This is a genomic window from Coriobacteriia bacterium, from assembly GCA_016649875.1.
GTDB lineage: Bacteria > Actinomycetota > Coriobacteriia > WRKU01 > JAENWW01 > JAENWW01.
Genome location: JAENWW010000002.1, coordinates 115,344 through 157,884, shown reverse-complemented (window position 1 = coordinate 157,884; position 42,541 = coordinate 115,344). Strand labels below are relative to the sequence as shown.

Here is a 42,541-nt window from a genome sequence, read left to right as displayed (position 1 = left end):
CATAGTTTGTATTATACTCTGTTCTATGAGGGATAACAACAAAGTATTGGTTGGTCTATGAGAAATAATACTGAAATTAGGCATGGTAGACACTGTGTTTTCAAGATGCATGTTCATTTGGTTTTTGTGACTAAATATCGAAAACATGTTTTTGACGATGATGCGATTGATCGGCTGCGAGTGATGTTTTCAAGCGTCTGTACTGACTTTGAGGCTACGCTTATTGAAATGAATGGAGAACATGACCACGTTCACCTTCTGATTGAGTACCCGCCCAAAATGACTGTTTCTAAGCTGGTGAATAGTCTGAAAGGTGTTTCAAGCCGCCTACTTCGCCAACAAAGGCCGGATATCGAAAAACGGTACTGGAAAAATACGCTATGGAGTTCATCGTATTTTGCTGCATCCTGCGGCGGTGCGCCGATCAGCATTATCAAGCAGTATGTGGAACAGCAGCGGACGCCAGATTAAGACCTTTGCTCTACATCCCCGCCCTGAACGACGGGGCCTTTCGCAAATTATCCGGTAACGTAAAAGATGCCCGCTTTCGCAGGCATCTTCATAAGTCAAGATTGCAAAACTCCCATGACGCCCTTAAGGCTTCACGATAACCGGCGTTCCTTTCGGTATCTTCGGGTAGAGTTTTACGATATTCGCATTGGCGACTCGAATGCACCCGTGGCTTGCGGCGGTTCCAATCTGCGCCTTATTCGAAGTACCGTGAATACGCAACCCTGTATCATGACCGTTTTGGTTGAGGTTCATGGCGCGGATACCGAGCGGGTTGTTCGGGCCGGCCGCAATTGTTTTGGGCATACCGGAGGCCCAAGCGCTACCCGGGTTACCCCATGTCGGGTGGAGACGTTTGGTGCCGATGGTATAGTATCCGGAGGGCGTTCTGTGCCCCGCTTTCCCGACTGTCACACGATAGGTCGTATTCGTTTTCACGCCGTGATCGTAGAGATAAAGGCGACATGCTGATTTGTCTACGACGATGCACTTTCCAAGTTGCACGCGTTTCGATAGACCGGCTTTTGTAATCCTTCGAGAAACCGTCGCCGCTACCGCTCCGGTATACTTCGCCTCACCGAAAGCGCCGAGCGCCGAATACATGGCGGTTTGCACGGTGCTCGAAGAAAGTGAGTACCCGGTGGAAGCGTTTATGATAACCATTTTCTTTTCTTTGGAAGAGTAAGCATACCGGATATTCTTCGCCTTCGACGTGCGGTCCTTTGCAATCGCATTCGCCTTCTTCACCAAAGCCGCCTTCTGAGAAGGAGTCATCGTCGATTTGGTGATGTCGGCTGGACTTTTCGACCCGACGATTGCGTTACGCTCAGAAGGCGAAAGTGTGAATTTCTTTCCGCCGACGGTCACCGTGAAAGAAGTGACACCGGCGGCGGCGCTTGCTTGAGCCGAACCGACGAAAGCGAACAACATCGCCGATGAAAGCATTAGGACGAGAGCGATATTTCTGTTTTTCGCACCCATATTACAACCTTTTCTTCTTGTGTCATCAACCGCATACGCATCGATTTTTCATACAGACTACGCTGCAAAATATCTGTGTATGATAATATCACCGACTCGGTAGCATTCCGAAGTATGATTGACGCTCAATAATATTTGCGGCTTCGGCCGTTCGCTGCACTTGACCGCGAACCTCTAAACCGATAACATACTTAAACGCGTGAAATTGGCCGGATAGCTCAGTTGGTAGAGCAGAGGACTGAAAATCCTCGTGTCGGCGGTTCAAGTCCGTCTCCGGCCACCATATCGCTTCATCAAGACTCCTCTCGGGGGTCTTTTTTGTTTGCTCGATGATCTTCGGCGATGGATATGCTCTACACCTTTACGGCGTGGGCTGCGTGTTCAAGCCCAAGGTGGCATCCGGACCGGTGGACACGATTACCGTAACCGCCGAGCCTTTCTTGACCATTATGCCGACATTGGGAGTTTGCGAGATGACGCTTCCTTTTGCAACCGTATCAGAGGAACTCGTCGATGAGCTCAACGTCAGCCCCGTAACCGTGACGAGTTTTTCTGCAGCTACATTCGTAAGTCCGACGACGTTGGGAACGCTGACCGTCGTCACAGGCTTGGGACCGGTGGACACTACGATGGTGACCTCGCCGGCAGTTGCAACGGAGGCACCGGCATTCGGTGTCTGCGAAATGACTCTGCCCTTCTCAACATCGCCATCGGGTTTCGCCGAGACGCTTACGCTGAACCCCTTGTTTTTCAAGGTACTGACCGCAGTATTCTCTCTTTGTCCGACGACATCGGGGACAATGACATTTTCCGTCGAAGGCGCAGTCGTCTCTACTTTCACCACTTCGAGATTGACCTTGGAGCCTTCGGCGACTTTCGTACCCGCAGTCGGATCGGAAGATGCGACATCACCGGTTTTATGAGCACCGCTCGTCGCATCGACTCTTGTGATCGTTCCGACGACGAGCTTTGCGACTTCGATTTTCTTCGTCGCTTCGTCAAGTTGCAGTCCGGTCACCGTCGGAACGGTAACCTGTATCGTAGCCGTGTTATTTTCAGTTTTTTTGATGTGGTTGAGGTACAGACCGCCGGCGATGAGCGCCAAGGCGAGAATTGCGACAATCACCCAAAAACCGACCTTTGACTTCGGCTCGGCACCACCGTTGCTTCGGGTATCGGGAAGTTGAGATGCGACCACGCCCGCCGGAACGGAAGTATTATACTCTCGCATGACTTGAGGAGACAGACCGGCCGCCTCGAGCACGCCGACGGCTTCGACTTCACTCATGCCGACGACATCGGGAAGCACCGTCGCCGGCCGCGGATTCCCGGCCTGTCCGCTTGACACGAGCACCGCCGTCTCCGAGCCCACGACGACATTTGCCTCGGCCGAAGGGAACTGTGCACTGACAGCGCCTTTACGGACGGTTTCATGGTAATCGTAAACGACTTTCGCCTGCAATTTCGCACGTGAGATGGCTTCGAGCGCCACTCCTTGCGATTTTCCCACGACATTGGGCATGGCGCTAAACGTCGTAGGCTGTATCAAAGCAGGGCCCTGTGACACGACGATGACCACACGCGACCCCTGAGGAATCGACCCTTTTTCGTACACGATCTTTGATTTTGCCATTACCTGTCCTTTTCTCAAATCCAACTTACCGAAAATGCCCCACCCGACCGGGACGATGTGTCGAGGCGCAATGCCTCGGCGCATCGCCGGTTCGATTACTCCGCTTTATACGTCGGTGCAGCTTCGACGGCTCCGGTTGCAAGCCATTCCGCAGCCATATCCCTCAACAAGAATTTCTGAATCTTACCACTCGCCGTCAACGGGAACTCGTCGACGAACCACACATACTTCGGCGCCTTATAGCGAGCCATTCGCTTCCAACAAAGCTCCTTGATGTCGGTGTCCGTTATCGTCGAACCGGCCTTTTTGATGACGAAGGCCGCCGGCAACTCACCATACTTCTCATCGGGAGCACCGACCACCTGAACGTCGGACACACCTTCCATGGTATAGAGAAACTCCTCGATTTCACGGGGATACACATTATCTCCGCCACGAATAATCATGTCTTTGATCCGCCCGGTGATGCGATAGTATCCCTGCTCATCGACCGTCCCCAAATCTCCGGAGTGCAGCCAACCGTCTTCGTCGATGGCTTGCGCGGTTGCTTCGGGCATACCATAGTAGCCCTTCATGATGTTGTAACCGCGACAGCAAAGTTCGCCGATTTCACCGACTGCACACTCCTCACCGGTTTCGGGATTCTTTATCGAAACCTCGACATGCGGCGTCATCTTACCGACAGTTTCGGCGCGAATCTCGGGAGGATCGTCGGTTGAAGTTTGGCAGAACACCGGACTTGTTTCGGTCAAACCGTAGGCGATGGTCATATCTCTGCAGTTCATCTTCTTCATGACATCATTCATCACATCGATCGGACACGGCGAGCCGGCCATGATTCCGGTACGCAATGTCGACATGTCGAACATGTCGAACATCGGATGATCGAGTTCGGCGATAAACATAGTCGGTACGCCGTAAACCGCCGTACATTTTTCTTTTTCGATTGCAGCGAGAACGAGCAACGGATCGAACGCCTCGATGAGCACGACGGTCATTCCATGCGTCAATACCGCCATCATACCGAGCACGCAACCGAAACAGTGGAACAACGGAGTCGGCAGACAGAGCCTGTCCACACCGGTGAACTTTTGACGCTCACCGATATAATATCCGTTATTGACGATGTTTCGAGACGACAACTGTACGCCTTTGGGAAAACCGGTCGTCCCCGAAGTGTACTGCATCATGACGACATCGTCGGGATCGCCGGAGTCTACCGCCTCGCGCAACTTCGCATCACCGGTGTGCTCTCCGAGAAGAAGCAACTCGGGCATCGAATAAAATCCCCTATGCTTTTCGGGGCCGAGATACATCAGCGAACGCAGCTTGGGAAACTCTTCACTTCTCAGATAGCCGCGTTCTTGCGTCATCATCTCAGGAACGAGTTCCCGCAGCACCGATACATAGTCGACATCGCGGTAGTTGTCCACGATTGCAAGTGCTTTCATATCGGACTGCTTCATGAGATACGCCAACTCATGCGATTTATAAACGGGGTTGACCGTGACCAAAACGGCTCCTATTTTTGCCGCGGCGAACATGAATGTCAACCAATCGGGCACGTTTCGCGCCCAAATGCCGATATGATCGCCGTGACCGATTCCTATCGCAATCAATGATTTCGCGAGTTGGTCCACTCGCTCGTCGAACTCCGTATAACTCCATCGCAACGCTCTATCGGGCATTACACAAAAATCACGCTCGGGGTGTTCCTTTACTTCCTTTTCAAAAAACTGACCCATTGTCAAATTGGTAAAAGGCCCGTCGTATTGTTTTGTCTCCACAATTAGGTCCTTTCCATCTCGAGAGGCAAATAGTATGTCTTACGCCGGGGTGTACACGACGGCCATGATGCGCGTCATGCCGTCGCCGTATCCACGCACCTGATGCGGAACGATGGAGTCATAATAAATCGAATCACCGGGCTTGAGTACATACGTGTCTTTTCCATACTCGATTTCGAGTTCTCCGTTCATGACGTAGATGAACTCTTCCCCTTCGTGCGTCGAAAGATCACGCTCGGTGTTCGGGGCGACATCGATCATGAAGGGATCCATGTGACGCGAAAGTTTTCCCTGCGCCAACGAGAAGAAGTCGAGCGGAGCGCTCTTCGTTCCCGTTTCGAGGCTCTTCATGCGAGAAGTCCGCTCGGCCTCTCCGGCCCGAGTCACACTCGGCCCTATTCCCTTGTCGTCATCGAGCAGGGTTCCGAGACGTACGCCCAGTGAACGAGTGATCTGAATAAGTGGCGAAAGCGAGGGTACGATTGCATTCGACTCGATTTCTTTGATTGTTTTCACACTGCACCCGCTGCGCTCGGCGAGTTCTTCCATCGACATCCGATGCGCGGTTCGCAGGGTGGTCAACTTCTGACCGATGTGATTCGTCGACATGATAAAACCTTCCTCTTCTTGTTTCTCTCTAAGTATAGCTTGCCCATTGGCAAGGCAACTTCACAAAATGAACTAACACAAGAAAAATCGGCAGCCAAACCGAGGTTTGCTGCCGATAAATAGTTAGGTAATACGTGTAAATAACTATTGCTCGATAGTACCTCGTCCCAAAGACAACTTGCCCTGTAGCTTGCGAGATAGTAGCGATAAAGTGAAGTTTATAACGAAGTAGATGAGGGCGATCAAAATATAGATGGTGATAACCTGCGTCGCTTTCCAATACTTGCCCGTGAGGATAACACCCTCATACATCAATTCGAACGCACCGATGGTCATGGCGAACGAAGAGTCTTTGATGACGGTGACGAATTGCGAAACGATCGGCGGTATCATCTTGACGACGGCCTGCGGCAAAACGATATAACGCAGAATTTGAACATAGTTAAAGCCCTGAGAATGCGCCGCTTCCCACTGCCCCGTACCGATGGAGTTCAAGCCGCCGCGAACCACTTCGGCAAGAAGCGACGAAGTGAATACGGTCAATCCAAATATTGCCGCATCTCTGGACTGCAGCCCCCCGACGAAATAACAAAAGAGCAATATGAGCAACAACGGAATGTTTCGAACGAACTCGATATAGACCGTTGCCGCCTGGCTCAAAACGGGAATCTTAGAAAAACGCGCGATACCGAGAAGCGTACCGAAAATAAAACTCAACACAATCGTGACCAGCGCGATAACGAGCGTCAGTTGCAGCCCTCGACCGAGCGCCGCATAGATGACCGGGTCTTTGAGCATGGAAACGACATCAGGACCCATCCAATTAAGCATTCCCATGCACCTCCGCTCTGTCTTCGAGCTTCTTGGTCAAAACCGCGAGAGGAAAGCAGAGGGCGAAGTACAACAAACCGACGACGATATAAGTCGGACCGTAGTTACCGGCGTTGCCGGCATATGAGTCTCCTCGATACATCAAGTCTCCACCTGCGATGACGGCCAATATCGAAGTATTCTTAATCAAAACAACCGCTTGATTCGTCAGCGGTGGCAATACGACACGGAGCGCCTGCGGAATGATGACATGCCGCATGGCTTGAATATAAGAAAATCCTTGTGACAAAGCCGCCTCGATTTGGCCGTGATGAATCGATTGGATTCCGGCGCGAACGACTTCGGCGATATAGGCGCCATGGTAAAAACCCACTCCCATGATTCCTATGACAGTCACCGGGATGACGGCCTTGGGCGCAATCAACGGCAACGCATTGTAGAGCAAGAACACCTGAATGAGCAAGGGAGTGTTCTGAAAAAACTCCACATATATGCGGGCAAAAAAGCGCGCGACTTTCCAATGAGAGCTTGAGAGGACGCCGAAAACAACGCCGATGATCATCGCAAGCGCGAGACCTGTAACGGACACTATCAACGTGACTCCCAAGCCCTCGATAAGCATGGGGACATTGGAAAGCGAGGCTTGCCATTTTTGGAGACTGAAAGGGCCCATCGTTAATTAAGATTCCACTTCTTCAAAAGAGTCGCCATTTCACCGTTCGCCGTCATTTCTTTCAGCATGGTGTTGCACTCTTCGGTGATTCCGTCGTTACCTTTTTTGGTGGCGATTCCGTACTCCTGCGGTGCAAACCCTTCTGCGAGGATAACCTTGTCGGAGCTCAGATAGCCGGTCAGGATCGACTTGTCGACTGAGAACGCATCGATTCGTCCCGACTCGAGAGCCGCATTGATTTCAGGGTAGCTCGCAAATTCAAGATAATTCGGCTTGATGGAAAGCTTCTGGGTCGCAATCTCGGCCTCGATGGCATCCTTTGTAGTCGCGCCTTGGGCCACGCCGACCTTCTTGCCGTTGAGATCCTTGAGCCCGGCGATCCCGGAGTTTTTCTTCACGAGAATTCCCACTTCATCGGTATAGTAACCATCCGAGAAGTTCCACTGCAGCAAGCGATCGGGCTTGATTGTGAAAGTCGCGATTACGACATCGAGTTGACCGTTGTCGAGAAGCGGCCCGCGCGTTTTCGCGGTAACGGGCTCAAGCTGAATTTTGCTCTCGTCACCGAGAATTCGTTTTGCGAGCTGACGCGCCAAATCGATTTCGAATCCGTCGATTTTATTGGTCTTGGGATCCTTGTAACCGAAGTTCGGCACATCGACCTTCACGCCGACTTTGAGCACACCGGCATCTTTGATCTTTTGGATGTCGGACGAGACCCCGGTGCTACCGGTGGTCGCCGCTTCCTCCGTGCCGCACCCTACCAGTGCAGTAACGCTCAAAACGAGCGCAAACGCGATAACCAGAACGAGCATTTTCTTCTTCATGATTCCTCCTTCTTATTTCAACCGTTTCGATCCCCCCGATATCGAACCGAGAGTTTCCCCTAATCGTACCGTGTATGCATCTCGCTTACACGCAACCCCTATTCACAGCGCGTGACTTTCATGCGCGGCATTACCTATCGAAGTATTTTGCTCAAGAATAATTTTGTGCGATCGTTTTGCGCATTTTCAAAGAAGTGCGCCGGAGTGCCGTCTTCGATAATTCGTCCCTCATCTACGAATACGACTCGATCGGCGGCCACTTTCGCAAACCCCATCTCATGCGTCACGACGACCATCGTTATGCCCTCTTCGGCCAGTCCGATGATAACGTCGAGGACCTCTTGGATCATCTCCGGATCGAGCGCCGAAGTCGGCTCATCGAACAACAAGACTTTCGGATGCATGTTGAGCGCGCGCGCGATGGCGACACGCTGCTGCTGCCCACCGGAAAGCTGATTGGGATACGCGTTGTACTTCTCGCGTAAGCCCACCCGGTCCAAGTAGGCCATTCCGGAATCCTCTGCTTCCTCTTTCGACACCCCTTGGACGACGACGGGGGCAAGCGTCAGATTCTCAAGCACCGTTTTGTGCGGGTACAGATTGAACTGTTGGAACACCATGGCGACCGACTGCCTGACCGCTGCGATAGGTACTTTGCGCGCGGTAAGCTCCACTCCGTCGACGAACACTTGTCCCGAAGTCGGCTTCTCGAGCATGTTCATGCAACGAATCATCGTGGATTTACCCGAGCCGGAAGGCCCTATGATGACAAGTTTTTGACCGGTTTTAACCTCGAGGTTTATATCCTTAAGAACGTGGTGGTCGCCAAACTTTTTATTGACGTTCTTGAGTTCTATCAACACATACCTCCGCTCTTGCGGTCTGATCTTTCGTATCGACTTTCACCGTTAAACGTAGAATCCAAACTGAATAAGATGCGCATGATTATGCCAGCATAAAATTTGACGAGGAAATGTTTTACAAAACGGTAAAACGAAACTTAATTCTAACCGTTTTACCTCGAAAATCAAAATGACCGGCTCTGAAGAGCCGGTCATAAGGCGAGTTATTTCCTTTGCGTCGATCAGCTTATCGGTGATGAAGCAAAGGAAGGTATACCTAATTTCGAATGAATTATTTAAGGCTGACGGCAGCACCTGCATCAGCGAGCTTACCCTTTGCCTCTTCTGCCTTATCCTTTGCAACGCCTTCGAGAATAGCCTTGGGAGCTGACTCGACGAGATCCTTGGCGTCTTTCAGACCGAGACCGGTTAGCTCACGAACGATCTTGATGACAGCGATTTTGTTGTCGCCGAAGCCTTCAAGGACTACATCGAAGTTGACCTGCTCTTCTTCAACCTCTGCGGCGCCTGCGCCGGCAGCTGCTCCTGCAGCCATCATAGGTGCAGCTGCAGATACTCCGAATACTTCTTCCAGTTCCTTAACGAGCTCTGAAAGCTCGAGTGCCGGCATCTCTTTGAGAGCCTCTACGATTTCTTCGCGGCTTACAGCCATAATCTTTCTCCTTTTCGTCGGTGACCGTATCATTCAGTCATCAATATCAATATTTTTGTAGCGATTGCACCTCTGTGAGGGATATCGCATTTTCATCAACCTGTGCTCACCACTACGCGGGTAGCGCACATTTCTCTGCAGCACAAAGCTGCAAAAACTCGATTACGCGGCTTTTTGATCCGCAACCGCCTTGAGAGCGGTGACGAGACCACGTGCCGGTCCGGCAGCAACGGTAACGAAACCGCGCATCGGATTTTGAAGCGTTCCAAGAAGTTTTGCAAGAAGCTCCTCGCGTGAAGGAAGCTTTGCAAGTGCCTCTACTCTCTCATTGCTGAGAACTGAATTTCCGACAAGCGCACCTTTGATTTCAAGCACCTTGTTTTTCTCAGCGAACGTCGAAAGGACTTTCGCGGGAGCAACCGGATCGCCTGAAATGAAGACGAAAGCCGTCGGACCCTCGAGATACTCGTCCAAAGAAGGAAGAGCCAACTCGCGAATCGCAAGCTCGGTCAACGAGTTCTTGTAGACGGTCATGGAAGCATCGGCGTCACGAAGATTCTTGCGAAGTTCGGACACGAGCTTGACCGTAAGTCCGCGATAATCGACGAGGATAACCGAGTCGGACTCGCTGAAGCGAGTCTTAATCTCCTCGAGCACGTCTTTCTTATTCTTAGTAGTCATAAAAGTAACCTCCTTTCTTTTACGCATGGTCAGCTGCCTGCAGTAGTTGCAGCGAGCCGCCCATCATAAAAGAAATGAAAACGACCCCCATGCCATGTGAGGCAAGAGGGTCGCTACAGTTCGAATTCGAAATGTGTTCGGTAATGAATTACCGGCGATTACCTCGGCAGGCCGAAACGTATTATCTCGTTTCGTTTAAGCTTTTTTTAAAAAGCACCGACTGTCTCTGGCAGCAAGCACACGTATTTATTTTTCAAGCAACGATTAGTATAGCCCATTTGCCCGTTGCCGACAAAGGCCGATAGAACTCGAGAAGAAATCTTCCTAGTCGAGGATACCGCGAACGATCGACGGATCCACGCGGACACCGGGTCCCATCGTCGAAGTCAAGGTAATCGACTTGACATATTTTCCTTTTGCGGAGGCCGGCTTGACGCGCAAAATCTCACTGAAGAGAGCTGAGTAGTTCGCAGCCAAATCCGCGGCACTAAACGATGCTTTGCCGACGATGATATGGCAAATGCCGAACTTATCGGCACGATATTCCACACGACCCGCTTTGAGTTCCCCGATGATTCGAGCGACATCGGGAGTCACGGTTCCGAGTTTCGGGTTCGGCATGAGATTACGAGGGCCGAGAAGCTTACCCAAGCGACCGACCTTCGCCATCATATCGGGAGTTGCGACAGCGGCGTCGAAGTCGAAAAAGCCGCCTTGAATCTTTGTGACGAGCTCATCGGAACCGACGAAGTCTGCGCCGGCAGCCTCAGCCTCACGTGCCTTGTCGCCTTCGGCGAAAACGGCGATACGAACCACTTTACCGCTACCGTTCGGCAACGAAATCGATCCACGAAGCTGCTGATCGGCTTGACGAGTGTCGATGGCCAGACGAAAGTGCACTTCGATGGTTTCATCGAATTTCGACGTGGCGTTCGATTTGACGATAGTTGCCGCCTCCAGTGGGGCGTACAGCTTGTCAGCCTCGATTTTCGCTGCACCCGCAGCGTATTTCTTACCTACTTTAGTCATAAAAACCTCCAAGTGGTTAGACGGGCTTTGAGTGGCCCTCCCACGTGTGATGCGAATTCATCACACTTATAAGTTAAACATCCGTTCATCACGAACTAACCCTCGATGAGAAAGCCAATCGAACGAGCGGTACCGGCGATGATGCTCATTGCTGCATCGATATCATGTGCGTTGAGGTCGGGCATCTTGGTCTCGGCGATTTCGCGAACCTGGGCAGAAGTCACGGTTGCAACTTTCGTCTTGTTCGGCTCTGCGGAACCTTTTTCAACACCTGCGGCGAGACGAAGAAGAACGGCCGCCGGAGGAGTCTTGATAATGAACGTATACGAGCGATCTTCATATACGGTGATTTCGACAGGGAGAATCATGCCGGGACGATCGGCGGTTTCTGCGTTGAATGCTTGGCAGAACTGCATGATGTTAACTTGCTGCGCACCGAGTGCAGGTCCGACCGGAGGTGCGGGGTTTGCTTGCGCTCCCGGTATTTGCAGCTTGACGAAACCAATTTGTTTCTTAGCCATTACTCTATCCTTACTACCAAAGGGCCGAAAGGCCGGTTACTTTTCTATACGTACAGCGCACAAGAGAAGCTCCGCATGACACGGCTTCTGCGCCGGCGTTACCAATTTAAGAATACACAAGCTCCACGTCGTTGAACTCGAACTCAACGGGAGTTTCACGGCCGAAGAGGGTGACCGTGCAACGCAAAGTGCCCTTTTCGACGTTGACCTCTTGGATACGCGCGTTGTAGTCGGCGAACGGGCCTTGTTTGATGCGGACCATTTCGCCTGATGCAAAACTTGTGACGGCGACAGGCTCGGTCTTCTTCGAGTGACCGACCATACGATAATATTCATCGCGGGTAAGCGGAGTCGGTTTATGACGCGAGCCGACGAATCCGGTCACTCCGTCCGTGTTGCGAACGACGTACCAAGAGCTCTCATCGAAATCCATCTGCACGAGGATGTAACCGGGATAAAGATTCTTCTCGACGAGCTTTCCGTCATCTTTGTTGACGACTTGCTCGGTCGGAATCTCGACTTTAAAAATCTTATCGGACATGCTGAGACTCTCGATGCGATGCTCGAGGCCTGCCTTCACTTTCTTTTCATACCCTGAATAAGTATGTACTACGTACCACTTTTTCATTTAAATTACCCTACTATACCGCGCAGACCCAAAATGGCCTTAGAGGCCACAAAGTCCACTAGGAATGCGAATGTCGCAAAAAATATCAAGGTAACCACTACAACGATGCTCGAGTTGACGACCTCTTCACGTGAAGGCCATATAACACGCTTGAGCTCCGTGCGTACACCTTTAAGGTAAGCGACGAAACGAGCACCGATACCCGGTTGAGGATTCTTGCCTGTGTTTTTCGCATTACCTTTTTTTGCAGGTGCGGTTGCAGCCGCTGCACTTTTTGCCATGATACTTCCGATCAAATAAAAACGCTTAGTACGGGTTAACCACTTCGAAGATTATACATCGAAAGGATGGCAGGCCAGGAGGGACTCGAACCCCCAGCATCCGGTTTTGGAGACCGGCGCTCTACCAATTGGAGCTACTGGCCTGTGACTCTTTTTCGAGTTAGCGGGTCTCTTTATGTACCGTATGACCCTGACACCACTTGCAGTACTTCTTGAACTCGATGCGCTCAGGATTGTTCTGCTTATTCTTCTTAGTGGTGTAATTTCTTCGCTTGCAATCCGCGCAAGCAAGTGTCACCAAAGTTCTCATTGGTCCTCCTAAAGGACCGCGTAAAATTCACCGTGTGCTCATTTTAACGCGGAAGGCTAGATTAGCCTTAAAGTCATGCACTGTCAAACTGCTCGAGAGGGGCAAAAGAGGGGTCCGGCCAAGATCGAAGTGACCGGACCCCGATAAATCAAGTGTACTTAGGTTGCTATTTGATGATCTTCGTCACTCGACCTGAACCGACGGTACGACCGCCTTCGCGAATAGCGAACTTGAGACCTTCCTCCATGGCGATGGGGTGAATGAGCTCGCCGCGAACGAGAACGTTGTCGCCGGGCATAACCATTTCGGTTCCCTCGGGAAGGTGGGCGATACCGGTGATGTCAGTCGTACGGAAGTAGAACTGAGGACGATATCCGTCGAAGAACGGAGTGTGACGTCCGCCTTCCTCCTTCGTCAATACGTAAACCTGGCCCTCGAACACGGTGTGAGGAGTAACTGAACCCGGCTTGCAAAGAATCTGCCCGCGCTCGATGTCCTCACGCTTGGTGCCGCGGAGAAGAACACCTACGTTGTCGCCGGCCTCTGCACGATCGAGGAGCTTGCGGAACATCTCGAGACCGGTGACGATGGTCTTTTGAGTGTCCATGATTCCGACGATTTCGACTTCCTCTCCGACTTTGACGATGCCGCGCTCGACACGACCGGTTGCAACGGTACCGCGTCCGGTGATGGTGAATACGTCTTCGATAGCCATCAAGAAAGGCTTCTCGATATCGCGCTCAGGTAGCGGAATGAAGGTATCGACTGCATCGAGGAGATCGTCGATCTTCTTCTCCCACTCGGGATCGCCTTCGAGTGCCTTGAGTGCGGAACCGCGGATGATCGGAGTGTCGTCACCGGGGAACCCATTGAGGTCGAGGAGCTCGCGAACTTCCATCTCGACGAGCTCGATGAGCTCTTCGTCGTCCACCATGTCGCACTTGTTCAAGAACACGACGATGTGAGGTACGCCGACTTGACGAGCAAGTAGGATATGCTCGCGAGTCTGGGCCATAGGACCGTCTGTCGCTGCGATTACGAGAATCGCGCCGTCCATCTGAGCAGCACCGGTAATCATGTTCTTTACATAGTCGGCGTGGCCCGGGCAGTCGACGTGCGCGTAGTGACGGGTCTCGGTCTCATACTCGACGTGAGCGATTGAGATGGTGATACCGCGCTCGCGCTCTTCAGGCGCCTTATCGATTTGATCGAAGGGGGTTGCCTCTGCTAATCCCTTTTCAGCCTGACGCTTGGTAATTGCTGCGGTAAGAGTGGTCTTACCGTGGTCAACGTGACCGATTGTACCGATGTTTACGTGCGGCTTAGTACGCTCGAACTTCTTTTTTGCCATTGTGTCTCCTCCTTTAAGGGACTTAGCGACTCAAGGCCGCCTCTCATAAAAATTACTCTTCAATATCTATTCAACGCCTGTTCGACGTTAACTTCTGGTAGCGGTGGCTGGGTTCGAACCAGCGACCTCACGGGTATGAACCGTGCGCTCTAAACCAGCTGAGCTACACCGCCAAGTGCAATCGCAGATACGCGAATACAGATCAATGGAGCCCACAACCGGATTTGAACCGGTGACCTCTTCCTTACCAAGGAAGTGCTCTACCGACTGAGCTATGTGGGCACATGGTGGGGGCGGATGGATTCGAACCATCGAAGACATAGTCAACGGGTTTACAGCCCGTCCCCTTTAGCCACTCGGGCACACCCCCATGTAGAGAACCTGATATGTGCACTTGTCAAGGTACGTCGCTTGTTTCATAGGAGTAAAAAACCACGCCATATGGCACAAGCAGGAACAAAGTTTACTGCACACATGTACGCATGTCAACACTTCACACGGTGCCGAGCGTATCTATATCACGGCGTGCTCGTGATCTTTCTTCCTTTACGATTACGCCGTGAAAATAGCTGTGAAGAATGCGCGAATTCGAAAATTAAAATAGACCCGTACCTCAGCGGTTCGGGTCTATCACTTCTTAAAATGGAGCCAACGAGGGGACTCGAACCCCTAACCTACTGATTACAAGTCAGTTGCGCTACCAATTGCGCCACGTTGGCTTTTTCAAAGCGAGTTAAAAGTATAGCGGAAAAGAGCACCGCGCGACAACCCCGCGAGCGGTTTTAAGCACATTACGATAAGATGGCACGCGCCTTTTTATTCGCGCGCGTCAATGCGTTGCCCACCGCGCGCACGTCGCACCCGAGCATCTCGGCGATTTCCTTATATGAATACCCTTCGGCGCGATAAAAAAGAGCGTCGTATTCCAGTTCGCTCAATCGTTGCGCCAAGACTTCGCGGATATCTTGAGCGACCGAAGTTGAAAACAGTGCATCCTCCCCACCCGGAATCGCCATCTCATCCATGTCGAGAACGTCTTTATCTTCATAGGATCGCTCTCGGAAATATTGTTTCTGTTTTCGAAGCGCAGACTTGAGAGCATTGTCGACACAGACGGTTGCGTAAGTGTTGAACTGCGTTCCTACCGTTGACGAGAACGTGTCGATTGCGCGCATGAACCCGAGAAGCGCTTCCTGGCACATGTCCTCGCGAAGAAAATCATCGTGCACATGACGTGAAACGAGCCAAAGAACTACCTTCTTGTACCGTGCGATGAGCAACTTTCGAAAGTTCTCATTTCCGCCTTGCGAACCGATCGCAAGTTCTTCATCGGTATACTTATACTTCGCCATCGCGAATTTTTCTCAATAGCTCGACGGCATCGGCACTGATCCTTTGGCCAAGCGTCACCTTAGAATACGGTGAGCTCTCCTTGTTCTCGGCAAACTCGGAATAACCCACCCCGAGCTCCTCGATGAATTCGCGTGAAGATCGTCTCACAATCCTCTCACCCATGACCGCTCGCTGGGTCTGCTCGTCGCTTGTGACGACTTCGACATCGTCGCCCCTGTCGCGATACTCGTGAGCAAGTCTCTCGATGACGGTATCGGCCGTTTGTCCGTAAGGTGAATAGATGACGGTTACCCCCCCGATTTTTTGAGGCTCACCGGTAGAGAACTTGTTATTCGTACCGTCATAAACGACCGTAACCCTGTACTGCGGACCGACGAATGAGGTCGCATCGGAAATCAGCGCCTCACATGCGAGTTCGAAATCGCCACGTTCGGCGAGTTTAGAATAAGGCGTGGCCTGCAAAATGACATTATATCCATCGATGATGAGTTGTCTCACGAAGCCACCTCTTTTCAAAAAATAAAAATCTGCCTGTTACCTACTCGCCGACATTTTGCCCGGCCTTCAGTTGAATACGCCTCAGCCACTCATAAGAAATCGCCGTCGTGGCCTGCGCGACATTGAGCGATCCGACATTTCCGACCTGCGGCAATTTCACGAGAAAATCGCACGTTTGCTGTGTGAGCCGAGCGAGGCCTTCACCTTCGGAGCCCATGACGAGAGCGATTTTGCCATTCAACGGAGCCCGCCATACATCCTGCGTTGCGTGCTCTGATGCGCCGGCCACCCAGAATCCTCCGTCTTTGAGTTTGATCAATGCCCGTGCGACATTCGTCTCTTGGGCGACGGCTACGTGGGCGAATGCCCCGGCGGAGGCTTTCCACGCAACCGGAGAAATCGCAGCCATGCGACGTTTCGGAATGACAACTCCCGCAGCACCGATCACTTCGGCCGATCGCACAATCGCTCCGAGATTTCCAGGGTCGGTGATGTGGTCGAGAACTATCACAAGTGAATCGGGGGCATCTTTCGTCCTCTTTATTATTTCTTCGATTGCGGTGAATCTGAACGGCGCGGCAAGCGCGATGACGCCTTGGTGCGCCCCGTGGTCACTCATTGCATCCAGTTCTTGCTTCCGAACTTCTTTCATTGAGATCTGAAGTTTGTTCGCACGCTTTTTGATGTCATCGAGCGTTTTGTCCGGCTTCGTCCCTTGCGCAATCAATATTTTTTCCATCGTCATATGCGCGCGAAGAGCCTCGTAGACGGCGTTACGTCCTTCAATGTTCACAAGTAGAATCCTTAATCTTGTACCTTACGGAAAGGGATGGGCTTGTTCGTCGAGACGAAACTTCTGCTCCGACGTCAGCCGTTGTATATGACGCGAGCGCCGGCCGCCGTATCTTCTATGGTGAACCCCAAAGCGCTCAACCCGTCTCGGACTCCATCGGCCACCGCCCAGTCTTTCTCACTTCGTGCCGTTGCGCGCGTAGCGAGCAAACTCTCGATTGCCTCTTCCGCATCGTCTCCGACATACCCACCGCTGTCTCGCGCAAGCGAGACGACCTCGAGGGGATACTCACTTTCGTTTGGGTGCGGAACTTCGATCTCGACACCGAGGACATCGAGCAAATCGACCGCCCGCGCTGCAGCATTTTCAATGAGCGACCGATCGCGGTTATCCATCCGCTGCTCATAATCGGCAATGTAGGTATTGCCCGCTTTCATAAGTTCGAAAATCGCACCGAGTGCACCCGCCGTGTTGAAATCATCATCCATTTCTGTTTCGAACTTAGCAACCGCATTCGCAATCTCTTTTTCAAATGTGGTCTTCTCATCTTGCGGAGCGCCACTTTCGACGGGCTCCTTTGCGGCCAGCCACTGCGCGTTGCGCACGAAAGTCTCAAGTCGCTCAAGTGCCGTTTTCGCCTCCTCGAGACGAGCATCGGAGAAATCGAGGGGACTTCTGTAGTGCGTCTGCAGCATGAAAAGACGAATAACCGGTGTGGGATAATCTTTCAGTACATCTTTGAGAAGAAAAAAGTTGTTGAGTGATTTGCTCATTTTTTCCGAATTGACTTGAAGCATGCCCCCGTGCATCCAGTAGGTGGAAAACCGTTTACCGGTGGCCGCTTCGGACTGCGCGATTTCATTTTCATGATGGGGAAAAACCAAATCGACACCGCCGCCGTGAATGTCGAGGGGCAAACCGAGTTCCGCCTCGCTCATTGTCGAACACTCGATATGCCAACCGGGACGGCCTTTTCCCCAGGGGCTTTCCCAACTCGGCTCCCCCGGCTTCGCGCTCTTCCACAACGCGAAATCCAGCGAATCCGCTTTACGTTCATCCACTTCTATGCGTGTACCGGTGCGCATGTCATTAACATCGCGTCCGCTGAGCTTGCCATACGCCGGAAAACTTCTGACTGAAAAGTAGACGTCGCCGTCGATTGTATAAGCGTGATCGGACTCGATGAGACGCTCGATCAAACCGATCATGGACGGAATCGTCTCGGTTGCTTTCGGACGACGCGTAGGAGGCAATACGTTGATCTCGTCCATAATGTCTACGAATGCTTGCGCATATTCGGAGGCGACCTCATCGAAAGAACGATGTTCTTCTTGCGACCGTTTGATTATTTTGTCATCGACATCGGTGATATTTTGGATGAATGTCACATCGTACCCCTTCCACAAAAGATACCGACGGATGGTATCAAACGAAAGGAAAGTACGCGCGTTGCCCAAATGTATGTGGTTATAGACCGTCGGACCGCATACATACATCGCGACCTTGCCGGTTTCACGCGGAATGAACTCTTCCTTTTTGCGGCTCAGCGTGTTGTAAAGTCTCATGGGTTTACGGCTGCTCCTCTTCATCGAAGGCATCTTTGCACGGCTCAATCGGTACAAACGGTTCCGGATCGAGCGCATCGACCTCAAGGCTGCGCATATGTGCGATATATTTTTCAAGATGTTCGATACGCTGACTCATGCAGCGCATCATCTCGACAACCGGGTCGGGCAGGGACTCATGACGTTTCGCCGCACCCTCGGCGACACGTTGCCCGTCGGAGACGATAATTCTTCCCGGTACACCGACGACGGTGCAATTCGGCGGCACATCATCGATGACGACCGCCCCACCGCCGACCTTGCTACTTTCCCCGATGGTTATCGCTCCGAGAACGGCCGCTCCGACTCCGACGATGACGTTGTCGCCGAGCGTGGGATGACGCTTCCCCGTTTCTTTTCCCGTTCCGCCCAGGGTCACCCCTTGGTAGAGAGTGACATCGTCCCCGATGATTGTGGTTTCTCCGATGACGACGCCCATACCGTGATCGATGAACAATCTCTTTCCGATGGTTGCACCCGGGTGGATTTCTATCCCGGTGAAAAACCGGACGCACTGCGAGCCGAAACGAGCAAGAGTATGCAAGCCGGCGGTGTGTATTGCATGATTGATGCGATGGGCCCATAAAGCATGGAGCCCCGGATAATTGAGAATAATTGAAAATGTGCTCGCATGCGCCGGGTCGCGTCGTTTTACCGCATCTATATCTTCGCGCAATGTCTTCAACATCATCCGAATAGCCGCTCTCTAGTCATTCTTATTCAACAAGACGACCGCTTGCGCAGCCATTCCTTCTTGCCGACCTTCAAAACCGAGTTTTTCAGTCGTTGTCGCCTTGACCCCCACCCTATCGACGCTTACACCTAAGGCGCAACTCAGCTTATCTCTCATCGCCTCTCGATAAGGTGCCAGTTTCGGCTCCTCCGCGACGACGACGCAATCGGCATCGACAAGCTCGAACCCCAGCTCGCGCATGAGGCCCCCGACACGGGCAAGTAACACCAAAGAATCCGCGTTTTCATACCGCGGGTCGGTATCGGGAAAAAGTTTACCGATGTCCCCTTGGCGCAGACCGCCGAGAATCGCATCAGCGAGCGCGTGGGCGAGCACATCCGCATCGGAGTGCCCGAGCAGACCACGTGTGTGCTCGATTTCCACGCCCCCGAGAATAAGCTTTCTCCCCTTTGCAAAGGCATGAACGTCATACCCAAGTCCAATGCGCAACATAAACTCCGCTTCCTATTCTCGTACGCGTAAAGCCAGTATACCTTGCGCGAAAGCTATGTCTTCTTCAAGCGTGATTTTGATATTATCACGCGGACCTTTGATCATGACCACTTTTTTACCGAATTGCTCCATGAGGCTTGCGTCGTCAGTTCCCTTTACACCGTGCGTTCGGGCATACTCATATGCGTCATAAAGTTCATCCGTCCAAAACACTTGGGGCGTTTGGGCATTCCATAATGTCGCCCTGTCCGGAGTGCTTGTTATGATGAGACTCTCGTCGACTGCTTTTATCGTATCAATCGTCGGGTACCCGACGACCACGCCCGATAGGGCGTCTGCTTTTCCCTCGCGCAAAGTTTCAATGGCTTCTTCAACGACTTCAGGTTCGATGAGCGGACGCGCACCATCGTGAATTATGACGATACTATGCGACTTAACCTCAAGCAGCGCGCTGTAAACCGACATCTGCCTTGTCAGCCCACCCGGTACGAAGCTTATTCTCTTTCGGGTCGATACCGACCGAGAAACAGCCGAGGCGTACTCGGCAACGCGCTTCGGATCGCATGCGATGATAACCTCATCGACTGACTCCGCCGCTGCAATCGCATCGACGGTCCATGAAAGCACGGGCTTACCGGCAACTTCGAGGAGTTGCTTGCCTCCGGACGCGTCCAGTCGGGTGCCATTGCCTCCGGCCGCTATAATCGCGACGGTATCACGTTTGTTATGTCGATTGTCTCCGCCCATGGTGCTCGATTCTACTTGAATAGCTTTGCGCAGTCTGAGACAGAATCAATTCGTTTGCTGGAATAGATTGTCGAAAATCCGATGCTCTGTGCTTCTTTTTCGCGCGAAGCGGCCAACGGGGCACGACGAATTTTACCTGTCAAAGATATTTCGCCGAAAGCGACGGCGTCTATCTCGAGCGCACTGTCTTTTTGCGCCGAAATAAGCGCCAGTGCCAAAGCGAGATCGACGGCGGGCTCAGAAATTCTCACTCCGCCGGCAATCGATACGATCACGTCCCTATTGGCAAAAGATACGCCCGATCGACGTTCGAGCACGGCTATCACCTGCAAAAGCCGACTGGTATCGATACCGTTTGCCAGCCTGCGCGGAACGGGAAGATAACTTTTCGTGACGAGCGCTTGCACCTCGACGATCAACGGTCGCGTTCCTTCGCAACTCGCAAAATACACCGAACCCGATATGGGCTCATCATGCCGTTCGATAAACGCTTGAGAGGGCGACTGCACGGGAAGAAGGCCTTCCCCCGTCATCTCGAAAATGCCGATTTCGCTGGTCGAGGCGAAACGATTCTTTCCGGCGCGGACTATACGATAGAGATTGTCTTTATCTCCCTCGAAGTTCAAAACGGTATCGACCATATGTTCGAGCACGCGCGGGCCGGCAATCGACCCGTCCTTCGTGACATGCCCGACGAGAATCGTCGTAATAGCATGTTCCTTGGCAAGACGCATCAACGCGGACGCGCAGGCCCGGACTTGTCCGACACTGCCGGGGGCTCCCGATAGCTCGGCGGTAAACGCCGTTTGAATCGAATCGACAATCAAGATATCGGGACGTTGTGAAAGCGCAGTTGCAATGATTGTGTCCACATCGACTTCGGCGAGAAGCCCTATGGGCTCATCTTTGAGGCCGAGCCTGTGCGCCCGCAACCCCACTTGCTCGACGGATTCTTCGCCGCACGCATATAAGACATTCTTTCCGGCTTGAGCGATTTTACCGGCCATCTGCAAAAGAAGAGTCGATTTCCCGACACCGGGATACCCGCTCAACAACGTCAGAGAACCTTTTACAAGTCCGCCGCCCAACACACGGTCGAACTCATTGATGCCGGTCTGCATACGCTGAGAATTCTTGCTCGTTGCATCCGTAAGCGCAACAACCCGTCCGCCTTTATGGGCGGACTTTTTCTGCTCACCGGAAACTTCTTCGGCTTCTTCGACTATGGTGCCGAACTCGCCGCACTCAGAGCACCGACCGACCCAACGCGGAGACATGGCACCGCAGTTCTGGCAACGCCATATGCTCCGCGTCTTATGCGCCATCTATGCTCCGGCTTCACTCGGTGACGGACCCACGTTGGATGCGGCGAGAACCGGTGCCAAAGATACGGGAGCATCGTGATCGTCATTGAGCTGAGGCTCGATTCCCTGAGCGCCCTTCACTTTATTGAACTTGAGCTTTTCGCCTTTGACACTCGCGCGAATCACATCGCCGGTCACCCATTTGCCTTCGAGTATCTCTTCCGACAGTGTATCTTCGACCTGCCGTTGTATGGCGCGCCGAAGCGGACGTGCACCGGAAGCAGGATTGTAGCCATCTTTTGCCAAAAACTCCCGTGCGCTCTTGCTCATTTCGAGTAAGAGCCCGTGCGTGGCGAGTTGTTTGCGAGTCGCCGCCAGCATGATATCAACGATTTCGACGATTTCTTTTTGTGAAAGAGAATCGAACACCACGATTTCATCGAGACGATTGAGGAACTCCGGCCTGAACAGTTCCTTGAGTTCACCGGAAATTTTTCCTTTGAGCGCATTGTTATCGAACTCGTTCTTGTTCATCGAGAAACCGAGCGAAGTACCTTTCGTGATGCTGCGAGCTCCGATATTACTCGTCATGATGATAATGGTGTTCTTGAAATCGACTTTACGTCCTTGAGAGTCGGTCAGGCGACCTTCTTCGAATATCTGCAAGAGAATGTTGAACACATCGGGATGCGCTTTCTCGATTTCATCGAGCAAAATAACGCTGTAGGGACGACGCCGAACACGTTCGGTCAACTGTCCGCCCTCTTCGAAACCGATATACCCGGGAGGAGCACCGACCATGCGAGATACGGTGTGCTTTTCCATGTACTCGCTCATATCAAGCGATATCAGTGCATCTTCGGAACCGAAAACCACCTCGGCGACCGCTTTTGCCAATTCTGTTTTGCCGACGCCCGAGGGTCCGAGGAACAAAAACGAACCGGAAGGACGGCGCGGATCTTTCAGGCCGGCACGAGCACGCCGTATGGCGCGTGAAACCTTCTTAACCGCATCATCTTGCCCGACGACACGCTTATGTATCTCAGACTCCATATTGAGCAGACGCGTGATCTCCTCTTCGGAGAGTTCCGTCACCGGAATACCCGTCCACACGCTCAACACCTGCGCGATTTCTTTGGGTGTGATGGTCGCTGGGTTGGCCGCTTCCGACTTTTTCCAATTCTCGAAAAGCATGCGACGATTCATGCTGACTTTACGCTCTTCATCACGGATCTTTGCTGCCCGCTCATACTTTTGGCCGTTGATGGCTTCTTCCTTTTTGCCCTGAAGCTCTTTTATTTTTTCATCCAGTTCACGAATGTCGTCGGGCATCGTCGAATGCTCGATACGCATTTTCGCTCCTGCTTCATCGATTAAATCAATCGCCTTATCGGGCATGTAGCGATCTTGAATGTAGCGATCGGCGAGCTGAATTGCAGATTTCAATGCTTCGTCGGAATAGCGAACCATATGAAAAGCTTCATACCGCGGTCGAAGTCCTTTCAATATTTCAAACGATTCGGCCGTGGACGGCTCAAGCACTTGAATCGGCTGGAATCTGCGCTCGAGTGCCGCGTCTTTTTCAAAATATTTTCTGTACTCGTCAAGCGTCGTTGCACCGATGGTCTGAAGATCCCCGCGCGTCAAAGCAGGCTTGAGGATATTCGCTCCGTCGATTGAGCCTTCAGCCGAACCCGCACCGACCAGGGTATGGATTTCATCGATGAAGATGATGACATCTCCGCGCGCTTTGATCTCTTCGATGACGTGGCGCATCCGCTCTTCGAATTCACCGCGATATTTCGATCCGGCGACCATACCGGTCAAATCGAGCGTATAGAGCTGTTTACCCTGCAGTGTTTCCGGAACCAAATCAGCCGCGATAAGCTGAGCGATGCCCTCGACTATCGCCGTTTTGCCGACACCGGGATCCCCGATGAGTATAGGGTTGTTCTTAGTTCGACGCGATAAAATTTGAACGACGCGATCGATTTCTCGAACACGGCCGATGACGGGGTCGAGCTCACCGTCGACCGCCTGACGCGTGAGATTCTGACCGTACTCGTCGAGCATACTCATGCGTCTCGCACCGTTGCTCGCGCGATTGCGAAAACCTCCGCCGGGGCGTGTCATCGACGTGATCTCCACGACGTTTTCCCGCAAAGCTATCAGATCGACTCCGAAATCCTGCAAAACGTGTGCCGCCACACCCTCACCTTCGCGTAAGAGCGCCAGCAAAATATGCTCGGGACCGATGTAGGAGTGCCCGAACTGAAGCGCCTCCTCGAAAGAAAGTTCGAGAACCTCTTTCGCCCGTGGCGTGAAGGGAATTTCATCGGTCGGCAAATCCGACTCGGTCGGAACGAGATCGTAAATGGCATCCCGCACGTCATTTGCGGAAACATTGGCGTCGGAGAGCAATTCGACCACAATGCCGTCGCTGTCGTTGAGCAATCCGAGCAAGAGATGCTCTGTGCCGACATAGTATTGCTTGAGATTCTGTGCGGCGTCCTTCGACTGAACGATTGCTCTCCGCGCCTCTTTTGTAAACCTTTCGAACATGGGCTCACCTACTTTTATTCAGAGCGTATCCCCGCGCCCGCCGAAAGCTTGCGACAAGGTACGCCGACGTTAAAACGATTGGTAGAAATAAGTATACCCTTACCGGAGGACACTTGAAGTCCGCCCATGGTAAGGTCACACATCGTGAAATGCCACCGTATGGATAAAGCGTTATGCTTCCGGTCGCATGTGAGGAAAGAGTAAAACATCGCGAATGGAGGGAGAGTCCGTCAACAACATGACGAGGCGGTCGATACCGATGCCCATTCCTCCGGCGGGAGGCATGCCGTACTCTTGCGCGCGCAGATAATCTTCATCCACCCACATGGCCTCTTCATCGCCGGCATCTTTGGCGGCGGCTTGGGCTTCGAAACGCTCGCGCTGATCGATGGGATCGTTGAGCTCGGAGAATGCGTTGGCGAATTCACGACCGGTTATAAAGAGTTCGAATCGATCGACCACATCGGGATCCGCGTCGTTGCGACGGGAAAGCGGAGACACTTCGGCGGGATACTCGTAGACGAACGTCGGTTCGATAATCGTCGCCTCGACGAGCTTTTCGAAAAGTTCGAGAAGAAGCTTGCCGGCTCCGTATGAGTCCTCGAAGAAGACATCGAACTTCTCGCAGAGCGCCACCAACTCCTCGCGAGGCGTATGCACATCGATGGCGTGACCGACCTTTTCACTCACCAAATCGGCCAGCTTCGCGCGACGCCAAGGCCCGCTGAGTGACACGTGCATTCCTTGGTACTCGACTTCGGTGATCCCGAGTACCGTTTGCGCCGCATGAACGATGAGAGACTCGACGAGCTCCATCATGGATTCCATATTGCCGAACGCCTGGTATGCCTCGATCATGGTGAATTCCGGATTGTGGCGTACAGACATTCCTTCATTTCTAAATGATCGGTTGATTTCGTAAACCTTCTCGAAACCGCCGACGAGAAGGCGCTTGAGATAGAGCTCAGGTGCGATACGCAAATACAAGGGCATATTGAGCGCATTGTGATGGGTTACGAAAGGACGGGCGGTCGCTCCGCCGGGAATCGGCTGCAGCATAGGTGTCTCGACCTCGAGATAGCCTCTCGCATTCATGAATTCTCTGATTGCCGAAATGATTCTGAAGCGCGTGACGAAAGTGGTGTGGACTTCGGGATTTGCGATCAAATCGATATAGCGTTGACGATAGCGGGTTTCCCTATCGGTAAGACCGTGGAATTTCTCGGGGAGCGGTCGCAAGGACTTCGACAGCAAAACGATTTCCGTCGGCTGAATCGAAAGCTCACCGCGGCGGCTGCGAACGACGTTGCCGCGCGCAAAAATCCAATCACCGAGATCGAGATTCTTGGCCTCTTCGTATTCTTCATCACCGAGAATGTTCTTCCGAACGAACAGTTGCAAATCACCTTGCGCGTCACGGATGACATAGAAGCCCATTTTACCTTGGTTCCTTTTTGCCACAAGACGTCCCGCGACGGTGACGATATCGGGAGTTTCGACATCGTTTTCCAAATCGACGTATTTCTCATTGAGATCGCCAGAGCGCGAATCGGGGATGTATCCGCTCGCATAAGGTTGGATTCCTGCTTCTCGCAACTCTCCGACTTTATTCTTACGAACCGTCATAGGGTCCTCGCAATCGGGTGCCTGTCGCGAATCAACTCTATCTTCTGGCATTATGTGTCACTACCTCTTGATTGCTTTAATGGATACTACCTTATAGCTCTTATGGCCCGCAGGGGTGTCGACCTCCGCGATTTCGTCCTTTTTCAAGCCGATGAGTGCCGAGCCTATGGGAGATTCGTTGCTGATTTCCATATCCGCCGGATTGCACTCGGCGGTTCCGACTATTTTGACGGTGATGGTGGCTTTACCGTCCACATCTTCGATAACCGCTTCGGTGCCCACAGACACGCGTGTGATACGCTTCGGCACTTCGACGATCGAAGCGTTTTCAAGAATCTGGGTAATCTCTTGTATGCGACCTTCGCTCATCCCCTGGGCTTTTTTCGCCTCGTCATATTCTGAATTTTCGGAAAGATCCCCGAAACTTTTGGCCTCTTTGATGCGCTCGATTACTTCACCGCGCACGACATTCACAAGATTCGAAAGCTCATCTTCGAGCTTTTTCTTTCCTTCAGCAGTAAGTATGAAATCTTGAGTCATATTCTTTTACACCCCTATACGCAAAGCTTGATGCGCCGCATCGGCAAAGTTCCTCATTGTGCAACTGTGCGGGCCGCCCTGTATGGACAGCCCGCTTTTCATTCATAAAGTTCCACTCATTATAGCAACTCATCAATAAAAGTGCCGAATAGTTTATAAAATCACTTGACCTCGTGCGAAATCATGCATAATGCCGTTTCCACGCGAAAATCAGCTACTTGGCTTCCTTGGAAGAATCCGAAGTATCGGCTTCCTTCGCCGCGGCGGGCGTATCTTCGACCTCAGCGGTTTCTTCGGTCTTCATTTCATCGTTAAAAGAATCCATTCCCTTACGAGCCTCTTTCACAGTTTTTCCAAACATCTTACCGAGCTTAGGAAGCTGTTTCGGCCCGAAGAGAACCAGGACGACCACTAGAATGATAATAAGTTCAGGTGCGCCTATTCCACCAGTAAATGGCATATGAATACCTCCATCAAAACGAAACGAATACTTGCACAACTTTGTACGACTACGAAGAATACCTTAAAAACCGTCCGAACACCACCCGACGAGTCGGTTTTCCCTCTTAAGCGGTAATTCAAAACCTACATCTCGGCGAACTCGAGCGCCGTCGAACAAATGCAAGTGCGCTCGACGGGAATCTCGGGAATCATCGCATCAAGCAAGTTCTTGAGTTTATCGAGGTTATCCGCGAATACACGAGCGACATCGGAGTTGACCACTGCGTCGGCGCTGTCGACACCCGCGTCGTAGTCGGTTATCAACGCAATGTTGACATAACAAATCTCAAGCTCTCGGGCAAGATAACCCTCGGGATACTGAGTCATGTTGATCACTTCCCACCCCTGATTTGCAAACCATTTCGACTCGGCGCGTGTCGAAAAACGCGGACCGTTGACGACGACGACCGTTCCGGTTTCATGCACGGGAATGTCGAGCTTTTTACAATTGTCGATTGCGATTCGCCTGAGTTCGGGGCAGTACGGATCAGCCGAGGACACATGCGTCACCCGTTGAGACTCATAAAACGTATCTGCGCGGCAACACGTGCGATCGACGAATTGGTCGACGATGACAAAATCGCCCGGCTTGACATGGGCCTGCAGCGAACCGCTGGCACTCGGTCCGAGAACGCGTTTCGCCCCCATGAGATGCATGGCATACATATTCGCTCTGTAGTTGATCAAGTGCGGAGGAATGCCGTGCTCCTTGTTGTGGCGAGGGATGAACCCGACTTTTTTCCCACCGATTTCACCGACCATGACCGTCGAAGAAGGGGCGCCATAGGGGGTATGGACTTTATACTCTTGTGCAGAATCCAACAAATCGTAAAAACCACTGCCGCCGAAAACTCCGATATCAATCTGCGGTACATCGTTGAACATGAGATTCCTTTCAACCTGCGTGTCGACGCAACATATCTTTTACGTCCCATTATAGTACACGTCTTTATACACGTCTTTATAAATTGAGGCATGCCTACACCGACGAATAACCGATCATTCTATGAATTTCGGTTTGCAGTTGCCATGTTCCGAATAAAATCGCGACACCGAGAATCAACGCGATGGCGCACGGCAGAAGGGCCGTGCGCACGTTTGAAACCGTGCGATAATACGGGGGCAATGTCGCAACGACCGCCAGCGCCGTCAACGTAAAGAGCGAGAGTACGCTCAGTGCCACCAGGAAATACAAAACAAAGACCGAAATATCCCCGACGACATGTACACCCATGACCGTCAAGGGAACGGCACACAAATAAAGTACTCTGCCCGAAACATCCCCGAGTACCTCGGTCTCCTCGCCTCTCGCCATGAGCGCATCCGCGATGAGGGCATAGATGATCGGAGCCAGTGCCGCTCCGAACGCGGCGCCCGTGACGAGTCGAAGTCCGTTGGTCGTCGAACGAAAGCCCAGGTAAGAAGAAAACCCGTCATAAATCATGGGAAGAATCAACACCACGCCGACCGGATAATAGAACCAGGATAAGCCTCCGCGCCGATTCGCGGAACGGTACGCAAATGCCAAAATGAGGAATGCTACGATGAAGCCGACATAGATCCCTGTGCAACGTGCGCAAAGCGGCAGCTGCACGCCATTGAAAAATAACGAGCGCGCAGGTATTTGGTGGCATAATCCCGAACCGACCAAAAAGATATAATTGAGAAATGCATGCATGAAATTTCCGATTCCTCCTGTTTTTATCTCTTTAAGACTACAGTGAATCTTACCACCGCACTCAATAACAAGGAGCGATTATGGATAATCGAAAAACCGCACTCATCACCGGCGCAAGCGGAGGATTCGGCCATGAATTCGCACGCCTTTTTGCGGCGGACGGATACGACCTCGTACTCGTTGCACAGAACAGAGAGAAGCTCGAATCTGTGGCTGCCGAGTTCGCCGACGTGAAAACCACGGTGATTGTCAAAGACCTCTCAAGACCGGACGCAGCAGAAGAGATTTATAACGAGCTGGCCGCTACGCACACCACCGTTGATTTTCTCGTCAACAACGCCGGATACGGACTCGAGGGAGAATTTCTCGAACTCCGTCTCGAAGATCAGCTCAACATGATTTCACTCAATATCACAACACTCACCTCATTGACATACTTATTCGCCCGAGATATGGCAGTCCGCAGGTACGGACGCATAGCCAACGTCAGCTCGATTGCCGGATTTCTCCCCACACCCTACCTCGGTGTTTATTCGGCAACGAAAGCATTCGTACTCTCTTTCACCGAAACGCTCAACATCGAGATTGCACATAAGGGGGATCTCAGCGCGACGGCCATCTGCCCGGGACCGGCGAAAACCGGATTTGCCAAGCGAGCGCATACCGTGCGCACCACCGATGCATTTGAAAAATACGGATACAACCCCGGACAAGTCGCGCGCGAAGGATACCAGGCACTGATGAACAAGAAACCCGTCATCATCCCCGGCACACAGTTCGCCTTGCTCGTCGGCATAGCGACACGTATACCGGGAAGTTGGAGGCGCGCGATCTTATCCGCGTTTGCAAAATGATTTCGATATAAAAAGAGAGCCCGGCCACAGCCGGACTCCGAATATAACGTTCCCTGCAAAAAAGATGGTCGGGATGACGGGATTTGAACCCACGACCTCTCGGTCCCGAACCGAGCGCTCTACCAAGCTGAGCCACATCCCGACGCTATTTTTCTCGCTTTTCTAGAATAACACTCAAATCTCGAATCCAACAAAAAAAGAGTCCCGAAAAATCGGGGCTCTTTCATCAAGACCGTTCTTTCTCGCTATCAATCCTTGCGGTGGCAAGAATCGCAACTCTTCCGAGTGAAGAATCTACTTGCCGTGACACTTGTCGCAGAACGTCGCCTTATCGTGACAGCTATAACAGCGATCAATCGTCCCGACGGGAGCAAGCGTCGCGTCATCCTTGGAAGACTTATCATTCTTTTGAGCAGCCAGTTTTTCGACTGAAGCAAATTTTTCATCCGCGGTCGGCGAGGGGACTCCCGTTTCCTTGGTCGCTTCGGCGACCTTCTCGACTTCAGCCTTGGCGAGTTTACCGTGGTTTTTCATGAAGTCTGCGGTCGCGTGATCACTCGGCTTGAAATTGAAAGTCTTTGGATGGCATGTCAAACATGTTCCGGGCGCAGGCGAACCTTTTTCGAGACCGTGGCAACGATAGCACGCCGTCATCGTCAAGAAGTCGGCATGCTTTGCGCTCGGCTCTTTAGTTTTCGGGTTGACGCCGGTCGGAGACCAATCGCCGGATTCGTTGTGCGCTACGCGGTTGTGGCACATCGTACAACGAACGCCTTCATCGGCATGCGCCGTGTGATCGATGATGATTCCGCTACTTGGCGTGACTTCACGAGTGCTCAAATCATGGCACTGGGTACACTGCGTGTCGGGGAACAGCTTTTTGCTCATCGAGACTTCACTCTCGGCGTTGAGCGGAAGAGTGTAGTTGCCGAATATGGCCATCGGCAATTCGGGGAGAGCCTCCACCTTGTGGATTGCGTAAACGAGCGGATTCGCATTAGCGGGAAGGTGACATGCGATACAAGACACATTGCTGTGCGCGGACCGCTGGTAGGAACCGATAGTGTCATCTTGTACGCTGTGACAAATGCCGGCGCAGAACCAATACGATGTGGTCGCTGCAAACATGACGAACACGAGCATGCACAACGATGCAAGAATCGTTCCCGTCCAAATGATTGCGCGCGGCCGAGTCACTGGGTTTTTAAACGCAGCTATTGGGTGACAAGCCATACGTATCTTCTCCTTCTCAAACCACAAATGAAGAGTATTCGAAAACGCATCTCCTCATAAATTCCATATAGTATAAACTTTATATGAAGTCACAGCTAAACACAATAATACGGAGCTGTTTTTTCGAACTGAAAAATGAGGAATATCCCTATTTTCCCAAAGCCCTTTCATTTCGTTCGTAAATGTTTTATATTGAAAAATCTAAATACTTTTAATGAGAAAGTTGAGCCCATGTCGATTCCCAATGTAAAAACCATCCATATCAGAGTGTACGACCGTCCCGAAGAAGCGAACTGCTTTTCAGGCGGTTGAGGCCCTTCATGGTCTCAGTCTGAGATCACCGCAATGGTCGGCGATGAAGTCGAACGCCGATACCCCGATGTCGACGTCGAGTATGTCGATGTCAATGAAAACCCGTCTCTTCTCAGTGAAAAACTCATCCATGAAATACAGGAGCGCAGTTTGTTTTGGCCGATTTCCACGGTCAACGAAACAATTTTTTACGATGGTTTGATTACTCTGCCGAAAGTCATAAGTGCAATCGAGGAGGAGCAAAGCCGCCTCGCCCGCCTCGCCGATGCGCCCGAAAGTAACTGGTCTTAAGCTCCGCACGTCTTTCAGGGCTCAGCCACCACATCGACCCCTTGCCCGCCTGTCACCGTTTGCTGGTGCGCAGACATAAGGCAACCTTGAAGGGGACGGATTTCGATGGCGCTTTGCATGTATCGGGCCCACATCTGCGCAGGGAAACTTCCACCCGTGACCGCTTTTCCCCTGACATGAGTCATTTCCACTTGGGCTTCGGGATGCCCCATCCACACGGCGGTCGAAACACCGTGCGCCCAACCGACGAACCATGCATCGCGATACGATTGCGTCGTACCGGTTTTACCGGCGGAACTTTCAGAAATACGTGAGGCCTGCCCCGTACCGTCTGCCACCACCTCGTGCAGAACGGATGCGACTTGCACTCCCGTCTTTTCAGAATATATGCGCGTCTTTTTCAAGGATGGCTTATAGAGCGTTTTTCCGTCACGGTCGACGACGGAAACGATTCCCGTCGTCGGTGTCCGTTGCCCATTATCGGCGATTGTCGCATATGCCGATGCCATCTCAAGAGGAGATACCCCGTATTTCAAGCCACCGAGCGCAATTGCCGGGTCGGGATTGATCTCGCTTGAAAACCCCATCTTTTTCGCCGTAGCGGCGACCTTTTTCGCCCCCACCTGCATTATCAATCGCGCATATACGGTGTTGACCGACCACACGGTTGCCTGACGAAGTGTCATCGAACTCGAAGTCATGCTCTCTGAGAAGTTCGAAACCTTCCACACCCCATCTTTGACAGGAGTCGAATAGGACGCCGTGGAATACGTTTTGCTGAGTGACACTCCGTTTTCGAGTGCCGTGATAAGCGTAAACGGCTTGAATGCAGATCCCGGCTGCCTTCTGCCCTGTGTGGCCAAGTTATATTGGTTCTGTCCCCAATCGCGTCCCCCGACCATCGCCAATACCGCTCCGTCGGATTGTCGGACGGTGACGATGGAAACTTCAGGGTCGGTATTTTTGTTGAATTTCTTCGCTGTCGCTTCCGCCGCATTTTGAAGAGCGGGATCGAACGTCGTACGCACCGCGAGTCCACCGTGATTGACAGCCTCCTCACCGAGCTTACTTATGAGGTCGCGCCGAACGTAATCAACGAAGAAAGGATATTTCACTTGTTGCGAGACTGAGTTGGGAGGCACAAGACCGAGCGGAGAATTTTTCGCAAGCTCATACTGTGCCGCCGTGATCATCCCCTGCTCGTTCATCGCCCTGAGCACTAAATCTCGTCGTTTCTTGACGGGCCCCGGATTTTTGAAAGCATTATAGGCACTCGGCGACCGCACGAGGCCGGCGAGCATGGCGGCTTCTTGAATATTGAGTCTCTGCACATCCTTGCTGAAATATTTGGTTGCCGCACTTTGGATTCCGTACGCACCTTGCCCGTAATAAGCCATGTTGAGATAGCCCTCCAAAACACGATCTTTGTCATAGACCATCTCGACACGCGTCGCCATGATGGCTTCTCGGAGTTTGCGTGAAAGCGTACGTTTATCTCCGGTATAGAGCATCTTAATCAGCTGCTGGGTGATGGTACTTCCCCCTTGTTTGATGACCCCGGCTTCGGTGTTTCTCTTCAACGCCCTGGCGATTGAGATTACGTCGACCCCTCCATGCTCGTAAAATCGTTTGTCTTCAATGGCGACCGTCGAATTTTTCACGCATTGGGGTATCGCTGCATACGCAACGATAGCCCGATCTTCATCGCCCTTCCACGTAGCGAGCACGCTACCGTCGGCGCCGTAGACGATGGAATCTTGAGAAGACCGCTCCGAAATGTTGTGCGAAGAAATGTCGGGGGCGGGTTGATTGAGCAGCCACACAACACCGGATATCACAATGACTTGAATGAGTATGAGGACGGCGATGACACTTAAAACTGCAATGAAGATTTTTTTGCCACGCCTTTCCCCCTTCGACAAAGGCGGTTTTTCAGGCTGTTGATTTTGTTGGATTTCATCGGTCGTCAACGGAACGGTCGGTGGCGGTTCAGCCGTTTTACCGACTATGGAGCTTGCGGCGATACCTCCGACGATCAGCAGCACACCTAAAAGCTGAACGGACCCGAGCACTTGTCCGAGTGCAAGCCATGCGAACAGTACGGTGAACAAAGGCTCGAGCGTCGATACGATAGCCGCCTCGGAAGCACCGAGTTGTCTGACGCCGCGCAAGTACAGCAAAATCGCTACCACCGTGGGGAAAATGATGATGAGTATCATGAGTACCCACGCCCGAGTCGACCAACCGATGGCACTGAAGAGCAGTGCCGGCCCACCGCTGATCAATGACAGTATCACGAAAAGTACGGCGGAAAATCCGAACGTGAACGACATCATCGTCATCGACGACCGTCCGGGAAGCCACCTTTGCGACATGAGATTGAACGCGGCATAGCAAAATGCCGCCATGAGAGCAAGAATGATGCCGAGCGGCTCGGCGGATGCTTTCCCTCCGAAAAGACCGACGACAAGTGAGCATCCCACGGCGACCGCGATAATGGCGATTATTTTGTTGCGATTCAACTTCTCTTTGAAGAAAACCACAGCGGCAAGCGCCACGATAGCGGGATAAGCATACAGAAGAGCCGATACCACCGCGGAACCGGCGTGCTTAAGCGCAATGAAAAAAGCGAGCGAGGAAGCTCCGTACCCAAATAGCGAAAGAGCGAAATAGCGTGCCAAATCGCGCTTGGGCACTTTGAACGCATGCTTATTGCGCCGGTAGGCCAAAAATCCGATGACAAGCGCGGCGATGAAAAAACGCCACGCGAGTAGAGGCAAAGGCTCCACATGCGCGGCGTACGCCATCGGCGTCAACACGGCCAGAGTTCCGAAACATAGCGCGCTCAACGCAACAGAAACCAACGCTTTCGTGCGCTTCACGTTCTCCCTTTCCGCGGCTTAACCCCTACAGCTAGTTCAACAATTATGGACGACAGGCTCCGACGTAACCACGACCGCTTATCGATGCGATTCTCACACGGGCACCGTGATGCGGTGCTTCAATCATGCGTCCCCCACCGATGTAAATTCCCACATGGCTGATCGGGCTGTGGAAGAACACGAGGTCACCCGGTGCAAGATCGGCACGGCTCACTCGCTGAGTGCCACGTGCGTTGATTTGCGCACGTGAGCTATGCGGCAACGACACTCCCACTTGACGATACACGAAACTCGTCAATCCTGAGCAATCGAATGAATTCGAACCGTCCTCCCCCCATTTATAAGGAGCTCCCAGGTAGCGTTTTGCGATGGCGACGACTTGGCTTCTCGGTGCTCTCGTGGGAGACGGGAACGTTCTGCCCCCACCCGAAGAACCGCCGCCGGAACTTTCTGAGGCCGCAGCAGCGCTTAGCGCCGCCGCCGCTTCAGCTTGATCCAGCGCGTCGACCTCGGCTTGGACACCTTTGAGCATCGACGTACGCTCAGCGAGTTGTGCCTCGATGCTGTCTTTATTATTTTTCATGGTCGCCTGAGCGGCCGCAGCAGTTTTTTCCTCCGCCTTGAGCTGATCGGTCAAAGAGACCATTTCCGCTTTGAGTTGCTTGAGCTCCTGTGCCGACTTGGCGTCATCCTCGTTCATGTTGTTCAAGATACCCCAAACGGAAGCGAAATCATCGAAACTCTCGGCACCGAACAGCACCTCGACAAATCCCGCCGATCCTTGGCGGTACATGGATTTTGCCCGGTCGTCGAGATGGACTTGGACGACATCGAGACGTTTTTTGGTTTTGGTGAGCTTGGCCTGGGCCGTTACACGCTTCGCGACGGCTTTATTGTAATTAACCGATGCTGCGTTATAATTTTCGGAAGCAATTTCAACCCTCGTATCAAGCGCATCCACTTGTGCCTTGATGACTTTGACCTCTTGGAGTTTGGTGGCCGGAATCGCCCCGGAAAGACTCGTTCCCATGGCACCGAACGCCAGGACACCGATGGCACACGCTCCGATAAATGATATGACCTTTTTCATATTCAGAATAAGCTCCTGACATAGGTTAATTTCCACCGTAGCCCCAAGAACCGAGCCGGCTTTTACATTGTATCAAATTGCACGGTCAATATCACCGTACGCGCCACACACCGCGTCCAGTATCAAGACGGCGATATTTTGAAAGCCCTGCTTAGAGCCATGACCGAGTGTATTCGCAGGAATTTTAATCACAAAACTTCCACATGGGTCTTTTTCAACTAGAGGGGTAATCGATGCCATAAGGGCATCTTCTCGCTCCCCGAGTTCCACCAGTTGCAAATCGAGTTTGACCGAAGAACCGGTCTGTACAACCGAAGAAATGGCCGTCGTCGGCTGCGATGAGTCCTCTTCATATAAGGTGAAAGCGACGTGGTTTTCGTACGTCTCTTTCGCAGGTCCGATTGAGGATACCGACTCTCCCCATATCGTCGTGACACTCGCATCCTCATAGGACGCTTGCGCGAGGTTTTTAATCCGTCGAGCGACTTGATACGACATCGGGTCCTGTGCCGTGATGACGAGCGCCAGATGCGCTAAAACTTTATTTCGATGAGTCGATGTCGCCTGCGCCGATGAATGGGATACGACCTTCTTGCCTTCCCACATATGCTTAAGGCTGTTGAGCGTGGAAAATGTCTCACGCCCCACGACGCCGTCGGCGGGAAGGCCCATGTTGGATTGCAACTCTATGACCGCCCGTTCGGTATAGGTTCCGAATATGCCGTCGACATCTCCGCACGTAAAGCCGAGACTGTTAAGCGCGACTTGAAGAATTTCGACATCCCGTCCGTGAAACAAAGGATAGCGCAGATACAACATGCGATCCCCGAATGCAAATGTCGAATCGACGAGCATCGACCATGTGCACGAATCGACTTCGCCCGTCGCTTCGAGACCCATTGCAAGCTGAAATTTCATGAGCGTCTTCTCGGTGTCATTTAAGAAAACACCGTCGACGCCTGTTGTATCGAGCGAATATCCCACGTATATCAGCCTACGTTGTATGTCTTCAACCGCCGACCCGCGTGAGCCGTGTTTAATTACATTCATACACAAAATCTCCTTTTGCAGGCGTCAGTGTATCATGCTCGAGTCTCAAGTTGGATCATATGATGAAAACGTTATAACTTTGTCGCCAAAAAGTCTACGAACGCGCTTGCCGCACGGGCGAGTGTTCTCTTCGGCGTCACTAAATAAAAGGGTCGCGGCAAAGGGAGCTCCTCGCACTCGATCTCGACGATCGTTCGCAATGCAAGTGCGTTTGCGGCTACATAACGGCTGACGATGGCAATCCCGAGTCCACCTTCGACAGCATTGACGACCGCCTCGCCCGTTCCGAGTTCGACGAGGAAATGCAATGCTCCGTAGTCGATTGATTTTTTGACGAACAGAGCTTTCACCACTTGCTGGGTCCCCGAATCGGCACTTCGAGCGACCCAGGGGTATGAAGACAACTCTTTGAGACCCACTTCGCCGTCCTGCTTTGCCAACGGCGTATCCGGACCGGTGATGAGAATCAACTCGTCCGATCCCATCTGTTTGAATTTCACCGAGCTGCTTTTCGACAGTGCTCCGACCATGCCGATATCGGCATCTCTATCCTCGATGTGCTCGACCACTTCATTGGTATTCGTCACCGTCAGCCGTACGGTGACATCGGGATACTCACGCAAAAACTCGCCGAGGAGGTTCGGAATTATATAATCACCGGGCGTTGTGCTCAAAGCGATGTGCAGAGGGCCCGAAACCTCACCGGAAAGCGCATTGATCTCTGCACGCGCAGCTTGCGATTCCGACAACATTTCCCGTGCGTAAGGAACGAGGACTCTCCCGGCTTCCGTCAACTCGATTCGTCGATAACGTCTGTCGAGAAGTGACTGGTTGATATCCGATTCGAGATTTTGCACTTGCATCGTCACCGCCGGTTGGGAAACACCGAGCACGCGGGCGGCCGCGGAAAACGATCCCGCATCGACGACGGTTATGAATGTTTTAAGCTGTTGTATATTCATAAGAAAAACTTTCAGTGAGAAAACCGACGATAAGTTATTTCAATAGTATTCAATAGTATAAGTGTAATCTAATGATCGTGTTTGGCCTTGTTATACTTACAGAGGTTCGAAACTATCGGATTGTTACGCGAAAGCTTTATACTGAACTATATTCTCGGTACCTATCTTCGCTACGGAGCATGAATGTCACACATACATTTGCCGGACGGCATACTGCCGGTTTGGGTCTGGGTAACGGGATGGATTATCGCGCTCGCGTGGATTTTCATCGCGAACAGAATCGCATCATCGAAACCGGACATATTGAGAAAACTTCCGCTGCTCGCCGTGGTATCGGCGTTCATGCTCGTCGCCATGAGCTTGGAAATCGTCCCACTGGCCTATCATGTCAACTTAAGCGTATTGGCGGGCACACTCATCGGCCCGCTCCTGTCTCCGATTGCCGCTCTCATCATCGAAATCGTGTTGGCTTTCGTGGGGCATGGAGGCATAACCGTCGCCGGCATCAATCTCGTGCTCGGCGCACTGGAAATGACCATCGGTTCGCTTCTTTTTCGTGCATTCGTCAAACTGTTCGGCACGAAACACATCGGGCTCATCGGCGGAATCGTCACCGTGATCACCCTCGCAATTTCAACCACTCTGATGCTCGGCGTCGTTTCGACGATATCCGGGAGTATCCCGAGTCATGCGGGCGGAGTGGTCTCGTTGAAAGTATTTGCCAGAACAGTTTACGTGCTCGGTCCGATAGGCTGGCTCATCGAGGCGACATTGACCGGATTCATTCTGCGCTATATCGCGTCCGTCCGACCCAACTTGCTCACCGGAATCATGACCAAAGAGGGAGGCCGACATGAAAATCACAACGATTGATTACTGGGCGACCTCAAAAGACAGCTTTTTGCATAGACTTGCCCCGCCGCTGAAAGCGCTAGGACTCGTCTGTGTGATCACGGCGGTTGTACTGTTATGGAACCCCGTGGCTTTGGGCTGCATATTTCTCGCTCTCATACTCATCGCCGTGACGGCAAAACTCCCTCTCAAGCTCGTATTGACACTTTCCGCCTACCCGCTCATCTTCACAGTTTTGCTCGCACTGACCACAGAGCTCGGATCTTCTGCTTCGATTTCAATCATGCTCAAAGGCACGACCGCGGCATGTGCTTGCATTCTGCTCACCCTGACCACACCCTATCCGGTCATCTTCTCGATGACGCGACACATTCTTCCCCGTTTGGCGAACGATGCATTGCTGTTGACCTATCGCACTCTCTTCATCTTAGGCGATGAGCTCAGCAATCTCATGCGCGCAATCCGACTGCGCGGTGTGCTCGGCTGGAGGCACCCCCTCGAAGCTTTGCAGACTTTGGCATCCGCTCTCGGAAATCTGATGCTCTTTTCGGTCTCGCTCGCCGAAGCCGACTACGATATTTTGTACATGCGCGGATATGACGGTCACATAGTGCTGGGAGAAACCCCACCATCCGATGCGAGGTCGACCGCAGCGTCCGGTAATCGAAAGGAAGAATAAATCCATGGAAAGTTCCCCACAAAAACATGCGCACGCACTTCGAGGCGGTCCGCACCCAAACGACGTCGCCTACGTCAGTTGCATAAAACATTTTTATGAAGACGGAGCATCGGTTGAAATGTGTGGCCTGGACTTTTGCGCGCACAAAGGTGAACGGACGGTGTTGCTCGGACCCAACGGAGCCGGAAAGTCGACCTTACTCGAACACCTTCTCGGGCTCTTGCGACCGCAAGAAGGAACGGTTCGAGTATTCGGTCTCGATCCGACGAGACAGTGGCCCGAAATTCGTGAGCGAATCGGTGTCGTTTTACAAAATGTCGACCAACAGCTCATTATGCCGACCGTCTACGATGACATCGCTTTTTCGCTTCGCCAATATCATCGACCTCAAGACACGATCGATCCGGCCGTGCAACGCGTTGCGAAATTATTGGGGGTCGAAGCGCTGTTGCACCGAACGCCCCAAAGTTTGTCCGGAGGTGAAAAGCGTCGGGTGGCACTGGCCGGGGCACTCGCAATCGGACCTGAGCTGCTGATACTCGACGAGCCTTTCGAAGGTCTCGACTCAGTTGTGCGAAAAACCGTCGTCGATGTTTTGTGCAAACTCAAGAATCAAGGCGTCAGTATGGTTATGTCGACTCATGACATCGACTCGATCGGAGAAATAGCCGACTATTGTTATGTACTCGCGTCAGGCGGGGAAATCGTACTTGCAGGTACCCCCGACGAGATTTTCGAACACGTGGATATACTGCGGGAATCCCATATCCATCCCCCTATATTGGCGGAAATGTTCACCGAGCTTTCACGGCGAACAAAGACACCTTTTTCAGTGCCTTTGACGATTCCTCAAGCAGTGGAAGAGCTTGTGAAACACTTTCCGAAAGAATAAGCCACTTCTATTTTTTTCGTTCGATGAAATAATCGGCCATCGAAAACAAGATGCCCTTTGCCTTTGATTCCGGCAGCGCGATTTCAAGCTCTGCTTTTGCATCGGTGACAAGCTTATGGGCGTAATCGTCTGCATATGCGAGCGAACCGGCATCACGCATGATTTCGACTGCTTCGGCCTGAAGAACGGTATCTTTGGTGCGCGTCTCGAGAATCGTCAACAGGCGATCACTTCGTTCGGAGTGCTCAAGCGCATGAATCGCTATAAGCGTTCGCTTCCCCTCGGTGATGTCGAGGCGAAAATCTTTGCTCTTATCGGAACCGATCAGATTGATCAAATCATCTTGGATTTGGAATGCGAGACCGGCAGCCATCCCGAAAGTTCGCAAAGACTCGATGGTTTCCTCATCCGCACCACCGATTATCGCACCCACCGCCAAAGGTATGGCGCCCGAGTAGCTCGCCGTCTTATGACGTGCCATGAGCAGATAATCTTCGACCGACAAGTCGAAACGGTTGTCACGACCCCACCCGATATCGAGAGCTTGTCCCTCGATGGTACGAGTCGTCATATCTATGAGTTCTTGAAGCACCCGCAGTTTCGTCTCATTATCGAGCCGCTCATCGGAAAGGACCGAGCCTGTGACCAACGAAAGGGCCAAGTCCCCCGCATTTATCGCGAGCGCTTCGCCCTCTTTTATGTGCAAACACGGTTCGCCTCTGCGCGTGAGAGCGTCGTCTTCGATATCGTCATGGATGAGAGCAGCGGTATGGAAATGCTCGATTGCAGCACCGGAACGCTGAGCATTGACGGGGTTTCCGCCGACGGCCTCGCATGCGAGCTGACAGATGAGCGGGCGATGACGCTTACCTGAATTGGCACTATATTCTGCCAGCGGACCGTAAAGATAGCGGTTCATGTCGGCATTGGGCCGATTGGTGAAGTACGTCGCGATATGCTGATCGACCCGCTTGTGATTGGTTTTTAAAAAGCGCTCGAAGCTCGCCATCTGACCTACTCCTTTTGTTCCTCGACATCACAGCACCCACCTGCATGTCGACGATTAAATCTCTGCAGAAATACTTCCTAATGGTAACAGACAGCCACCCTTTAGCGAGTGGCGATAAGGCGTTCGGTTCCGCCTCCCGGCACCCTTTTGAACCTTAAGTTCCGGAAAGCTCCCGAACACCTTTATCGATATAGGCACCGAGCTTATTGAAACGATGCTTATATACGAGCAATATCGCTGCCGTCGAACTGAACAGCGATGCGGCGGTGACCATGAAAAGGATGATTATTTGGTACGGAGCGGCAACGCCAGGCGCCGTTCCCGCGAGAATCTGCCCCGACATCATTCCCGGGATGAACACGACCCCGGCAGTTGCAAGAGTGTTTATGCTCGGAATCAAACCGGCGATGAGAGAGGATCGAATCGACGCATCGGCCGCCTCGCGCGGAGTGGCCCCCAATGCCACGAGCCCGCGAATCTCATCGTTACGTGCATCGAGATCACGAAACACCCGCTCGAGCGCAATGGCGACACTCGCCATCGAGTTGCCGAGAACCATGCCGGCCACAGGGATAACATACCTCGGCAAATACCACGGATGCACTTGCACGATAAGACCGGTGACGGTGAAGGTGATGAGTACGCACACGCCGAAAAGCACCGCGAACGTCGCGCGCATGATTTTGCCCGGCACCTCGCCGACGCGCCTCGACACGGTGACGGCTGCGACACCGGACATAATGAGCAGCACCGCGATGACCATGAGTCCGCTATCGAGATGAAACAGCCATGACAGCACATAGCCGAGAAGGAGCACTTGCACATAGCTTCTGACCGCCGCCCATGCCAGTCGCTTGCCCAGCCCGAATCTCATAACCCAAATGACCACAATCGAAGCAACGATGAACACCGAGGCAAGGCCGAGTTGCCATGGAGCGATATGAATGATTCCCGAACTATTCATGGGGTACTGTCTCACTGCAAGAAATATCGTCTGCATACGCTACATTCCCGGGCGAAGACACGCTCTCGAGAACGCCGGCGCATCCGTCTTCGAACGTACAACGATACGATGCGCGCCCATCATCGATTTTATGTCGAACCCGCAACACCGCTCCGCCTTGCCGAGAAAATGCAGTGACCAGTCCGCCTATCGCCCGCGTCGAGTCGACATCCAGAGCGGCGTCGACCTCATCGAGCAAAAGGACTTTAGGAGAGGTGAGCAAGGTACGGATGAATGCAATACGCGCTTGTTGACCGACGGATAGCTTAAAAACCGATCGCTCGAGCGATATATCGCACAAATCGGCTCGGTCGAGTAATTCTCGCATTTCTTCAAAGGAAGGTTGCTTGTGCTCTCTTCGTACTTTCAACGTCCAAGGGAGCAATAAATTCGTTTGTACCGACCCCTCGATCAAGGTAGGCTTTTGCTGAACGAGAGCGACGAGGCTGCGCCACTCAGTCGGCGCAAATGAAGAGACTCGTCGCCCGTCGAGGATAAGGTCTCCGCTACGATAGGGGACGAGAAGAGCAAGGGCATGCAAAAAGGTGGACTTTCCGGCGCCACTCGGTCCGACGATATCGACTATTTGTGAACTTTCAAGCGTAAGGGAGACATCGTCGACGGCGAGAAACGTACCCTCGTCACCGACCAACTCGACTGTTATGTGCTCGACTTGAAACATCACTCTCGTTACATCTGAACCGATATCACTATCGATGTCAGTCCGCTCTTATCTTTTGAGATGGTAATGGCGGCTTCGAGGGAGCCTTTAGTCGCCGAGATTGCCGTCGATGTTCCGTCTCCTCCGAGACTTCTGGCATCCCAACCGGCGTTTTGCAGTCCTTTTCCGTAGCCGTACACGACTTTGCTGTA

At 52.4% G+C, this 42,541-nt stretch carries 45 protein-coding genes and 7 tRNA genes (1 of these 52 running past the window's edge); 7 read left to right on the top strand and 45 right to left on the bottom strand.

What is annotated here, in order from left to right; translation table 11 throughout:
- The first annotated feature begins 57 nt into the window (after window positions 1-57).
- Window positions 58-471, top strand: a complete 414-nt coding sequence (gene tnpA, locus JJE36_01870) for an IS200/IS605 family transposase (GenBank protein MBK5211058.1) — start codon at window positions 58-60, stop codon at window positions 469-471.
- Between the two features lie 123 nt (window positions 472-594).
- Here the strand turns inward: tnpA and JJE36_01865 are convergent, their stop codons facing one another.
- Window positions 595-1,491 (bottom strand): L,D-transpeptidase, encoded by an 897-nt coding sequence (locus JJE36_01865; GenBank protein MBK5211057.1) that lies wholly within the window; start codon window positions 1,489-1,491, stop codon window positions 595-597.
- A 207-nt stretch (window positions 1,492-1,698) separates the two neighbouring features.
- On the opposite strand from JJE36_01865, the gene JJE36_01860 reads away from it, so the two are divergent.
- A tRNA-Phe gene (locus JJE36_01860) sits at window positions 1,699-1,774 on the top strand.
- 78 nt (window positions 1,775-1,852) lie between these two features.
- Here the strand turns inward: JJE36_01860 and JJE36_01855 are convergent.
- From JJE36_01855 to JJE36_01690, 34 genes are all read right to left on the bottom strand, one after another.
- Window positions 1,853-3,124, bottom strand: coding sequence for a PASTA domain-containing protein (locus JJE36_01855; GenBank protein ID MBK5211056.1), 1,272 nt, complete (start codon window positions 3,122-3,124; stop codon window positions 1,853-1,855).
- 95 nt (window positions 3,125-3,219) lie between these two features.
- Complete coding sequence (locus JJE36_01850) at window positions 3,220-4,869, bottom strand: AMP-binding protein (protein ID MBK5211055.1); 1,650 nt, start codon at window positions 4,867-4,869, stop codon at window positions 3,220-3,222.
- Window positions 4,870-4,950: 81 nt separating this feature from the next.
- Window positions 4,951-5,523 (bottom strand): cupin domain-containing protein, encoded by a 573-nt coding sequence (locus JJE36_01845; GenBank protein ID MBK5211054.1) that lies wholly within the window; start codon window positions 5,521-5,523, stop codon window positions 4,951-4,953.
- A gap of 141 nt (window positions 5,524-5,664) precedes the next feature.
- The gene (locus tag JJE36_01840; protein MBK5211053.1) at window positions 5,665-6,318 is read right to left on the bottom strand and encodes an amino acid ABC transporter permease; all 654 of its coding nucleotides are present in this window, start codon (window positions 6,316-6,318) and stop codon (window positions 5,665-5,667) included.
- A 25-nt stretch (window positions 6,319-6,343) separates the two neighbouring features.
- Window positions 6,344-7,024 carry an amino acid ABC transporter permease gene (locus JJE36_01835; protein ID MBK5211052.1) on the bottom strand — a complete coding sequence of 227 codons (681 nt, stop codon included), beginning with the start codon at window positions 7,022-7,024 and terminating at the stop codon, window positions 6,344-6,346.
- Between the two features lie 2 nt (window positions 7,025-7,026).
- A complete protein-coding gene (locus JJE36_01830) occupies window positions 7,027-7,851 on the bottom strand; it encodes a transporter substrate-binding domain-containing protein (GenBank protein ID MBK5211051.1) in 825 nt (274 codons plus the stop codon).
- A gap of 134 nt (window positions 7,852-7,985) precedes the next feature.
- The gene (locus JJE36_01825) at window positions 7,986-8,711 is read right to left on the bottom strand and encodes an amino acid ABC transporter ATP-binding protein (GenBank protein MBK5211050.1); all 726 of its coding nucleotides are present in this window, start codon (window positions 8,709-8,711) and stop codon (window positions 7,986-7,988) included.
- A gap of 274 nt (window positions 8,712-8,985) precedes the next feature.
- Window positions 8,986-9,366, bottom strand: coding sequence for a 50S ribosomal protein L7/L12 (rplL, locus tag JJE36_01820; GenBank protein ID MBK5211049.1), 381 nt, complete (start codon window positions 9,364-9,366; stop codon window positions 8,986-8,988).
- Between the two features lie 162 nt (window positions 9,367-9,528).
- Window positions 9,529-10,047, bottom strand: coding sequence for a 50S ribosomal protein L10 (rplJ, locus tag JJE36_01815; GenBank protein ID MBK5211048.1), 519 nt, complete (start codon window positions 10,045-10,047; stop codon window positions 9,529-9,531).
- A gap of 324 nt (window positions 10,048-10,371) precedes the next feature.
- Window positions 10,372-11,076 (bottom strand): 50S ribosomal protein L1, encoded by a 705-nt coding sequence (gene rplA / locus JJE36_01810; GenBank protein ID MBK5211047.1) that lies wholly within the window; start codon window positions 11,074-11,076, stop codon window positions 10,372-10,374.
- A 95-nt stretch (window positions 11,077-11,171) separates the two neighbouring features.
- Complete coding sequence (gene rplK, locus JJE36_01805) at window positions 11,172-11,597, bottom strand: 50S ribosomal protein L11 (GenBank protein MBK5211046.1); 426 nt, start codon at window positions 11,595-11,597, stop codon at window positions 11,172-11,174.
- A gap of 106 nt (window positions 11,598-11,703) precedes the next feature.
- The gene (gene nusG, locus JJE36_01800; protein ID MBK5211045.1) at window positions 11,704-12,225 is read right to left on the bottom strand and encodes a transcription termination/antitermination factor NusG; all 522 of its coding nucleotides are present in this window, start codon (window positions 12,223-12,225) and stop codon (window positions 11,704-11,706) included.
- A gap of 5 nt (window positions 12,226-12,230) precedes the next feature.
- Window positions 12,231-12,506, bottom strand: coding sequence for a preprotein translocase subunit SecE (secE, locus tag JJE36_01795; GenBank protein ID MBK5211044.1), 276 nt, complete (start codon window positions 12,504-12,506; stop codon window positions 12,231-12,233).
- Between the two features lie 67 nt (window positions 12,507-12,573).
- Window positions 12,574-12,650, bottom strand: a tRNA-Trp gene (locus tag JJE36_01790).
- Between the two features lie 16 nt (window positions 12,651-12,666).
- Window positions 12,667-12,816, bottom strand: coding sequence for a 50S ribosomal protein L33 (gene rpmG / locus JJE36_01785; protein MBK5211043.1), 150 nt, complete (start codon window positions 12,814-12,816; stop codon window positions 12,667-12,669).
- Window positions 12,817-12,982: 166 nt separating this feature from the next.
- Entirely contained in the window at window positions 12,983-14,167 is a 1,185-nt protein-coding gene (gene tuf / locus JJE36_01780; GenBank protein ID MBK5211042.1) for an elongation factor Tu, read from the bottom strand.
- Window positions 14,168-14,262: 95 nt separating this feature from the next.
- A tRNA-Met gene (locus JJE36_01775) sits at window positions 14,263-14,340 on the bottom strand.
- Between the two features lie 33 nt (window positions 14,341-14,373).
- Window positions 14,374-14,449 (bottom strand) — tRNA-Thr (locus JJE36_01770).
- Window positions 14,450-14,452: 3 nt separating this feature from the next.
- A tRNA-Tyr gene (locus tag JJE36_01765) sits at window positions 14,453-14,537 on the bottom strand.
- A 273-nt stretch (window positions 14,538-14,810) separates the two neighbouring features.
- Window positions 14,811-14,886: transfer RNA gene (locus JJE36_01760), tRNA-Thr, on the bottom strand.
- A 72-nt stretch (window positions 14,887-14,958) separates the two neighbouring features.
- A complete protein-coding gene (locus JJE36_01755) occupies window positions 14,959-15,519 on the bottom strand; it encodes a sigma-70 family RNA polymerase sigma factor (GenBank protein MBK5211041.1) in 561 nt (186 codons plus the stop codon).
- Entirely contained in the window at window positions 15,506-16,018 is a 513-nt protein-coding gene (locus tag JJE36_01750; protein ID MBK5211040.1) for an NYN domain-containing protein, read from the bottom strand. Before JJE36_01750 ends, JJE36_01755 begins: the two co-directional genes overlap by 14 nt.
- A 40-nt stretch (window positions 16,019-16,058) precedes the next feature.
- Window positions 16,059-16,763 (bottom strand): 23S rRNA (guanosine(2251)-2'-O)-methyltransferase RlmB, encoded by a 705-nt coding sequence (gene rlmB, locus JJE36_01745; GenBank protein ID MBK5211039.1) that lies wholly within the window; start codon window positions 16,761-16,763, stop codon window positions 16,059-16,061.
- A 122-nt stretch (window positions 16,764-16,885) separates the two neighbouring features.
- Window positions 16,886-18,376, bottom strand: a complete 1,491-nt coding sequence (locus JJE36_01740; GenBank protein ID MBK5211038.1) for a cysteine--tRNA ligase — start codon at window positions 18,374-18,376, stop codon at window positions 16,886-16,888.
- A gap of 4 nt (window positions 18,377-18,380) precedes the next feature.
- Window positions 18,381-19,103 (bottom strand): serine O-acetyltransferase, encoded by a 723-nt coding sequence (gene cysE, locus JJE36_01735; GenBank protein MBK5211037.1) that lies wholly within the window; start codon window positions 19,101-19,103, stop codon window positions 18,381-18,383.
- A gap of 18 nt (window positions 19,104-19,121) precedes the next feature.
- Window positions 19,122-19,601, bottom strand: coding sequence for a 2-C-methyl-D-erythritol 2,4-cyclodiphosphate synthase (locus tag JJE36_01730; GenBank protein MBK5211036.1), 480 nt, complete (start codon window positions 19,599-19,601; stop codon window positions 19,122-19,124).
- 12 nt (window positions 19,602-19,613) lie between these two features.
- The gene (gene ispD / locus JJE36_01725; protein MBK5211035.1) at window positions 19,614-20,348 is read right to left on the bottom strand and encodes a 2-C-methyl-D-erythritol 4-phosphate cytidylyltransferase; all 735 of its coding nucleotides are present in this window, start codon (window positions 20,346-20,348) and stop codon (window positions 19,614-19,616) included.
- An 11-nt stretch (window positions 20,349-20,359) separates the two neighbouring features.
- Window positions 20,360-21,673: a DNA repair protein RadA gene (radA, locus tag JJE36_01720; GenBank protein MBK5211034.1), complete on the bottom strand. Its 1,314-nt coding sequence runs from the start codon at window positions 21,671-21,673 to the stop codon at window positions 20,360-20,362.
- On the bottom strand, window positions 21,674-24,214 hold the full coding sequence (locus tag JJE36_01715; GenBank protein MBK5211033.1) for an ATP-dependent Clp protease ATP-binding subunit: 2,541 nt from the start codon (window positions 24,212-24,214) through the stop codon (window positions 21,674-21,676). It lies immediately after the preceding gene.
- Between the two features lie 171 nt (window positions 24,215-24,385).
- Window positions 24,386-25,891, bottom strand: a complete 1,506-nt coding sequence (gene lysS / locus JJE36_01710; protein MBK5211032.1) for a lysine--tRNA ligase — start codon at window positions 25,889-25,891, stop codon at window positions 24,386-24,388.
- Window positions 25,892-25,900: 9 nt separating this feature from the next.
- Window positions 25,901-26,380, bottom strand: coding sequence for a transcription elongation factor GreA (greA, locus tag JJE36_01705; protein MBK5211031.1), 480 nt, complete (start codon window positions 26,378-26,380; stop codon window positions 25,901-25,903).
- Between the two features lie 214 nt (window positions 26,381-26,594).
- Window positions 26,595-26,840, bottom strand: a complete 246-nt coding sequence (tatA, locus tag JJE36_01700; GenBank protein ID MBK5211030.1) for a twin-arginine translocase TatA/TatE family subunit — start codon at window positions 26,838-26,840, stop codon at window positions 26,595-26,597.
- A gap of 125 nt (window positions 26,841-26,965) precedes the next feature.
- Window positions 26,966-27,766, bottom strand: a complete 801-nt coding sequence (locus tag JJE36_01695; protein MBK5211029.1) for an S-methyl-5'-thioadenosine phosphorylase — start codon at window positions 27,764-27,766, stop codon at window positions 26,966-26,968.
- Window positions 27,767-27,860: 94 nt separating this feature from the next.
- Entirely contained in the window at window positions 27,861-28,559 is a 699-nt protein-coding gene (locus JJE36_01690) for a DUF2085 domain-containing protein (GenBank protein MBK5211028.1), read from the bottom strand.
- 80 nt (window positions 28,560-28,639) lie between these two features.
- On the opposite strand from JJE36_01690, the gene JJE36_01685 reads away from it, so the two are divergent.
- Window positions 28,640-29,413 carry an SDR family oxidoreductase gene (locus JJE36_01685; protein ID MBK5211027.1) on the top strand — a complete coding sequence of 258 codons (774 nt, stop codon included), beginning with the start codon at window positions 28,640-28,642 and terminating at the stop codon, window positions 29,411-29,413.
- Between the two features lie 65 nt (window positions 29,414-29,478).
- Here JJE36_01685 and JJE36_01680 read toward each other — a convergent pair.
- A tRNA-Pro gene (locus tag JJE36_01680) sits at window positions 29,479-29,555 on the bottom strand.
- A gap of 152 nt (window positions 29,556-29,707) precedes the next feature.
- On the bottom strand, window positions 29,708-30,646 hold the full coding sequence (locus tag JJE36_01675; protein MBK5211026.1) for a NapC/NirT family cytochrome c: 939 nt from the start codon (window positions 30,644-30,646) through the stop codon (window positions 29,708-29,710).
- A gap of 345 nt (window positions 30,647-30,991) precedes the next feature.
- Between JJE36_01675 and JJE36_01670 the strand changes: the two genes are divergently transcribed.
- Complete coding sequence (locus JJE36_01670; GenBank protein ID MBK5211025.1) at window positions 30,992-31,249, top strand: DUF1462 family protein; 258 nt, start codon at window positions 30,992-30,994, stop codon at window positions 31,247-31,249.
- A 14-nt stretch (window positions 31,250-31,263) separates the two neighbouring features.
- Here the strand turns inward: JJE36_01670 and JJE36_01665 are convergent, their stop codons facing one another.
- The 4 genes from JJE36_01665 to JJE36_01650 all read right to left on the bottom strand — a co-directional run bounded on the left by JJE36_01665 (window position 31,264) and on the right by JJE36_01650 (window position 37,233).
- Window positions 31,264-34,131 carry a PBP1A family penicillin-binding protein gene (locus tag JJE36_01665; GenBank protein ID MBK5211024.1) on the bottom strand — a complete coding sequence of 956 codons (2,868 nt, stop codon included), beginning with the start codon at window positions 34,129-34,131 and terminating at the stop codon, window positions 31,264-31,266.
- A gap of 43 nt (window positions 34,132-34,174) precedes the next feature.
- Window positions 34,175-35,221, bottom strand: coding sequence for a C40 family peptidase (locus JJE36_01660; protein ID MBK5211023.1), 1,047 nt, complete (start codon window positions 35,219-35,221; stop codon window positions 34,175-34,177).
- Window positions 35,222-35,293: 72 nt separating this feature from the next.
- Window positions 35,294-36,271, bottom strand: coding sequence for a peptidoglycan-binding protein (locus JJE36_01655; GenBank protein ID MBK5211022.1), 978 nt, complete (start codon window positions 36,269-36,271; stop codon window positions 35,294-35,296).
- A 71-nt stretch (window positions 36,272-36,342) separates the two neighbouring features.
- The gene (locus tag JJE36_01650) at window positions 36,343-37,233 is read right to left on the bottom strand and encodes a LysR family transcriptional regulator (protein MBK5211021.1); all 891 of its coding nucleotides are present in this window, start codon (window positions 37,231-37,233) and stop codon (window positions 36,343-36,345) included.
- Window positions 37,234-37,416: 183 nt separating this feature from the next.
- Between JJE36_01650 and JJE36_01645 the strand changes: the two genes are divergently transcribed.
- The 3 genes from JJE36_01645 to JJE36_01635 are packed head-to-tail and all read left to right on the top strand — an operon-like array spanning window position 37,417 to window position 39,656.
- Window positions 37,417-38,106: an energy-coupling factor ABC transporter permease gene (locus JJE36_01645; protein ID MBK5211020.1), complete on the top strand. Its 690-nt coding sequence runs from the start codon at window positions 37,417-37,419 to the stop codon at window positions 38,104-38,106.
- Entirely contained in the window at window positions 38,087-38,764 is a 678-nt protein-coding gene (locus JJE36_01640; protein MBK5211019.1) for an energy-coupling factor transporter transmembrane protein EcfT, read from the top strand. The genes JJE36_01645 and JJE36_01640 overlap by 20 nt, the downstream gene beginning before the upstream one ends.
- A 4-nt stretch (window positions 38,765-38,768) precedes the next feature.
- A complete protein-coding gene (locus tag JJE36_01635) occupies window positions 38,769-39,656 on the top strand; it encodes an ABC transporter ATP-binding protein (GenBank protein ID MBK5211018.1) in 888 nt (295 codons plus the stop codon).
- Between the two features lie 7 nt (window positions 39,657-39,663).
- Here JJE36_01635 and JJE36_01630 read toward each other — a convergent pair whose 3' ends face one another.
- From JJE36_01630 to JJE36_01615, 4 genes are all read right to left on the bottom strand, one after another.
- Window positions 39,664-40,665 (bottom strand): polyprenyl synthetase family protein, encoded by a 1,002-nt coding sequence (locus JJE36_01630; GenBank protein ID MBK5211017.1) that lies wholly within the window; start codon window positions 40,663-40,665, stop codon window positions 39,664-39,666.
- 154 nt (window positions 40,666-40,819) lie between these two features.
- The gene (gene fetB, locus JJE36_01625; GenBank protein MBK5211016.1) at window positions 40,820-41,629 is read right to left on the bottom strand and encodes an iron export ABC transporter permease subunit FetB; all 810 of its coding nucleotides are present in this window, start codon (window positions 41,627-41,629) and stop codon (window positions 40,820-40,822) included.
- Complete coding sequence (locus JJE36_01620; GenBank protein MBK5211015.1) at window positions 41,622-42,353, bottom strand: ATP-binding cassette domain-containing protein; 732 nt, start codon at window positions 42,351-42,353, stop codon at window positions 41,622-41,624. Before JJE36_01620 ends, fetB begins: the two co-directional genes overlap by 8 nt.
- 5 nt (window positions 42,354-42,358) lie before the next feature.
- Window positions 42,359-42,541: the 3' end of a hypothetical protein gene (locus JJE36_01615; GenBank protein ID MBK5211014.1), read on the bottom strand. 270 nt of this gene lie beyond the right edge of the window; 183 of the gene's 453 nt are visible here — the last part of the coding sequence; its start codon lies off the right edge, out of view; its stop codon occupies window positions 42,359-42,361.

Bases quoted from the DNA above. Each gene is read 5' to 3' on its own strand.
- tnpA (MBK5211058.1), top strand. From the start codon at position 58: ATGAGAAATAATACTGAAATTAGGCATGGTAGACACTGTGTTTTCAAG.
- JJE36_01865 (MBK5211057.1), bottom strand. From the start codon at position 1,491: ATGGGTGCGAAAAACAGAAATATCGCTCTCGTCCTAATGCTTTCATCG.
- JJE36_01855 (MBK5211056.1), bottom strand. From the start codon at position 3,124: ATGGCAAAATCAAAGATCGTGTACGAAAAAGGGTCGATTCCTCAGGGG.
- JJE36_01850 (MBK5211055.1), bottom strand. From the start codon at position 4,869: ATGGGTCAGTTTTTTGAAAAGGAAGTAAAGGAACACCCCGAGCGTGAT.
- JJE36_01840 (MBK5211053.1), bottom strand. From the start codon at position 6,318: ATGCTCAAAGACCCGGTCATCTATGCGGCGCTCGGTCGAGGGCTGCAA.
- JJE36_01835 (MBK5211052.1), bottom strand. From the start codon at position 7,024: ATGGGCCCTTTCAGTCTCCAAAAATGGCAAGCCTCGCTTTCCAATGTC.
- JJE36_01830 (MBK5211051.1), bottom strand. From the start codon at position 7,851: ATGAAGAAGAAAATGCTCGTTCTGGTTATCGCGTTTGCGCTCGTTTTG.
- rplL (MBK5211049.1), bottom strand. From the start codon at position 9,366: ATGGCTGTAAGCCGCGAAGAAATCGTAGAGGCTCTCAAAGAGATGCCG.
- rplJ (MBK5211048.1), bottom strand. From the start codon at position 10,047: ATGACTACTAAGAATAAGAAAGACGTGCTCGAGGAGATTAAGACTCGC.
- rplA (MBK5211047.1), bottom strand. From the start codon at position 11,076: ATGACTAAAGTAGGTAAGAAATACGCTGCGGGTGCAGCGAAAATCGAG.
- rplK (MBK5211046.1), bottom strand. From the start codon at position 11,597: ATGGCTAAGAAACAAATTGGTTTCGTCAAGCTGCAAATACCGGGAGCG.
- nusG (MBK5211045.1), bottom strand. From the start codon at position 12,225: ATGAAAAAGTGGTACGTAGTACATACTTATTCAGGGTATGAAAAGAAA.
- secE (MBK5211044.1), bottom strand. From the start codon at position 12,506: ATGGCAAAAAGTGCAGCGGCTGCAACCGCACCTGCAAAAAAAGGTAAT.
- rpmG (MBK5211043.1), bottom strand. From the start codon at position 12,816: ATGAGAACTTTGGTGACACTTGCTTGCGCGGATTGCAAGCGAAGAAAT.
- tuf (MBK5211042.1), bottom strand. From the start codon at position 14,167: ATGGCAAAAAAGAAGTTCGAGCGTACTAAGCCGCACGTAAACATCGGT.
- JJE36_01755 (MBK5211041.1), bottom strand. From the start codon at position 15,519: ATGGCGAAGTATAAGTATACCGATGAAGAACTTGCGATCGGTTCGCAA.
- rlmB (MBK5211039.1), bottom strand. From the start codon at position 16,763: ATGACGATGGAAAAAATATTGATTGCGCAAGGGACGAAGCCGGACAAA.
- JJE36_01740 (MBK5211038.1), bottom strand. From the start codon at position 18,376: ATGAGACTTTACAACACGCTGAGCCGCAAAAAGGAAGAGTTCATTCCG.
- cysE (MBK5211037.1), bottom strand. From the start codon at position 19,103: ATGTTGAAGACATTGCGCGAAGATATAGATGCGGTAAAACGACGCGAC.
- JJE36_01730 (MBK5211036.1), bottom strand. From the start codon at position 19,601: ATGTTGCGCATTGGACTTGGGTATGACGTTCATGCCTTTGCAAAGGGG.
- ispD (MBK5211035.1), bottom strand. From the start codon at position 20,348: ATGGGCGGAGACAATCGACATAACAAACGTGATACCGTCGCGATTATA.
- radA (MBK5211034.1), bottom strand. From the start codon at position 21,673: ATGGCGCATAAGACGCGGAGCATATGGCGTTGCCAGAACTGCGGTGCC.
- JJE36_01715 (MBK5211033.1), bottom strand. From the start codon at position 24,214: ATGTTCGAAAGGTTTACAAAAGAGGCGCGGAGAGCAATCGTTCAGTCG.
- lysS (MBK5211032.1), bottom strand. From the start codon at position 25,891: ATGCCAGAAGATAGAGTTGATTCGCGACAGGCACCCGATTGCGAGGAC.
- greA (MBK5211031.1), bottom strand. From the start codon at position 26,380: ATGACTCAAGATTTCATACTTACTGCTGAAGGAAAGAAAAAGCTCGAA.
- tatA (MBK5211030.1), bottom strand. From the start codon at position 26,840: ATGCCATTTACTGGTGGAATAGGCGCACCTGAACTTATTATCATTCTA.
- JJE36_01695 (MBK5211029.1), bottom strand. From the start codon at position 27,766: ATGTTCAACGATGTACCGCAGATTGATATCGGAGTTTTCGGCGGCAGT.
- JJE36_01690 (MBK5211028.1), bottom strand. From the start codon at position 28,559: ATGCATGCATTTCTCAATTATATCTTTTTGGTCGGTTCGGGATTATGC.
- JJE36_01685 (MBK5211027.1), top strand. From the start codon at position 28,640: ATGGATAATCGAAAAACCGCACTCATCACCGGCGCAAGCGGAGGATTC.
- JJE36_01675 (MBK5211026.1), bottom strand. From the start codon at position 30,646: ATGGCTTGTCACCCAATAGCTGCGTTTAAAAACCCAGTGACTCGGCCG.
- JJE36_01670 (MBK5211025.1), top strand. From the start codon at position 30,992: ATGGTCGGCGATGAAGTCGAACGCCGATACCCCGATGTCGACGTCGAG.
- JJE36_01660 (MBK5211023.1), bottom strand. From the start codon at position 35,221: ATGAAAAAGGTCATATCATTTATCGGAGCGTGTGCCATCGGTGTCCTG.
- JJE36_01655 (MBK5211022.1), bottom strand. From the start codon at position 36,271: ATGAATGTAATTAAACACGGCTCACGCGGGTCGGCGGTTGAAGACATA.
- JJE36_01650 (MBK5211021.1), bottom strand. From the start codon at position 37,233: ATGAATATACAACAGCTTAAAACATTCATAACCGTCGTCGATGCGGGA.
- JJE36_01645 (MBK5211020.1), top strand. From the start codon at position 37,417: ATGTCACACATACATTTGCCGGACGGCATACTGCCGGTTTGGGTCTGG.
- JJE36_01640 (MBK5211019.1), top strand. From the start codon at position 38,087: ATGAAAATCACAACGATTGATTACTGGGCGACCTCAAAAGACAGCTTT.
- JJE36_01635 (MBK5211018.1), top strand. From the start codon at position 38,769: ATGGAAAGTTCCCCACAAAAACATGCGCACGCACTTCGAGGCGGTCCG.
- JJE36_01630 (MBK5211017.1), bottom strand. From the start codon at position 40,665: ATGGCGAGCTTCGAGCGCTTTTTAAAAACCAATCACAAGCGGGTCGAT.
- fetB (MBK5211016.1), bottom strand. From the start codon at position 41,629: ATGAATAGTTCGGGAATCATTCATATCGCTCCATGGCAACTCGGCCTT.